Source organism: Primorskyibacter sp. S87 (genome assembly GCF_049801055.1).
In the GTDB taxonomy this organism is placed as follows: domain Bacteria; phylum Pseudomonadota; class Alphaproteobacteria; order Rhodobacterales; family Rhodobacteraceae; genus JBNAGF01.
This window is the reverse complement of record NZ_JBNAGF010000011.1, coordinates 1-57671: the sequence shown is the minus strand read 5'-3', so window position 1 is coordinate 57671 and position 57671 is coordinate 1. Positions and strand designations below refer to the sequence as shown.

Genomic DNA, 57671 nt, shown 5'->3' with positions numbered 1-57671 from the left:
ATAACCCGGCTGCGATGCGCTACACCGAAGTGCGGATGGACAAACCCGCCTCGGCGCTGCTTGCCGATATCGAAAAGGAAACCGTCGACTTTCAGGACAATTATGACGGCAAGGATCGCGAACCAACCGTTCTGCCCGCTCGGTTCCCGAACATGCTGGTCAACGGTGCCGGTGGTATTGCTGTTGGCATGGCCACCAACATTCCGCCGCACAACCTCGGCGAAGTGGTTGATGCCACGCTGGCGCTGATCGAAGAGCCTGATCTGACCTCGGAGCAGCTCATTCAATATATTCCCGGCCCGGATTTCCCCACCGGGGGCTTGATGCTGGGCCGATCCGGCGCTCGCAAGGCCTATCTCGAAGGCCGCGGCAGCGTGATCATCCGGGCCAAGACCCGGACAGAAGAAATCCGCCGCGATCGCTACGCTATCGTCGTCGATGAGATCCCCTATCAGGTGAACAAGGCGTCGATGATCGAGAAGATCGCCGAAGCCGTCCGCGAAAAGCGCATCGAAGGCGTATCGCACGTGCAGGACGAATCCGACCGCAACGGCGTCCGTGTCGTGGTGGAACTCAAGCGCGATGCCACGCCCGAGGTGGTATTGAATCAGCTTTTCCGGTTCTCGCCGATGCAGACCTCGTTCGGATGCAACATGCTGGCGTTGAATGGCGGCCGCCCAGAGCAGCTGACCCTGCGCCGGTTCCTGACATCCTTCATCGACTTCCGCGAGGACGTCGTCGCCCGTCGCACCGCCTATGACCTGCGCAAAGCGCGCGAACGCAGCCACATCCTGTGCGGTCTGGCTGTTGCCGTCTCGAATGTCGACGAGGTCGTGGCCACCATTCGCGCATCGGCAGATGCAGCTGAGGCTCGGGAAAAGTTGATGACCCGCCGTTGGCCGGCGTCGGATATCGCCGATTACATCCGGCTAATCGACGACCCGACCCACACGATGAACGATGACGGAACCTATAACCTCTCCGAGGCACAGGCCCGTGCGATCCTCGAGTTGCGCTTGCAGCGCCTGACCCAGATCGGGGTCAAGGAAGTCACCGACGAGCTTGAAGAACTTGCGGGTAAGATCAAAGAATACCTTGAAATTCTGTCGTCGCGTGATCGGATCATGGGCATCATCGCCGATGAGCTGCGCGCGGTTCGAGAGCAGTTTGCCGTGCCGCGCCGCACCGAGATCGTTGACTGGTCAGGCGATATGGACGACGAAGACCTCATCGAGCGCGAGGACATGGTGGTGACCGTCACCTCGGGCGGCTACATCAAGCGGACCCCGCTGGCCGATTTCCGCGCCCAAAAACGGGGCGGCAAGGGTCTGTCAGGGATGCAGACCAAAGAAGAGGATGTGGTGACCACGCTATTTGTGGCGAACACTCATACTCAACTGCTGTTCTTCACCACTGACGGCATGGTCTACAAGCTCAAAACATGGCGCCTGCCGCAGGGCGGTCGCACGTCTAAAGGCAAGGCCATTGTCAACATCCTGCCCATTCCAACAGGTGTTTCCATCGCCGCGATCATGCCGGTCGATGTGCCTGACGAGGAATGGGAAAACCTTCAGGTCGTTTTTGCCACCAGCGGTGGCGATGTTCGCAGAAACCGGCTGTCTGACTTCACCAATGTCCGGCGCAATGGCAAGATCGCGATGAAATTGCCGGCGGACGGTTCGGTCCAGTTGGTGAATGTCCGGATCTGCTCGGAAGATGACGATGTGATGCTGTTCACCGATTCCGGACGGGCCATCCGGTTCCGGTCAACCGATGTTCGGGTGTTCAACTCGCGGGAATCGACAGGCGTTCGGGGCATCCGGCTCAATGGCGACGACCGGGTCGTTTCGATGTCAGTGATCCGCCATTTCGAAGCCACGCCTGAAGACCGTGCAGCCTATCTGAAAATGCGCCGCGCTGTTGCCGGGCTGACGGATGACGAGGCGTCTGATGAAGAGGCGGTCCCGGAAAGCGAAACCTTCGGATCGGAAAAATATGCCGAGATGTCAGCGGCCGAGATGCTGATCCTGACAATTACGGCGGGTGGACAGGGCAAACTCAGCTCGTCCCACGATTATCCGGTGCGTGGACGCGGTGGCATGGGCGTTGCTGCCATGGACAAGGCCATGCGTGGCGGACGCATTGTTGCGTCTTTCCCGGTCGAGATTGACGACCAGATCATGCTGGCCACGTCGCGCGGCCAATCGATCCGGGTTCCGGTGGATGGGATCTCCTTCCGCTCCCGATCGGCCGGCGGTGTCCGGGTGTTCAACACCGGCAAAGGTGAAGAAGTCGTCAGCGTTGCATGGATTGCTGAACAGGACGACAAGACCGATCTGGAAACCGAGACCGATGTCGGGGATGCGGGCGAAAGTTGACCACCTCGTCACTGTTCCCAGGTTGACCCACCAAAAAAGGAGCGCGAGGTGATCCCTTGCGCTCCTTTTATTTCCTGAGCAGAAGCCCGAATGCTGAGCCACCGGCAAAGTGGTCAGTGCACGATCCGCTCCAGTTGAGCCAATCCGGCCAACGCATCTTCTGTCCGGTTCCCCAAAATCAGGTGGCGCGTCTTGCGTATCGCGCCTCCCAGCATCATCGGATCGAACCCGGGTACCGCAGAAACGCTCCGCCGCCGCAGCATGAGGTTGCTTGTTTCGGCGTTTTCCGCACCTAGACGGTATTTGTAATCTTGGTTGCCATGCCCGAAATCCAGTGCGCGGCACCCGGCAGAGATCGCTTTGCGGATGACATGGGCGTGCAGAAGCAGACCGATATCCAGACCTGCGGCCTGAGGGTTGCTTGCCTCCAGCACCGCATGGAGACGTCGTGCCCGGCGGTCAGCAACAAAGGCCGACGCGCCGAGACAGGTTCGACCGAGCCAGAAGGACACAAGGTAAAGATGTCCGGTGGCCTGCGCCCGATCGAGCAGCGCCCGGTAGCGGTCAACCATCGCCACCCGTTTGGTTTCGTTTTCGGCACCTTCAAAATGGGCGCTCCAGAGGTCGAGCAGCTGATCACGATCATTGGCATAGCTGTCCGGGCTGGCCGATCGAAAGGTTGCGCCCCGGGTCAAGGACTGAGCGCGGCGCACTCGCTTGCGCATCTTAGGGTTCAGGCTGTCCAGATAGGCCTTGTAGCTCGCCGGAAGCAACAGCACCGGGCACAGCAGCTGATCCACCTTTCCTCCGGCAACACGGTGCTCGGGCCATGTGACTTCGAATTCGTCCTTGGGAAAGGCCTGGGCAAAGATGTCGGCGCGATGGTGGTTGGCCTCGTAACGGATCGACAACCCGCCCCAGGGCATTTCGGCTATCACCTTGGCGAGCCGCGGCAGGGCATCCACTTCGCGGCCCGGCGCACAAAGAAACCCTGTGTAACTGCTCAGCCCCAACCGACCTAGCGCAGTATAGCGGGTCTGGAACATCTGCTGGCGGCGGTTCCAGTGCAGGCTGCGTTCAAGTGGCAGAAGTGCCGAAATACCGCCAGGTGCGTCCTCGTCACGAAGCGCAATGATCCGGCTGCGTCCCGGATTTTCTTCGAGGATTGATCCGATCCAGTTTGGCGACAGAAAATGTGATGCCTGCGTGTCCACGGCATACAAAGCTTCGTAGTGCGGGCGCAGAGATTCGAACCCGCGCCGGTCGTCCACCAGAAAGATCTCGGGCATCTTGATCATCCGTGCTTTCCCGGATTTGCCACCTGCAATTACCTGCGGCCTAGTATACATCAATCCCCCGTGAAATAACCCCTGTCAGATGGTCTCTGACTGCTGTTTTGATTAGGCAGCAATTGCGGCAAGACTGTGGCGACAGCATCCGGAAACACCTCTGCCTCCCGGGAATTTCACAGATCGTAAAGCGCGCTGAATTTTGACTCGAGATAGCTCAGCAATGACGCCTCGTTTGGGGCTTGCCCGCTGGCGCGTTCAATCACATCCCGTGGCGCATACAGGCTGCCGTGCCGTTGCAGATTTTCGCGCAACCAGCCTGTCGCGCCCGAGGTATCTCCCTCGGTCAATTGCGCGTCGAGATCAGGCACGGCGGCCCGCAGTGCGTCGTTCAGGCACCCGGCATAAACGTTGCCCAGACTGTAAGTCGGGAAATAGCCAAACAAACCAACGGACCAATGCACATCCTGCAGGCAACCGTTCGAAGGTTTGTCGACCGCATACCCGAAATCGGCCTTGAACCTGTCGTTCCATGCGGCCTCCAGATCGGCGACCTGCAAATCCCCTGCCATCAGCGCGCGCTCCAGATCAAAGCGCAACATGATGTGGAGGTTGTACTGAACCTCATCCGCCTCGGTGCGAATGTAGCCGTTATGAACTGTGTTCACCGCCGCATAAAACGCATCGGCATCGGCGACACCGAACTCTCCGAAGCTTTCCTTCATCCGGTCGAACAACCACCCAGTAAAGGCGCGGGAACGGCCGATCTGATTCTCATAAATCCGGCTTTGACTTTCATGCACGCCCATCGATACGCCACGTCCAAGCGGTGTGAGCAAGTAGTCCTTGTCGATGCTCTGCTCATACGCGGCGTGGCCAACCTCGTGAATGGTCGAATAGAAACAGTTGAAAGGATCCTCCGGGCTGGTGCGCGTTGTGATCCGGACATCAAGCCCCGACCCCGAGCTGAAAGGATGCACGGCCTTGTCGACCCGACCGTGGCTCATGTCATAGCCGAACGTTCTGGCCAGCTGGCGGCTCAGTTTCATCTGGCTGGTTTCGTCGAACTGCCCGCTCAGTCCGTGGGGTTTCGGTTTGTCCAAAACGGCGGCCCGCAAAGCAACCAGCCTCGGGCGCATCGCGTCAAAGATCGCGGCGATCTCTGCGCCGGTCGTATAAGGTTCGTAATCTTCAACCATGGCGTCATAGACATCACCGCCATTGGCCAGCGCCGCGCCCTCTTCCCGCTTCAGGCGAACGACTTCTTCGAGAACCGGAAGAAAGGCCGCGACATCTTCATCAGCCCGCGCCTGCGCCCATTTTCCCTGCGCCTCCGAAGTCACACGGGCTATGGTCTTGGCAAGATCGGCCGGCACTTTGCTTGCCCGCTCAAAGGCCCGGCGGATTTCGCGCAGTTGGGCTGTGCTGACGTCGCAGGGCGGCTCGGCCTTGGCCAGCCAATCGCCCACCTTCGGATCAGAGCGCCGCGCGTGAAGGACGGCTTCGATCGCAGCCATTTCCTCACCCCGTTGCGGAGCAGCCCCTCGCGGCATCATGGTTTCCTGATCCCAACCAAGCCGCCCAGCGATTTCACCAAGGGCCTGTGTTTCGCGCTGATAGGCCATCAGCTCGTCATATGCGGTCATGAACGGGTCTCCCGGAGAGAGGTTGCAATCGGATGGGCTGACAGGAACCGGGCCCGCAGAATCAAAACCCAGACGCCAACAGCGAGAAGCTGGTGCAGAATCGCAACCTGCCATGGCGCGGCGTACAGCACAGTGGCGATGCCGAGCACGATCTGCAGCGCAAGCGCGGCAAACACCGCGTTAAATGCAAACCGGGTCTGCGGATGGGCGCTGCTGCGTCCGCGCAGCCAGACAACGACGCCAAAGGCCATGAGCAGGTAACCAGCACACCGGTGGATGAACTGAACCAGTCCGGGGCTTTCAAAGAAGTTTCGCCAGACGGGTTCCAGAACCATCGCATCGGGCGGGAACACCTGCCCGCCCATCAGCGGCCAGTCGGTAAAGGACCGCCCGGCGTCGATCCCGGCCACCAAAGCACCCAGCAGGATCTGCAGGAAAGCAAAGTGCATCAGGCCGGTCGAGAGCGAGAAAAGCTTGGCCTCTTTCGCCCTGCGCGCCTGCATCAGATCACGTTCCGAACGCCCCAGCGAAAAAATGTACCACGCCAGGAACCCGAGAATGACAAAGGCAAGCCCCAGATGCACCGCCAGACGGTAGCTCGCCACCGCGATCATGCCCTCGCCCTGTGTCACGCCAGAGGCGACCATCCACCAGCCCACGGCCCCTTGCACGCCGCCAAGAAGACCGGGGATCAACAACCGCGTTGTCCAGCCAGTTGGTATCTGCCGTGCAAAGAGGAATCCGAAGAACCCGATTGCCCAGACCAGCCCAATCACCCGCCCGAGTTGCCGGTGGCCCCATTCCCACCAATAGATCTGTTTGAAATCTGCCAGCTCCATCCATTGATTCTGGATTCGCCACTGGTCGATCTGCTTGTATTTGTCGAACTCGGACTGCCAGTCGGCCTCGGACATCGGAGGCACCGCTCCGGTGATCGGACGCCATTCGGTAATCGACAGCCCGCTATCGGTCAGGCGGGTCAGGCCGCCAATGACGATCATAGCGACCACGAGTGCAAACAGCACCATCAGCCATGCCCGGATTGCGCGCCGGGCGCCACCACGCCCCCGGTCGATCAGACCCGGCTGGACCGCATCCTGTTTTCCGTCGCCGGATACTTCTTCAAAGATGCTGCGCTTACCGCTCATGCCATCCTCATTTCTTCCCGTTCTTCGCAAGCTAGGCCCAAGGTGTGTTCAGGTCCAGCGTCAGCCTTTTTCCTTCCAGCGGACCATCTGCCGCATGATCCCGTGCAGCATCTGCACATCGGCTCGTGTCATGCGGATCCGGGACCAGAGGTTGCGCAGGTTCAGCTTCATCCCTTCGGCCTTTTCCGGCGGGTAGAAGAAGCCTGCCTGCTCCAGCCGCTCCTCATAATGCTCGACCAGTTTTTCAACCTCGATCCCGGTCGCCCAGTCACCGCGGCTGCCAAGATCATTCTGCTCATGCACAACTTCGCCGGATTGGCGCATCCATTCATAGGCAGTCAGCAGGACGCATTGACCCAGATTCAACGAGGCATATTCAGAGTTCACCGGAACCGAGATGATCGCGTTGGCCTTGGCGATGTCGTCGTTTTCCAACCCGGCCCGTTCCGGGCCGAACAAGACAGCAACCTTCTCGCCGGCCGCCACTTTTTCGGCGACCATCTGCATCGCCCGCTCGGGGCTGAATACAGGCTTGGTCAGTTCCCGCTGCCGTGCGGTCGTGGCAAAAACAAATGTCCGGTCCCCAAGTGCTCCGTCGAGATCGCCAAAGATCTGAGCCTCATCGAGCAACCGACCGGCGCCGCTGGACATGGCGACGGCCTTTGGGTTTGGCCAACCGTCGCGCGGATCAACGATCCGCATCCGGTCGAGTCCAAAATTCCACATTGCCCGCGCTGCGGCACCGATGTTCTCACCCATTTGCGGGCGGACAAGCACGAAGGCTGGTTGTGGCTGGTCGCTGGGCATTCAGTCTCTCCAATTCGTTGAACGTGCCTTAATCTGACCTCCCGGTCAGGGCAAGCGGGCAGTCGGCTCTGCTTGCCTTACTCAGCGGGTTTCTGAAAGATCCCGGTGTTCGGGTTGATCGGGGTTGCGTTGCCCGGTTCTGATCGAACTGGTCCGATCAGAACGGTTTCGACTTATTCCCATTCCCACCGGGATCGGCTAAACCAGCGAAAATTTTAGCGAGGATCCTGACCATGGACGCCCCCGAGCAGCCGCAGATCTATCTTATCACTCCGCCCGAAATCGACCTGGACAGTTTTTCGGATCGTCTGGCCCGGGTTCTTGACGGAGCAGAGATCGCCTGTATCCGGCTGGCTCTGTCCAGCTCCGACGAAGATCATGTCGCGCGGGCGGCCGATGCCTGCCGCGAAGTGGCGCATAGCCGTGACATTGCGCTGGTGATCTCGGATCATCTGTTGCTGGCTCAGCGTTTGGGGCTGGACGGCGTGCACCTCACCGACGCAGCCCGTTCTGTTCGTGCCGCGCGCAAGGAGTTGGGTCCAGACGCGATCGTCGGCTGTCATTGCGGCGTGTCGCGCCATGATGGCATGACCGCAGGCGAGGCAGGCGCCGATTACATCGCCTTTGGTCCGGTTGCCGAACGGGCGCTGGGCGATGGCTCGGTCGCCGGTCAGGATCTGTTCCAGTGGTGGTCCGAGATGATCGAAGTGCCCGTGGTTGCTGAAGGCGGATTAACCGAAGAACTGGTTCGAGCCCTCGCGCCGCATACCGACTTTTTTGGCATCGGCGACGAGATTTGGACAGCGGAGGATCCGCTGACAAAACTCACCGCCTTGTGCCACGCCATGGGGTGAGCGCCGTTCGACAGCGGCTCACCTCTCTTCCAATGAAATGGCGATTGCCTTGTCGCCCTTGAACAACAGCCTGTCTCCGACCGTGAGACGGGTCATGGCGTGCCGCAACTTTATCGGTGCGAAGAAATAGAAATAGTCACCATTTGATCGCCTGACGGCCACGATCCGGGTGCGCGGGTCGAAATGTACAAATTCAGCGACGATTTCAAAGGCTTGGAGCTTGCCGACAACCGCTTCTCCGGCGACCTCGTTGCCCAGCCTAAAGATATCGACCTCAACCTGTTCGGCGATGTCGGCATCTGATGCACTGACCGTCACTACCGAATAATAATCGACCCGGATCCTGTCTCCGACCTGCAAGTCCGAAACGTCTCCAAAATCTTCCCGCACTTTCAGGGTCAGCAATTGAGCCCCAGACAAAACCTTGACCCGGTTGGTCGCGGGATCGACGCTCTGCACCCGGGCACGGGTGACAATGTGGCGTTCTTCGGTCACGGTTAACGGTTGCGTGGTGCAGCCGGACAGGATCAGCGCCAACAGCGCCAAACCCACCGCGGCCGTTGTCATCTTGCTCTTGATCCTTTGCATGCTGGTAACGTGTTCTTCCAGTATTACTGCCCAATGCACTTGTGCTGTCCTCGGTACCCCGTTTTACCCAATCGGACCGCTCACCAACCAGTAGAGCGCGATCAGGGCAAAGGCCAGTGAAAGCGGGATTGCCAGCCGCCCGCGATACCAGGGCTTGCGCCAAAGCCCGAGCCCGATAGTCAACAGCGCTATCGCGATCACAGCCAGATGCCCGAAATCAACACCAAGATTGTATCCCAACATAGACGGAACCACCTGTTCCCGAGGCAACCCGGCACCCGACAATTCGTTGGCAAAACTGAGGCCGTGCACCACGCCGAACCCGATCAAAACGGCGATCCGCCATACATGCACGCGGTTTGTAAACACGTTTTCCAGTGCCACCACGAACAAGGCTCCGGTCAACAGCATCTTTGCGAGCTCCGGCGAGAAGTCGGCCTGTCCGTTAATATATAGGGCTATCGCCGCAAAATGCCCCGTCACCACGGCGCCAATCTGCCAGACGAGCGGCCAAACCCGGCGGTTCAGGAAAAACAGTGACAGCATGAAAAGGATATGCAGGCTTCCGCGAGGCAGCACATGTTCGAACCCGATCGGAAGGTAGCGCTCAAGATTGTCCTGCAACGTCCGCGCCGCACCGCCCGCAAGCGCGATCCTCGGGGTGGCTTCGCCGCTGCGCAGATACCCGGCATAGGGTTCCTCAACACCGAGCTGTCGCAAGACCAGCCCGCCGGAATTTTCCGGCCATGTCAGGGTCAGGGACGGGCTGCCAGCCAGAGGCCCGGTGAGGGAGATTTCGGTTGTTCGCGGCAGGTCCGTGTTCCCGACCGGACCGATCCGGATCGCTTCGACCATCAGCGGAACAGGTTCGGTCGTTCGGACCACCATGAGTGGTAACCAATCTTCCAGAAAAACACGCATTTCAGGCTCGATGGCGGATGGCTCCAGATCGCGCAGCGCGTCGTAATCGGATGCAACATCGGACGCATTCGTGTCCGTGACCTGCTCAAAGTCCACTCCGGCCAAAAACGCCTCGGCATTCAGGCGCAATGTCAGCTGCAACCGATCATCGACAGCTCTGAAATCGGCGATGGTGGGGGTCACCTCATGCCCGAAAGCGCACGTCGTCGCCAACCACAATCCAGCAACAGCCAAACTCAGCCACATCCGAACGCGGCGCAGCCGATACGGCCATGCCTCGCCACGTGATCTCATGTATTGGCGTCCATGTTTCGGTCTTGCTTCATTGCCTGCTCTGCTCGTGACCGTTTTACCCGACCTTGCGCCGAGTTTTGGCCTGAACCCGAATAATATCAAGAAGAAAGCGCAACAAACCCATCAAGCGAACTCTTGCACCTGATCAGGATTGTCGGCATGACAGGGGAATGCGCGTATCCGTCTCTACTGACATTCTATGTATCGGTTCTGTTCTGTGGGACGTTATCGGCCGATCGGCAAGCCACATGCGGCAAGGCTCGGACGTTCCCGGCCGGATCACCCGCCTGCCCGGTGGTGTCGCCCTGAACATCGCTATGACACTGGCGCGTTTCGGCATGACACCCACCCTATTGACAGCAATTGGCCGTGACCCTGAGGGCGACGAGCTAATTGCAGCTTGCAGCCGCCTCGGTATGGATGTCGGTCATGTTTATCGGTCCGAAGATCTGCCCACCGACCGATACTTGGCCGTGGAAGGCGCCAACGGATTGATTGCCGCCATTGCGGATGCCCACTCGCTCGAAGCCGCTGGTGCCAAGATCCTCACGCCTCTGACACAGGGGCCGCTCGGCAGCACCAACGCCCCGTTCGACGGCCTAGTGGCGCTTGACGGCAATCTGACCCTGGAATTGCTGGAACAGATTGCCCGGGAGCCCGCCTTTGCTCAGGCAGACCTGCGCGTTGCCCCGGCGTCGCCGGGAAAGGTCGATCGTCTGATGCCGTTTCTGAGGCATTCAACGGCAACCCTGTACGTCAATCTCGAAGAGGCCAACCTTCTGTGCCAGCAACAGTTTGCCGACAGCGGCAGCGCGGCCGAAGGCCTTCTGGAACGCGGAGCCGCGAGGGCTCTGGTAACAGATGGCGGCCGTTCGGCAACCGAGGCCAGTGCCGAGGGCCTGTTCACCCAGACGCCGCCCGAAGTTCTGGTGACCCGGGTCACCGGCGCAGGCGACACGTTCATGGCAGCTCATATCGCTGCGGAAACCCAGGGCGCCAGCCCGCCCGACGCACTCAACCGGGCGCTGCAAGCCGCCGCTACCTATGTTTCAGGAGAAACACCTCTGTGACGAAAGCAAATATCGATCTCCAGCTGTCATCCGAAGTGCGCGCTGCCCGTGATGCAGGCCAAGCGGTCGTGGCGTTGGAAAGTACCATCATTACCCACGGCATGCCCCATCCGCAGAATGTCGAAGTGGCCCGGCAGGTTGAACAGGACATCCGCGACGCCGGTGCGATCCCGGCGACAATTGCGATCCTCGAGGGACGGTTGCATATCGGCCTCGAGGATCACGAGCTGGAACAGCTGGGACAGGCGCAGGGCGTGGCCAAGCTTTCGCGCGCGGATCTGGCCGCCTGCCTTGCAGCTGGCGGAACCGGATCCACGACCGTCGCCGCCACCATGATAGCGGCCAACCTGGCCGGGATCGAAGTTTTTGCCACCGGCGGCATCGGAGGAGTGCATCAGGGGGCGGAAACCAGCTTTGACATCTCTGCCGACCTGCAGGAACTTGCGCAGACGCCGGTGACAGTCGTCGCCGCTGGTGCCAAGGCGATCCTCGATGTGCCCAAAACACTAGAGGTTCTTGAAACCCTCGGGGTTCCTGTGATTGCGCATGGCCAAGATGCATTTCCAGCCTTTTGGTCTGCAGAGTCCGAGCTGATGGCCCCCCTCAGGATGGACAGTGCCGACGCGATCGCGCGCGCCCATGCGATGCGCCGGGCTCTGGGTCTGCCAGGTGGCCAGCTGGTCGCCAACCCTATTCCCGTAGCGGATCAGATTCCGTCCGACGAACTGGCCCCGATCATCGCTCAGGCACAGGCCGACGCCGTCACGCATCGCATCGCGGGCAAGGCGGTCACACCCTACCTGCTGCAACGGATCTATGAACGCACTGAAGGCCGGTCTCTGACCGCAAATATCGCGCTGGTCCGAAACAATGCACGGCTGGCGGCCGAAATTGCATTGGCACTGAGCCGCTGACCCCGACGCCGATGTCACATCATCGGATCACAGGCACAGGTTGCCATTGTGTCCCAAGGTCAAAGCACATACCTACGGAGGCGCACCGGACGGACATCGCATGAACACGCCTTTCGACGAAGAACCTCATCGCCACCGCGGCCTGCTGGCCGGATTGCGCGCGTCCTTCCTGACGGGACTTGTCGTAATCGCGCCGGTGGGGCTGACCATCTGGTTGATCTGGACAGTTGTGGGCTGGATCGACGGTTTTGTGCTGCCGTTGATCCCCAACAATTTCCAGCCCGAAGAATATATCGGCATCAACCTGCGCGGCGTCGGTGTGATCATCTTCCTGGTGTTCACGGTGCTGGTCGGCTGGATCGCCAAAGGGATCATTGGGCGTTCGTTGATCTCTTTTGCAGAAAGTCTTGTGGACCGGATGCCGGTGGTGCGGTCAGTCTATTCCGGGATCAAGCAGATCTCGGAAACGGTGTTTGCCCAATCCGAACGGTCATTTGAAAAAGCCTGTCTCATCCAGTACCCGCGTCGCGGCATCTGGGCTATCGGCTTTATCTCAACAACGGCCAGGGGCGAAGTTTCGGTCCGGGCCGAAACCGGGGGCCAGTTGCTGAGCATTTTTGTCCCGACAACGCCGAACCCGACCTCGGGGTTTTTGCTGTTTTTCCCAGCAGAGGATGTCATCGAGCTCGATATGTCGGTCGAAGACGCCGCTAAACTCGTGATTTCCGCCGGGCTGGTTTACCCAAACGAGAAAGACCCGACGCAACCGCCGGAACCACTGCCGGAATAGCCGCGTTTCGGCGCATCCGACTGGCACGGAAACAGGGCCGCAGGAACGTTGCTCAACATCCGTGCGGCCACCCCCAATTTCGGTTCAGAGCGCGGTCCAGCCGCCGTCGACAGATATCGTCGTTCCGGTGATCTGTGCTGCGGCATCCGAGCATAGAAAGACCGTGGTTCCGCCAAGCTGCTCGACCGTCGCGAACTCTTTGGAGGGCTGGCGTTCCAGCATGACCTTCTTGATCACCTCTTCGCGGCCCATTCCGTATTTCTCCATCGTATCTGGAATCTGCGCCTCAACCAGTGGTGTCAGCACATACCCCGGACAGATCGCGTTGCAGGTGATCGGCTCTTCGGCGGTTTCCAGCGCCACGGTCTTGGTCATGCCCACGACGCCATGTTTGGCCGCCACATAGGCCGCCTTGAAGGGCGAGGCCGTGAGCCCATGTGCCGAAGCAATATTGACCACCCTGCCCCAACCGGCCTTGCGCATCATCGGTAACGCCGCGGCCGTTGTGTGAAAGGCCGAGTTCAGGTTGATGGCAATGATCGCGTCCCACTTGTCGAGAGGAAATTCATCGATCGGAGCGACGTGCTGAATACCGGCATTGTTCACCAGGATATCGCAGGCACTGGCCTGTTCGATCAGAGCCCTGCATTCATCCCCCTTGGACATGTCGGCCTTGATGTAACGGGCGGATACTCCGGCCTCCAAGGCGATCTCGGCGGCCAGCGCGTGATCTTCGTCGCGGTCGGTAAAGGAATTCAGGACAACGTCTGCGCCGGCATTTGCCAGCTCGCGTGCGACACCAAGGCCGATTCCCGAATTCGATCCGGTGATGATTGCAGTCTTTCCCGCCAGTGACATGGTGATCCTCGCTTCCATTTGTCTCGTGTATCTGAACTTGCGCGCACCCTGCCATGCTGCAAGTGCAAAGGAAACTGCCAAGCACGGGAAAACTGACCCACCCGAGAAATCAGACGAACCGGCCAAAAAAAACGCCCGCACGAAGCGGGCGTTAAGTTATTGAGGCAGGTTTCATACAGGCAAGAAACCTATCGAGCAGTGATCCCTTTATAAGCAATTCCCCCGCGGCATCCAAGCTAAAAGTTTGAAAAGACGTAAAACCACCGTTACGTTGAAGCTTAACAAAATAAGGCCTGAGCAGGATTGTTGCCAAAGTGCGACCAGATTTTTTCTCTCTTCGTCGGTCACTGATCGCCGGATTCACCCTCATTTGCCTCGCCGGAAATGGGGAGGCAGAATCGGTTCATGGCATAGCTATGTATGGAGAGCCCGCCCTCCCACCGGATTTTGTGTCTCTGCCGTATGCCAACCCGGATGCTCCCAAAGGCGGGCGTGTGGTATTCGGCAACACCGGCGGGTTCGACAGCCTCAATCCGTTTGTGCTCAAAGGCACCGCTCCGTGGCAATTTCGGTTTTGGGGATACGAGAGCCTGATGGGCCGATCCTGGGACGAACCGTTCACTCTTTATGGGCTGTTGGCCGAATCGGTTGAGGCTGCGCCGGACCGTTCTTGGGTCGAATTCACGCTTCGTGAGGAAGCCCGATTCTCTGACGGAAGCCCGGTCACAGTCGAGGATGTCCTCTGGTCCTACCAGATTCTCGGAGAGGAAGGGCATCCCCGGTATCGTGGGCTCTGGTCGCAGATTGCGAGCATCGAACAGACCGGCCCCCGCTCCATCCGGCTTACATTCAGTGGCGACAACCGGGAACTTGCCCTGATTGCCGGATTGCGCCCCATCCTTAAAAAGGCCCAATGGGAGGGCAAGGACTTCGCAGCGTCCGGTCTTGATGACATCCCGATCGGCACCGGCCCTTACGTCGTCAAGGATTTCGAAGCCGGGCGGTTCCTGACCCTGCACCGAAATCCCGAATATTGGGGCCGTGATCTGCCATTTCGGCGCGGCACGCACAATCTCGATGAAATGAGGATCGAGTTCTATGGCGATGGCACGGTTCTGTTCGAAGCGTTCAAGGCCGGCGAGCTGACCGCCATTCGCGAGTTCAACGCTGAGAAGTGGGACAGACAATATGATTTCCCGGCCGTCGAGCGCGGCGACGTGATCAAATCCGAGATTCCGCACCAGCGCCCATCGGGCATGACCGGGTTCGTCATGAACACACGACGGGCGCCGTTTAATGACTGGCGCGTGCGCGAGGCGATGCTCCTTGCCTTCAATTTCGAATATATAAACGACACGATGACCGGGGGCGCACAGCCCCGGATCGCCTCCTATTTTTCGAACTCGGTGCTCGGGATGCAGCCCGGACCGGCGGCAGGCGCTGTTCGCGAACTCCTTGAATCACACGTCGATGATCTGTTGCCAGGTGCGCTTGAGGGATACGCCCTGCCGGTCGGCGATGGCTCGGCCCGAAACCGCGGCAATCTGCGTGCAGCCATGAAGTTCCTGAATGAAGCCGGCTGGACCGTGCAGGATGGCGAGCTGCGCGATGCCCAAAGCCGCCCATTCCGGTTTCAGGTCCTGCTGCGTCAGGGCGACGGCGATATGCAAACAGTGATCGAGCTTTATGCGCGAGCGCTGGAGCGTCTGGGCATCTCGGTCGAAACAACCACGGTCGATAACGCCCAGTTCACGGCACGCCAAACCGCATACGATTTCGACATGACTACCTTTCGTCGCGATCTGTCACTGTCACCGGGCAACGAACAGCGCCTGTACTGGGGCAGCGATGGTGTCGAGGACCCCGGGTCGCGCAACCTGATGGGAATGGACTCGCCGGCTGCCGAGGCGATGATCGACCGCATGCTGTCGACCGAAACCCAGGAAGAGTTCACGGCAGCCGTCCGGGCGCTCGACCGGATCCTGACAACAGGGCGCTATGTCATCCCGATCTGGCAGTATGATGTCGGGCGCATTGCCCATTCGCGGCATCTGAAATACCCCGAGCATCTGCCAATCTACGGTGACCGTCCTGGCTTTATGCCCGACGTCTGGTGGTACGAGGACTAGCGTGGCCAAGTTCGAATCGCTGTGCGTTGGCAACTGGTTTCGAACACTCCGCAGCACTAGAGCAATGCAACTTAAAATTGTTCTCGACTTGGAATTTACGCAACCTGAAGAAAAAAGATGCCGAGAAAACATGCAATTTAAGTATGCGGCATTTTGCCCGGTGCTATGGAAATAGTTACATTTCTAACGTGCCTTTGGGAGGAGCGTTCTTGGTCACTGGGAAAGGACCGCTCAAAATGATGAAATGGACAGATCTCACGCAGGACTGGGCGTCGTCGTTTCCGCGTGTAAAATCACGTTTTCCGCATCTGGATGATTCCTCGATGCCGTTCCTGAAACTGGACCGTAACCGGTTCGAGGCGCATCTTGCCGAAACCCACCAACTTACCGTGACAGAAGCCCGCGAAGAGTTTGAGGATTTCCTGTTTGTGGAATCCCTCAGCCGCGAAATGGACGACTGACGTTCTGGTCAGCCTGCTGCGTCAGGCTTGCAGAGTCGTAGTGCACGGCTTTCAGGTCAGGGACGTCACCCAGAGGATCATGGCATCCTCGTCGCTGATCGAAATCACGTTATGCCCCATGCTTGCGTCGTAGTAGGCGCTGTCGCCCCGGCGCATCTCGATCGGTTCATAAAACTCTGTGAACAACTGGATGACGCCGGTGAGGACATATAGAAACTCTTCGCCATCGTGGCGGACCCAGCCGTCAAACTCGTCCATTGATCTTGCGCGCACGCGGGCGCGGTATGGCAGCATCTGCTTTTTCGTCAACGCTTCGGCCAGCAGTTCGTGCTCATACGTCGCGGTAGCCTGCGCGGTCCCCTCGCCGGATCTGGTATGAGCCATGCGGCCGTTGACCTGATCGCGCTGCGGCGGCGTGAACAGCTGCGGCACCGATATCTCGAGCCCCACCGCCAATTTCTTGAGCGCGTCATAGGTCGGCGACATCTGTCCGTTTTCGATTTTTGACAGCGTCGACCGAGCAAGCCCGGCCTGTCCGGCCGCCTGCTCCAAGGTCCAGTCCCGAGCTTTTCGAAGTTCTCGAACCCGAAGGCCAAGATCCAGAGGCTCGGCCTCGGTTCCGGCTCCGTTGTCACGGGCGATGCGGATCAGCGATTTAGGGTCATGGCCTGCCATGAGTTCTGTCTATAAGCCGCGCCGGAACACCTTGCAACGCAGGCTTTGCCGGGCTAGCCACGGCCCCATGCTCTCTGTATTTGATCAAGGCCCGCCAGCGCCCTGTCCGGCTCCGTTCAATCTGGCTGCACATGTGCTGCGTCACGCCACTGACATGGCCGAGAAAACCGCGCTTTCCGTGCTCGGTTCCGAGACCACGGACAACTGGAGTTTCGGTGCTCTTGCGGCATCTGTACGGGCGACCGGGAACGGATTGCTGCAATCGGGAATAAAACCCGGCGAAATCGTTCTAATGCGGCTAGGCAACACGGTGGATTTCCCAGTCGCATATCTCGGCGCCATAGCCGCCGGAATCGTGCCGGTTCCGACTTCGTCACAGCTGACCGAGCCAGAAACTGCCAAGGTGATCGCAGAGCTGAATCCTGCTGCGGTTCTGCGCGATCCCAAGGTGGCCTGCGCCGATCACCCGCGCCAGATCGACATTGAAACGCTGCAACAGATGCGCGACCTGCCCGCCTGCGACTGGGCAATGGGCGATCCCGACAGGATGGCCTATGTCGTCTACACCTCGGGAACGTCCGGGAAGCCGAGGGCCGTGGCCCATGCCCACCGGGCGATCTGGGCCCGGCAGATGATGGTTGACGGATGGTATGGACTCAGGTCCGACGACAGGCTGTGCCATGCCGGTGCATTCAACTGGACCTACACGCTTGGCACAGGTCTGATGGATCCATGGACCATTGGCGCGACCGCGCTGATACCGGAACCCGGCACAAACATCGCTTCTCTGCCCGGACTTCTGGCCGCTCATGAGGCCACGATTTTTGCTGCAGCTCCGGGCGTTTACAGGAAGATTCTTCATCAATCCGAAGGGCTGAAATTGCCTCATCTCCGGCACGGGCTGTGTGCCGGTGAAAAGCTATCGCGACACCTGCACGAAACCTGGGGCGCGGTCACCGGGACGGAGCTCTTCGAAGCCTATGGCATGTCCGAGTGTTCGACCTTTATCTCTTCCAGCCCCGATCATCCCGCCAGAGGCGAAGCGTTGGGCCAACCTCAACCGGGGCGAAAGGTGGCCATCCTCGGGCCGGACGGTCCGGTCCCGCAGGGTGAAGAAGGAACCATCGCCATTCACCGATCGGATCCCGGCCTGATGCTGGGCTATCTCAACGCCCCGGACGAGGCCGAAGCGCGCATGCAGGGCGAGTGGTTCCTGACCGGCGATCAGGGCGCGATGGCGGTAGACGGGCAGATCCTCTATCTCGGGCGCGACGACGACATGATGAATGCGGGCGGCTACCGGGTGTCGCCGGTCGAGGTCGAAGACGTGCTGTCGAAACACCCGGGGATCACACAGGCTGGTGCTGCGGCCGTCGAGGTGAAAGAGGACACGTTCATCATCGCCGCTTTTTACACCGGACCTGCCGAACTGGACGCCGACGACCTGAACGCCTATGTGGAAACCCGTCTGGCCCGCTACAAGCAGCCGCGCGCCTACATTCACCTTTCCGAGCTGCCCATGGGTGGCAACGGCAAACTTCTGCGCCGGGCCCTGCCCGCTTATTTCAAGGCCAATACATGACCCAGACCGTTAAGCTCGACATTCTTTCCGACCCGATTTGCCCGTGGTGCTACATTGGCAAAACCAATCTGGACAAGGCGCTGGCCGAGATCCCGAACCATCCCTTCGTGATCGAGTGGCATCCCTTTCAGCTCAACCCGGACATGCCCGATGGCGGCATGGACCGGCGCGCCTATCTCGAAGGCAAGTTCGGCGGCAAGGAGGGAGCGGTCAAGGCCTATGCCCCGGTCGTGGAACACGCCAAACAAGCCGGGCTGTCGATCAATTTCGAGGCCATGCAGGTCACGCCGAACACGCTAGACGCGCACCGGCTGATCCACTGGGCCGGCATCGAGCACAAGCAGACCGAAGCCGTTGACGCGCTGTTTCACGCCTATTTCGTGGAAGGCCGGGACATCGGCAGCCATGAGGTTCTGGCCGATGTCGCAGACGGGTGCGGTATGGATGCTGCCGTGATCCTAAAATTGCTGGCCACGGATGAGGACCGGCAGATGATCCGCGACCGCGACGCCCATTCCCGCGAAATGGGCATCACCTCAGTGCCGACTTTCATTGTCGCAAACCAGCACGCCGTGCCTGGCGCGCAGCCTCCCGAGTTGTGGGCAAAGGTCATCAAGGAAATTTCCGAACAAGTCGCCTCGTGACAGACAGCAGATGAAACAGTTCAAGGCCTTCACAATCATCTACAGCCTTGTGGGCATCGTTCTGCTGGGAACCGTGTTCTTTCGGATTGTCGAGGGCTGGAGCTGGCTGGACTCATACTTTTTCACCGTGGTGAGCATTTCAACGGTCGGATATGGCGAACTGGTTCCCGCAACGGCCTTGGGAAAGATCGGTGCCACCGGTTTCATCTTTGTCGGTCTTGGCATCTTTGCCGTGGCGATCCAGCAATTCGCCCTCTATCACATGAGAAAACGCGAGGAACATGCCGAATGGCTGTTCGCAAGGCTAGGAAATGGGTCTGGCGCGTCGGGCGAGCCGGCCAACGAGGACGACCCGCCAAACCCGCCCTCGCCCCCCGAAGCCCCAGACTACCCGAAACCTTAACAGGTTCACGACCTTTGCAAATTCACACATAGGTCTGTGCGATCAGGCAACTGGCCCGAATAACGGAGGGCGTGATACCGCCCCTTAGGTAAGGAGTTCGTCATGGTTTCCGATACCCGTCCAGCACAGCCGGTCATGGGCAAAGGCGAATTTATCGCCCTGACGGCAATGATGTTTGCAACCATTGCCTTTTCAATCGACGCAATGCTGCCTGCCCTACCGGAAATCGGTCAGGAGCTGAGCCCGGATGACCCGAACCGCGCACAACTGATCCTGACCTCTTTCGTTCTGGGAATGGGGCTTGGCACCTTCTTTACCGGCCCCTTGTCGGACACGCTTGGCCGCAAACCGGTGATCTATGCAGGTGCTGCACTCTATATCGTTGCTGCCGGCGTGGCTTGGGCCAGCTCTTCGCTCGAGCTTGTTCTGGCCGCTAGGGTTCTTCAGGGGCTCGGGGCTGCCGGGCCCCGCGTTGTCGCTATGGCGGTCGTCCGCGACCTCTACGCGGGCCGGGAAATGGCGCGGATTGTCTCATTTGCCATGATGATTTTCACCCTTGTTCCGGCCATCGCACCACTGCTGGGTGCGGGTGTCATCGCGGTTGCCGGGTGGCGCGCTATCTTCTTATGCTTCGTTCTATTTTCACTGGTCACCCTGTTTTGGATGGGGCTTCGCCTGCCCGAGTCGCTCCCCCCCGAGAATCGTCGCCCGTTCCGAGCGGCGTTACTGTTGGGCGCGGTGCGAGAAATGCTGACCCACCCAACGGTGCGCCTGTCGATCATTGTTCAGACCCTTTGCATGGGCACGCTGTTCACCATGCTGACAATGGTGCAGCAGATCTATGACGAAATCTTTGGCCGCGCCGAAAGCTTTCCGGTCTGGTTCGGTCTGGTTGCGCTGATTTCCGGATCTGCCAGTTTGCTCAACGCAGCACTGGTCATGCGACTGGGAATGCGCTGGCTGGTGACATGGACATTGGGTGCCCAGATCATCCTCAGCGGCGGCATGGCCCTTGCGACCGGTGCCTCGCTGTCGCTCAACGCAGAGTTCGGGCTGTTCGTGGCATGGCAGGCAACCGTCTTTTTCATGGCCGGGATGACTCTTGGCAACCTGAATGCCATCGCGATGGAACCCATGGGACATATCGCAGGGATGGCCGCTTCGGTGATCGGCGCCATAGCGACAGTTCTTGCGGCTGCAATCGCGGCACCGATCGGATTGTTGTTCGACGGGTCGCTCTGGCCGCTGATTGCCGGGATATTCACTATGGTAACGGCCGGGTTCGTTATCATGGTGCACATGGGGCGGGTCGAGGCGCGCCAGGTGGTATGACTGGCGCCTGAGCCGCGGCGTTGGGGCAACCGGCGGAGTTCATCTATAGTCGTCAAAATCCTGGGAGCACCGCAATGACAGACTATTATGATCTCGGAGTACATACCTGTCCAATCACCACAAACACGCCCGAGGCGCAGCTCTGGTTTGATCGCGGTCTGATCTGGACCTACGGCTACAACCATGAAGAGGCGGTGCGTTGCTTCGAGAAGGCAATTGAACACGATCCGGTTTGCGCCATGGCCCATTGGGGCATCGGTTACTCAGCAGGGCCCAACTACAACATGCCGTGGCAGTTGTTCGACGACGCCGGGCGCGCCAAGGCGCTGGCCCGAGCCCATGATGCGGCACAGGCCGCGCTGGCCCGGATCGACGGCTGCACCCCGGTTGAAACCGCACTGATCCGCGCCCTGCCAGCCAGGTATCCTCAGCGCGACCTTGCCGAAAACATGCATGACTGGAATCACGCTTTTGCCGACGCAATGCGGGCGGCCTTTCAGGACGTACCGGACCAGCTGGACCTGCGCACCATCTATGTCGAGTCGCTCCTCAATCTGACGCCGTGGAAGATGTGGGACCTGAAAACCGGGCAACCCGCTGAAGGCGCCGCAACTCTCGAGGCACAGCAGGCTCTCGAAACCGCCATGCAGTCAAACCCCGCGGCTATGTCGCACCCCGGCCTGCTTCACCTCTATGTCCATCTGATGGAAATGTCGCCAACCCCGGAACAGGCGTTGAAGGCAGCCGACGTTCTGCGAACACTGGTGCCGGTTGCCGGGCATCTGGTGCATATGGCCACCCATATCGATGTACTGTGCGGCCACTATCAGAACGTGGTGCATTGGAACGAACGCGCTGTCGTGGCGGATCTGAGGTATTACGACCGTGAGGGCGCGTTCAACATCTACACGGGCTACCGACAGCACAACTACCATTTTGCTATCTATGGTGCGCTGTTTCTTGGACAGATCGAACCTGCCCTGCGCGCCAATGACGGGATCTGGGCCACGACACCTGTCGAGATGCTACAGATCGAAAGCCCGCCCATGGCCGACTATTTTGAAAGTTATATGGCGATGGGACCGCATATCCTGATCCGGTTTGGCCGGTGGGACGAGGCAGTAGCGCTGGAACTGCCCGAAGACGTCGACCTGTTCCGCACGCTCGCCGCAACCACCCACTATGCCCGCGCACTTGGCTATGCCGCCACGGACCGTGTGACCGAAGCCGAAGCGGAAGAGCTCTGTTTCCTCACAGCCAAAGACCGGGTGCCGGACAGCCGCCTCCTGCACAACAATCGCGTTGTAGATCTGCTTGAGATTGCAGCAGAAATGCTGCGTGGAGAAATCGAGTATCGCAAGGGAAATCACGAAATCGCCTTTGCCCATCTGCGCCGTTCGGTCGAACTGGATGACGATCTGCCCTATGATGAACCGTGGGGCTGGATGCAACCCGCCCGGCATGCGCTTGGCGCGCTGCTTTTTGAACAAGGGCGGACAGAAGAGGCCGAAGCGGTCTATCGCGCGGATCTTGGGCTGGGCGGGACGCTTGGACGCGCCTCGATTCATCCGGATAATGTCTGGTCTCTCAAGGGCTTGCACGACTGTCTGAAAGCGAGGGACGAAACCGTCGAGATTGTTCAGATCCGACAACGGCTTGACCTTGCGCTGGCGCGGGCTGATCGGGCCGTTGCGGCGTCCTGCTTTTGCGCTCAGGCGGCCATGCGGGCCGCGCGGTAACCCTCGGGTACCGACGCAGACCGGTGGTTGGTAGCCGGTTTAGCCGGTCGCCGCCTTCTTTCGCTTCTTCTCGGCTACAACCTTTTCGGCCAGATCGCGTGCAATCGCAAAGGCGCCCTTGATCTTGTCGCTGTCGCGCTTCCAGTCCCGACGCACCACAATCTTATTGTCCTTAACCTTGGCCAGTCCGTTCTGCGCCTGAATGAATTCAACCAATCCTTGCGGCGAGGCAAACTTGTCGTTGTGGAACTGGATCGTCGCGCCCTTTGGGCCACCATCGAGCTTGGCAATGCCGGCGCGTTTGCACATCGCCTTGATACGAACCACCAACAAGAGCGTGTTGACCTCTTTCGGCAGCTTGCCGAACCGGTCGATCAATTCGGCGGCAAATCCTTCGAGTTCCACTTTGGTGCTTAGTGATGACAGGCGCCGATAAAGGCCAAGGCGCACATCGAGATCCGGCACGTAGTCTTCGGGTATCAGGACAGGAACCCCAAGGTTGATCTGTGGCGCCCATTGGTCGTCGGCATCCGACAGACCTTCCATTTCACCAGCCTTGATCTTGGCAATCGCCTCTTCGAGCATTGACTGGTAAAGCTCATAGCCCACGTCGCGCATCTGGCCCGATTGTTCCTCGCCCAGAAGGTTTCCGGCACCGCGAATGTCGAGATCCTGACTCGCCAGCGTGAACCCGGCACCCAACGTGTCGAGAGATCCGAGAACCCTCAGTCGTTTCTCGGCTGCCGGGGTCAACTTTACCCGCGGCTTGGTGGTGAGATAGGCATAGGCGCGGGTCTTGGACCGGCCAACGCGCCCGCGGATCTGATAGAGCTGCGCCAGACCGAACATGTCGGCGCGATGCACCACCATCGTGTTGGCGGTCGGAATATCCAGTCCGCTTTCGACGATTGTGGTCGCCAGCAGCACGTCATATTTGCCGTCATAAAAGGCGTTCATCCGGTCATCGAGTTCTCCAGCAGCCATCTGGCCATGCGCCACCACATAGCTCAGCTCGGGAAGCTGCTCCTTTAGGAACGCTTCGATATCCGGCAGATCCGAGATGCGCGGAACGACGTAGAAGCTCTGCCCGCCCCGGTAGTGCTCGCGCAGCAGCGCCTCGCGGATGGTTACCGCATCGAATTCGCTGACATAGGTTCGGATCGCAAGCCGGTCGACCGGAGGAGTGCCGATGATCGACAGATCGCGGACGCCGGTCAAACTCAGCTGCAACGTGCGCGGGATCGGCGTGGCCGTCAGGGTCAGAACATGAACGTCCGAGCGCATCTGTTTCAGCCGTTCCTTGTGGGCAACACCGAAATGCTGTTCTTCATCGATGATCAGCAGGCCGAGGTTCTGAAACCGTATCCCTTTGGCCAGAAGCGCATGGGTTCCGACCACGATATCGACAGTTCCGCGGGCTAGACCGTCGCGGGTTTTTTGCGCCTCCCCGGATGAGATAAAGCGGCTAAGCTGCCGCACTTCCATAGGAAATCCACGGAATCGCTCGCTGAAACTGGCCGCGTGCTGACGCGCCAGAAGTGTGGTGGGCGCAACCACCGCCACCTGAACGCCCGACATCGCTGCAACAAAGGCGGCACGCATCGCTACCTCTGTCTTGCCGAATCCGACATCACCACAGATCAGTCGGTCCATCGGAGCGCCCGAGTGCATGTCTTTCATCACATCCGAGATCGCACGAAGCTGGTCCTCGGTCTCCTGATAGGGAAAACGCGCGCTGAATTCTTCCCAAGCATGCGGCGGCGGATCCATTATCGGTGCCTTGCGCAGCGCCCTTTCAGCGGCAATGCGGATCAGCCTGTCGGCCATCTCGCGAATGCGTTCCTTGAGCTTGGCCTTTTTGGCCTGCCACGCGCCTCCGCCCAGCCGGTCAAGCAGGCCTTCGTCGTGGCCATACTTTGACAAAAGCTCGATATTCTCGACCGGCAGATACAGCTTGGACTGCTCGGCATATTCGAGGGCCAGACACTCATGGGCAGCCCCTGCGGCAGTAATCACTTCGAGCCCCAAATACCGCCCGATGCCGTGATCGACATGCACCACCAGGTTTCCAGGCGTAAGTGACTGCGTTTCGGTCAGGAAATTCTCAGCCTTGCGCCGCTTTTTCGGAGCTCGGATCAAGCGATCGCCCAGCACATCCTGTTCCGAGATCACGGTCATGTCCGGCGCTTCGAACCCGTGTTCCAGTGCCCAGACCGCCAGATGTAGACCCCGTTTGCCGATGCCGTTGCCGTCCGTGATCAAAATGGTCTCGGCCAGACCTTCATCTTCGATAAGGCCCGCCAAACGTTCCCGCGCGCCGTCCGAGTAGGAGGCTACGACAACCGGTCCGGTCTGCATTCGAACCTTCAGATGTTCGGTCAACGCACCGAAAAGACTGATACTTTCCTGCTGTCTTTCCGGTGAAAAGTTTCGTCCGATCCGACCGCCGGCATCAATAACGCCGGGGCCGGATGACTGAGGCAGGGGATGGAAATGAAGCATTCGCCTGTCCCCTATCGCCGCCTGCCACGCATCGTCATCAAGATACAGAAGACCCGGAGGCGTTGGCTTGTAGACGGTGTCCATCCGAGACTTGTTCTTCAGCGCATGGGTGCGGGTCTCGTATTGATCCGTGATACTGTCCCACCGCGCCAACCGCGCTGCGCCGGACTGGTCATCAAGCGTGATCGTCGCATCGGGCAGGTAATCGAACAGCGTCTCAAGTTTGTCGTGGAAAAAGGGCAGCCAGTGTTCAATGCCCTGATGTTTGCGGCCGGCGCTTACCGCCTCGTACAACGGATCATCCGTCCCTGCGGCGCCAAACTCGATCCGGTAGTTCTGGCGAAACCGAGTGATCGCGGCCTCGTCGAGAATGACCTCTGAGACCGGCGACAATTCCACCCGGTCCAGCTTCTCGGTTGTCCGCTGGCTGACGGGATCAAACCGCCGTGCGCCGTCCAGAACATCCCCAAACAGGTCCAGCCGCACAGGGCCGCCCTCACCCGGAGGGAAGATATCGATGATCCCGCCCCGGATCGCATAGTCGCCGGGTTCCATGACGGTTGGGCTTTGCGAAAACCCCATGCGCACCAGAAAACTCCGCAGGGCTTCCTCGTCAATGCGGCCATCGACTTGCGCGGTATAGGTTGCCTTGCGCAGAACGGATCGGGCCGGAACACGTTGGGTGGCCGCGTTCAGCGTTGTAAGAAGCACAAAATCCTTGGGCATCTGGTGCACGAACGCCGCCAGTGTAGCCATCCTTGCCGCCGATACATCGGCATTGGGCGAGACCCGGTCATAGGGCAGACAATCCCATCCGGGAAAGGTGAACACCGGCATGTCCGGAGCAAAGAAGGCAAGCGCAGCGCGCATCGCTTCCATCCGCTTGTCATCGCGGGAGACATGACAGACCGGGACGCCGCTGTTCGCGATCTCTTTCAGGATCAGCCGCGCATCATACCCTTCCGGTGCACCGCCAACATTGATGTGTTGCGTAGCCATGGCACGTTATCCCAGGACACCCAGCGACAAGTTCTTGTACATTCCCCACAGAGAGGTGACGAAAATCGACATCATTCCAATCATCTGTGTGTACAACCTCAACCGTGACAGCCGTTTGCGCAGCACTTCTCCGGTCGCATGTTCCGCCTCGACACGGCGGGCCGTGCTGATGTTCAGCAGCGTCACAATGGACATTGGGAACCCAAGCAGAAACAGCGCCTGCGCGAATTCGATGCCGTAAAAGAACCCCAGCATTGCCAGTCCTGACAGCACGAAACATCCAAGCCCCAGCAGCCAGATCCCGGACACACGGGTAATATAGAGGATCCGGTTCACGTTAACCCGGGTAATATCCGTCAAGTCTATCTCGGCCTGACCTCCCACACGGCGGGCCCTTTGCACCATGTCGAACGGAACGCCCAGAACCCAATGGCTGGCAGAGGACCACGCCACCGCCAATGCAATCCAGAACCATAGGTTCGAGAACGATCGCATGTCGATCGTCTCAAATAGCGCGGTGTACCAATCCAATCGCTTTGTCCCCTGCTCCGGTCCGGTGATCCGGCCCCGTTAATCTTCCGGTGGCGGGTAAAATCCAACCCCGGTTTTCTACCGTTCTTTAATCCCGGAGCGTGTGTTTCCCCGATTGCGGTCATTCATACCCTTGTGGGCGAAGGTTTTCCATGCCACCCAATGGTCGAATGTGCAAGGAGAACCGCGTCATGAAGCCCACCGTCGCCCCTTTCCCCGCTGCCCGCCTGCGCCGCGCACGTCAATCCCCTGCGATCCGGTCTCTGGTACGGGAAACGACACTTGGCACAGGTGACCTGATCTGGCCGGTATTCGTGCGGGAAGGTGAAGGGGTCGAAGAACCGGTTCCCTCTATGCCCGGCGTGATGCGCCGCTCGGTGGACCAGATTGCCAAGGCGGCGGTTGAGGCGCAGGCGCTGGGAATTCCGGCAATCTGCATCTTTCCCTATACCGATCCGTCGCTGAAAACCGAGGATTGCGCCGAAGCCTGGAACCCCGACAACCTGTCCAACCGGGCAATTCGCGCCATCAAGGCAGCCGCACCGGATATCGCGGTGATGACCGATGTGGCGCTCGATCCATACAACATCAACGGACATGACGGCTATGTGGTCGATGGCGAGATCATCAACGACGAAACCGTCGAGGCTCTGGTCAAGATGACGCTGGCCCAGGCCGAGGCCGGCGCGGACATTATCGGGCCTTCTGACATGATGGACGGACGGATCGGCGCGATGCGGCAGGCGCTGGAAGGTGCCGGCCATCGCAACGTGATGATCCTGAGCTACGCGGCCAAATATGCCAGTGCCTTCTACGGCCCGTTTCGCGATGCGGTCGGTGCCTCGGGTGCGCTCAAAGGCGACAAGAACACCTATCAGATGGATCCGGCCAATACCAATGAGGCATTGCGCCTGATCGAGCGTGACCTGACCGAAGGCGCTGACATGGTGATGATCAAGCCCGGCATGCCCTATCTCGACATCTGCCGGCGGGTAAAGGACACGTTTGGAGCGCCGACCTACGCCTATCAGGTTTCGGGTGAATTCGCGATGATCAAAGCCGCCGCTCAGAATGGGTGGATCGACGGTGAAAAGGTCATGCTGGAAAGCCTGCTGGCTTTCAAACGCGCGGGATGCGACGGAATTCTCACCTACTTCGCACCTGACGTCGCCCGATTCCTGCAAGGCTGACCCGGGTCTTTTCCTGTAATTACGGCGAGTTCCCGCCGAAACTTACATCATTTTCGCATGTGATTGCGAGACAGGCCGTGACAGCGCCAGCCAATCGGCGTATTGTTGCGAACAAGACCGGCAAAAGCCGGCTTTTTCAGGCACGAATACAGAGACAGATATATGAGCAGTTCCCAGAACCTCCGCCGGCCCAACGGGCTATCGCGTCGTGGCGTTGTCCTCGGCATGGCCGGGCTGACCCTGACCGCCGCGTGCGGCAACGGTGTCGGCAATACCAACGCGGCCACCATCGACGCCCGCGTCGACGCAACCCTGAACGAAATGTTCGCGTCCTTTCCAAATACGGTCGAGATCGCCGAGAAATCCGTCGGTATGCTGGTCATGCCCCTGATCACCGAGGCCGGTTTCGGCTTTGGCGGCGGTTATGGCCGCGGCGCTTTGCGCATCAATGGTGTCACCGTCGATTACTACTCGGCCGTGAAAGGAAGCGCCGGGCTTCAGATCGGTGCGCAGCAATACGCCCACGTCCTGTTCTTCATGACGCAGGCCGCGCTGAGCGAATTCCGGACCTCCAGCGGATGGGCCGCAGGGGCCGGGTTGGAATATGTCGTCAGCGACCAGGGCGATTCCATCGCCGCGGACACCAACACTCTGCGCTCGCCGATTCTTGCCGCTGTGTTCGGGCAGGCCGGTCTGCTGGTCGGCGCGACGCTCGAAGGCACGAAATATACGCGTATCATCCCCTGATCGCCGACACATGATTGTTCCCGGCGCCTTTTGACATAGCGCCGGGCGTATACCCTAAGCGTCCGGGATTCCCCTGCGGCAGATCGGAACGCTTTCCCCTTCTCCCCGCCTGACCTTTCCCTTAGGCTGCGCAACGTTTACCGGTCGAAGGACCGGAACGGATTCAAAAAAGATCCAACTGGGGCCAAGGGGGCATCATGGGGACCGTATTTCGCTGGCTGCTGAGGCTGGCCGCCGCGCTTATCGCACTTGTGGTTTTGGCTGTCGTTGTCGTTTACTTTCTGGCAAGCCGGTCCCTCCCGACCTACGACAAGACGCTCAAGAATGTTGCGGTCTCTGCCCCGGTGGAAATCGTGCGCGACAACGCCAACGTTCCGCATATCTTCGGGGCGACCGACGAGGATGTGTTTTTCGGCCTTGGCTATGCCCATGCACAGGATCGCCTGTGGCAGATGACGATGTTCCGTCGTACGGCTCAGGGTCGGCTGTCGGAGATCTTCGGAGCGCGCACCGTGGAGATCGACAAACTGCTGCGCAGGCTCGATCTGTATCGGCTGGCGCATCTGTCTGTCGATGCGCAGGATGACCGGACACGCTCGGCGCTGCAGGCCTATGCGGACGGGGTAAACACCCGCCTGCAGGAGATCAACGACGGCGCGTTGGGTCGCGGCGCACCCGAGATGTTCCTGTTCAACGCACCGATGGCGCCGTGGCAGCCCGGAGATTCTCTGGCCGTCGTGAAACTGATGGCCCTGCAATTGTCAGGCCATCTGGAACACGAGGTTTTGCGGGCCCGAACGTCACTGGCGCTGGAGGATCAGGATCGCCTGTCGGACATCCTTCCGAATGCACCCGGCACCGGCATTGCTGCTCTCCCGGAATATGCGGCCCTTTTCCCCGATCTGCCCCGCTATGCCCGTGCGGCTTTGATGCCCGACGCTGCGTTCTCACCGTTTCCAAAGATGGGACTTGCCGGCGCATCAAACGCATGGAGCGCTGCGCCCAACCGGTCCGCATCTCACGGCACGCTGTTAGCGAACGACCCACATCTCGGGTTCACCGCACCGGCCACATGGTATCTGGCGCGCATGGAACTGGCCGCAGGCGGCGTGATCGGCGGATCGATCCCCGGCATTCCAGCGATCATGACTGGTCGCAGCGCCCGTTTGGGCTGGGGAGTGACCTCGTCCTATCTGGATGATCAGGATCTGTTCATCGAAAAGCTGAACCCCGACAACCCCGAAGAGTATTTGACGCCTGATGGGTACAAGCCGTTCGAAAGCCGTCCTTCGATCATCGAAATCAAGGATCGCCAGCCGATCACCCTGACCTTGCGATGGACCGAGAACGGCCCTGTTCTGCCCGGCACTCATTACGGGCTTTCAACGATCACGCCTCCAGGTCATGTCGCGGCCCTGGCCTGGACTGCGCTTAGCCCGAAAGACACGACAATGAGCGCCGCAATGGGAGTTATGCAGGCCCAGTCGGTACGCGACGCGATTGCGGCATCCGAAAGGTACATCGCCCCCTCTCAGAACCTGTCGCTCGTGGATCGGGAAATCATCGCCATGAAAACCGTCGGCGCAATGCCGCGCCGTGACGTGAAGCACCAGAGCAAGGGTCGAATGCCTTCACAGGGATGGCGGTCAGAGAACCGCTGGCAGGGCCGGCTCGCCTATGCAGCCAACCCTGAATTCGTAGCGCCGCGCGGCGGTATCCTTGGCAACACCAACAACAAGACGCTCGAACGCCCGTTTCCGAACCACGTTTCCTATGTCTGGGGCGATACCCAGCGGATCAACCGCTGGCAGCGGCTGATGCAATCGCGCGAGGTCCATACCCGTGACAGTTTCATCGAAGCACAGCTGGATCCAGTAAGTTTCACTGCCCGCGCCCTGCTTCCGCTGGTTGGTGCCGATCTGTGGTTTACCGGCGAGGCCGCCCCGGAAGGCACTCAGGAACGCCAGCGTCAGGTAGCCCTTTCTCTGCTGGCTGACTGGAATGGCGAGATGAACGAACACCTTCCTGAACCGCTGATCTATGCGGCCTGGATGCGGGCTTTGCAGAAACGGCTGAGCGAGGATGATCTCGGGCCATTGGCCGAAGAATTCACACATGTTCAGCCGTTGTTTATCGAGCGGGTCTATCGCGACATCGACGGCGCCTCGGCTTGGTGTGATGTCCGTCAGAGTGCCCCTGTCGAGACTTGCACAGACATGGCCCGGATGGCACTGGATGACGCGCTGGTCTGGATCTCGCAACGCTATGGAACCGCCCTTGAAAGCCTGCGTTGGGGCGATGCGCATCAGGCTACCCACGACCATCCCGTGCTCGGCTCTGTTCCGGTTCTGCGCTACTTCGTGAATATCCGTCAGTCCACCAGCGGCGGCGACAACACTTTGCAACGCGGCCGCACGTCGGGCGAAGGGCCGGATCCGTTTCAGAATGTGCATGGGGCCGGATATCGTGGTGTCTACGACTTTGCCGATCCCGACAGTTCCGTTTTTATCATTTCAACCGGCCAATCAGGGCATTTCCTGTCGCGTTTCTATGATGATCTGGCACAGCTCTGGCGTCGGGGGGAATACATCCCGATGTCGCTTGATACTGAACTCGCCCGCGCCGCATCCGTCGGCACCACCTGGCTTCTGCCAAGACAGTAAACCCTGCACCAGACGACACAGCAACCCGTGATCGGGTTGCCGGCACTCCTGCCTGCTTTCAAAGCGCGTTGAACTTTGCCTCTTGCCGGGCCGTCCACAAAACGGTGATTTCAAACCCGTCTTCGGTCTGCCGCTCGTTCTGCACGACCTCCTGCTCAAACAGCCAGGCGCGCCGGCGCCCGTCAGAAAAGGCAAGAACCAGTTCGGCCTCATGTCGAGCGCCCTGCAACTGCTCGGCGACCGCCACAAGCAGATCATCAAGCCCCTCACCGGTCAGCGCGGATATGGCAAAGATGCTGTCTTCACGCCCGGCCCTGGCCAGAACGGCATCGCGGGTTTCTCCGTCAAGCCGGTCAAGCTTGTTCCAAACCTCAAGCTGCGGACGGGCGGCATCGACACCCAAAGTGTTGAGAATATTGTGCACATCCTCGGCCTGCGCCTCGGTGTCATCGTGGCTGATGTCACGGACATGCAGAATCAGATCCGCACCCAGAACTTCTTCGAGCGTGGCCCGGAACGCGGCGACCAGTTCGGTCGGCAGGTTGGAAATGAACCCCACCGTATCCGAAAGGATGACCTCGGGCCCGTCAGGAAGCTGAACGCGGCGCATCGTCGGATCGAGCGTGGCAAAAAGCATATCCTTGGCCATGACTTCGGCCCCGGTGAGGTGATTGAACAAGGTTGACTTGCCCGCGTTCGTATACCCGACCAAGGCCACGATCGGATAAGGCACCTTGGCGCGGGCCTTGCGGTGCAGTTCGCGTGTCTTGACCACCTTGTCGAGCTGCCGACGCAAGCGGACAAGTTGTTCGTCGATCGCCCTGCGGTCGGCCTCGATCTGGGTTTCGCCGGGGCCGCCCACGAAGCCCAGTCCGCCACGCTGACGCTCAAGATGCGTCCATGCCCGAACCAGCCTAGTTCTCTGATAGCTGAGCGCCGCCATCTCAACCTGCAGAACACCTTCGCGGGTGCGGGCCCGGTCCGAGAAAATCTCGAGGATCAGCCCGGTTCGGTCGAGGATCTTGACCTTCCATTCCCGCTCGAGGTTGCGTTGCTGAACCGGAGACACAGGCCCGTCGATCAGCACGAGCTCAACGTCGTTTTCCTTGATGCGGGCCTTTAGCTCGTCAATCTTTCCGGACCCGAACAGCAACCCCGGCTGCGCGCGTGGCAGGCGGACAATCTCGGATCCGATCACCTCAAGATCAGGCAAGGCGGCTGCCAGCGCAACCGCCTCCTCCAGCGCCGGAGCGGGTGCCCGGCGCTCTTCGTCGCTCTTTATTTCGGGATGCAGCACCCAAGCGCGGGTGCGAACCCTGTCATGTTCCATCAAGAGGCGTCTTCGCCCTCATAAAGGCTGATCGGCTGGGCCGGCATGATGGTAGAAATCGCATGTTTGTAAACCAACTGGGACTGACCGTCCCGGCGCAGCAATACGCAGAAATTGTCAAACCAGGTAATGACACCTTGCAGTTTGACACCGTTGATCAGGAAAATGGTGACCGGAACCTTGGTCTTTCTTACGTGATTCAGGAATGCGTCCTGAAGATTCTGTCTGTCCGAAGCCATGTTCTTTTTATCTCGCCCCTGTTCTTGTCTGGTGCTCTTATCGCTGAGTCTCGTCGAGCCTTACTTGTCGCGCTGCGGACCAACGCGTCCCTCCGACGGGAGTATGGAGGAAAATCACGGAGTTTCCAGACGAAAAACGAGTCTTTAGAATGCGTTGTTTCCCGGGGGTCTCAATTTCGCCAGAGGTCCGGTGTTATCAGGGCGATGATTGCCAGGGTTTCCAGCCTCCCGACAACCATCGCGGCGCAGAGAACTGCCTTGGCCCCGGCCCCCAGCGAGATCAGTTGAATCGGTTCCTCGCCCACAACGTCGATCAGTGGCCCGGTTGTGGACAGGGCGGCAATCGCCAGAACCATGGATTGTTCGAAACCGGACCCAAGATAGGCCAGCGCCAGCGTGATAACCGCCAGCGACAGGGCGAACAGCATGAAGAAAACCCATGCGATAAAAGCGCCGTCCTTTTGAATCCGGCGGTGTCCTGCCCCAACGCCACTGACAGAGGATGGATGAACCAACCGCTCCATCTCGCGCAGACCATTGAGATAAAGTGCAAAGACCCTGAGCAGCTTGACGCCGCCCGCAGTTGTGGCCACGCCGCCACCGATCACCGCAAGCCCCATAAGGATTATGCCCGGTGTTCCAAGACCCGACCATTGCCGCGCCTCCTCCCAGTCGGCGCTTTCAAACCCCGTAGTGGTCAGGAACGACATCACGGTGAAAAGAGACCCCCACAAGGCCCGAAGCGCAAGCACCGGATCTTCGGGCGCATCAACCTCGAACGAGGCGACCCAGTGGCGCAGAAACAGCAGCGCCGGAATGCTCACCACGATCAGCAACCCGATCCGGAACTCTGGATCCTTGTCCAGCCGCGAATATCCACGCGCCACGGTATCAGAGGAGAAGGTCAGGCGGGACAGCGCGAAGAACATGAACAGAAACAGCACCACCTCTCCGGCCACCCCGGCCTGAGCGCCGGTCATGCCACCGACAGGGGAAATACCGCTTGTCGCCATCACAGACATCGCGTGGCAGAGCGCGGTCAGCGCCCGCTCGTCCGACATCATCAGCAGGATCCAGACCACCCCCGTCAGACCGACATAGATCGGCGTCAGTGTTGCTGTGACCTGCAGCAGCCGCCGCCGCGGGTCGACCACATCGCTTTGGACCGAGGATTTCACCGCCCTGCCCGGCTCTCCGCGGGCGGTGACTTCGAACCCTCCAAGCGACAATGGCGCAAGGATAGCCGAGGCAGCAATCCACATGACCAGCCCGCCCATCCATCCGACCTGCGCCCGCCAAAGGTGAAGCGAGGGGTCCAGCCGGGTGAAATCCGGGAACAGGTCAGCGCCGGTTGTGGTAATTGCGCTGACCATATCAAAATACGCGTTCAGAAAGGATGTCGTTTGCAGCGCGTCGTGGAACGGAACCGCAAGAAATACCGGTAGAACGGAAAATGTTCCAAGCAAGGACAACAGCTGGCCAAGTGATCCGTATCTTGGTCGACGCGCCCCGAGGGACAGGCCGATCATCGCGACCACGAACACCCCGAGAATGCTGGAATAGAAGAATGCGCGCGAAACATCGTGATTGTCGCGAACAAGGGCGTGTATCGAAGGCAGAAGCATAGACAGGGCCGCCACTCCCCAGATCAGGAGGAACAGCGGCAGCCGCATGATCGGACCAGGCTGAACCTGCATACGCATGATCAGAAGAAGTCGATCGAGACCTGCATCAGCCGCTCGACCTCCTGTACGTCGTCGGCCATGGCGAACAAGGCCACGACATCGCCGTCATCAATTCTGAGCCCCCCGGAGGGCCGAAGAACCTCATCTCTCTTGCGCACAGCACCAACCAGAACACCTTCGGGAAAGTCGATGTCGCGCAGCTTTTGACCGGCCATGGGTGAGGTCGACAGAACCTCGGCCTCGATAACCTCGGCCTCTGCATCCCCGATCGAATAGACCTGTCGAACACGGCCATGCCGGATGTGGCGCAAGATCGAACTGACGGTCGTGGCCCGCGGGTTGATATGGGCGTCTATGCCGAGCGGCCCCATCATCGGCACCAGAGTCGGATCGTTGATCAGGGCAACGACATACGGGCAGCCCTCAGCCTTGGCCCGAACGGCCGAAAGCATGTTTGTCTTGTCGTCATCCGTCACCGCAAGCATGGCGTCGGCACGGGTGATTCCGGCTTCTTTCAGCAGAGCCGCATCCAGCCCGTCCCCGTTCAGGACAATGGTTCGTTCAAGCGCTTCGGCGGCAATCTCAGCCGATTTGCGATCAAGCTCAATCACCTTGGACCGGACACGGGTGCGGTTCTTTTCCAGTGTCTTGGCAACTTCGAGACCGACGTTTCCGCCGCCCACAATCACGATGCGATCCTGCTTTTTCTGCGTTTTGCCAAACACTTCCAACGTCCGGCTCACATCTTCGATATGGGTGAAGATATAGCAGTCGTCGCCAACAAAAAGCTGATCTTCCGGCTCGGGGGCGAACAGGGTTCCATCGCGCCGGACACCGACCACAATTGCCCGCAGGGTCGAAAAGAGATCAGTAAGCTGGCGCAGTGGCGTGTTCACCACCGGACAATCCTCGTCCAGCGTCACCCCCAACAGCTGGGCCTGACCGTCCATGAATGTCTCGGTGTCAAACGCCGCAGGCGCAGACAGCCTTCGCATGGCCGCCGCGGCAACCTCGCGCTCGGGGCTGATCACCACGTCAATCGGCAGGTGATCGCGCCGGTAAAGGTCGGAATAGATCGCCTGCAAGTAGGACTGCGACCGCAACCGGGCAATCTTGCGCTGCACCGAAAAAACCGAATGGGCCACCTGGCAGGTGACCATGTTCACCTCGTCGGAATAGGTGGCGGCGATCACCATGTCAGCGTCCCGTGCACCGGCACGGTCAAGAACATCCGGATAGCTGGCAAAGCCGGCAATACCTTGCACATCAAGTGTTTCGGTGGCGCGCCGGACCAGATCGGGATTGCTGTCCACCACCGTCACATCGTTCTGCTCTCCCGACAGATGGCGGGCGATCTGCCATCCCACCTGCCCGGCTCCGCAAATGATGACCTTCATGAGCTTGATCCCTTCCTGACGGATCGTTGCCCGGATCTTTGCCCGGATCTTTGCAAGAACCCTGCATGACAGAAGGGTCCGAAACGGTCAATTCGTTTGTCAAAGCGTTTCAAAGCCGTGTAAGACTCACCGGATGAGAGTTTCTGTTCGTTTTCTGCCACTTGTCCTGCTTCTGGGTGCCTGCGCCGGGCCGTTGGATCTGTTCTACAGGCCGGGGGTTTCTGTCACCAGAATGCAGACCGACCACACCAATTGTGAGGTCAAGGCACTGAAGGACGCTCCAGTGGCCAATCAGGTGCGGCAGCGCGCACCAATCTACTATCCCGGTTACCCGGTTTGCGACGGCTACGGCAATTGCTGGTATCGGCCCGGATATTGGGTTGACGGCGGCATTTATACCGTGGATGTCAACAAGGATCTGCGTAACCGGGTGCTGGGTCAGTGCATGGCGCAAAAGGGATATCAACCGGTCTCTCTTCCACAGTGCAGCCAAGGCGTGCGCGCGCAGGTTGCCCCGCAGCGCACTACTAAGCTTCCGAACCTGTCCGAAAGTTCCTGTTACGTGAAGAACAGCGATGGCAGCTATCAAATCGTAACACCGCAAATTGCCAGCAAAAGCTGACCTCACGGGATGACTGGCGGCGCCCTTCGTGCGCCGCCTCCTGATCGATGTGTGCTACTGTGCGGCCTCGGTGGCTTCTTCGTCGACATGGGCAACGCGTGCGCCTGCCTTGTTCGACGTCACCACGCCCAACGACTTGAGCTTGCGATGCAGCGCACTTCGCTCCATCCCCACAAATGAGGCCGTGCGGCTGATATTGCCGCCGAACCGGTTGATCTGAGTCAGCAGATACTCACGCTCAAACGCCTCGCGGGCTTCGCGCAACGGCAGCGTTGCCAGCGCACCGGACAGAACCACACGACCATCATCGTTTCCGCCTTCGGAGTCGTTCGGCAACTCGCGCGCTTCGATCGGTCCGGTGCCGTCCCCGAGGATCAGCACCCGTTCGACGAGGTTTTTGAGCTGCCTGACATTGCCCGGCCAGATCATCGTCTGCATCAACGCAACCGCCTCTTCGCTCAACTCGCGCAATGGAAGGCCCTGGGCATCGTGGAACTCCGCGATGAAATGGGCCGCCAGTTCCGGGATGTCTTCGCGGCGCTCTTCCAGTGAGGGAACGGGAATCGGCACCACGTTGAGCCGGTGGTAAAGCTCCTGCCGAAACCGGTCAGCCCGGATTTCCGCATCCAAATCCCTGTTGGTTGACGAAATGACCCGAAGATCGACCCGAACCTTGTCGGTGCCGCCAACGCGCTGAAACTGCTGATCCACCAGCACCCGAAGGATCTTGGACTGGGTGCCGAGCGGCATGTCCGCCACCTCGTCAAAATAGACAACGCCGCCATGAGCCTGCTCCAGCAGGCCCGGTTCCACGCCCCGTTCGGTACTTTCACGACCAAACAGGACCTCTTCCATCCGGTCGGGTTCGACACCGGCGCAATTGACGGTGACAAACGGTGCCTTGGCCCTGCTGGAGTTCGCGTGAATGTAGCGTGCGGCGACCTCCTTGCCCGAACCGGCCGGCCCAGACAACATCACGCGGCCATTGGATTTGGTGACCTTTTCCAGTTGCCCCAGCAAGGTTCGGAACGCCGCCGAGGAGCCAATCATTTCGGCACTGGTCAGTTCCCGACGCTTGAGCGCGCTGTTCTCGCGCCGCAGGCGGGACGTTTCCATAGCACGCCGGATCACGACCATGAGCTGATCGATATTGAACGGCTTTTCGATAAAGTCGTAAGCGCCCTGCTTGATGGCTGCGACTGCAATCTCGATATTGCCGTGGCCAGAGATGATCACCACCGGCACATCCGGGTTGTCGCGCTTCACCGCCTTGAGGATGTCGATCCCGTCCATTCGACTGTCTTTCAGCCAGATATCGAGAATCAACAGCCCCGGAGGTTCGTTATTAATCTCTTTCATGCAGTCGTCCGAGTTTCCCGCCAACCGCGTGCTGAAACCTTCGTCTTCCAGAATGTCCGAGACCAGTTCCCGGATATCGCGTTCGTCATCAACTATTAGAATGTCACTCATTTCTATCCTGTCTCCGCTATCTTCTGGACCCCGTCACTCCGGGAGGCGCTCTGCTCTTGTTCTCCGGCCGCATTGTCGGGCAGCACGGGCAGACGGATGACGGCCATTGCGCCAAAATGGTCCTGTCCGTCAAAGGCGGGAGCGTCCTCAAGGGCCAGCGTACCGCCGTGTTCTTCTATGATTTTCTTGACAATCGGCAACCCGAGGCCGGTGCCTTCGTCGCGTGTGGTCACATAAGGTTCAAACAACCGTGCCCGGTCTTCGGGCAACCCGATGCCGTTGTCGGCAATGGTCAGGATGCACCCTGCCCCATCCTTTTGGTCATCACCGCGAAGCGCCACCCGGATTTCCGGCGCATGTCCCTCTGGCGCGCCTTTTTGCTGCAACGTGCCGATGGCTTCGCCGGCATTCTTGATCAGGTTGGTCAGAGCCTGGCTGAGCATGGTCGCGTCGAGATCGGCGCGCAGTGGAGTTTCGGGCAAGTCAGCCGTGATCTTCACGTCAGGTTGGCCGGTCTGCTGCAACAGCACCGCGTCCGCCACCAGTGCCTTGAGATCTTCGGGCTGCCGATCCGGTTCCGGCATCCGTGCAAACTTGGAAAATTCGTCCACGATCCGTCGCAAATCATTGGTCTGCCGCACGATCACGTCCGTCATCGCGTCAAGCTTTTCCGCATCCTCTTCAGGGAGTTGCCGCGAGAACTTACGTTTGATCCGCTCGGCACTCAACTGAATCGGCGTCAATGGGTTCTTGATCTCATGTGCAATTCGTCGTGCCACATCGCCCCATGCCGCCATTCGCTGTGCGCTGACAAGGTCGGTCACGTCGTCAAAGGCCACCACGTAACCCTCAAGCCCTCCGTCCTCGCCCCGACGGGTGGCCATCCGCACCAGCAGGTTCTCCTGCCGGCCCTGCCTGGAGACCTTGATTTCGTCCTGAGCAACTTCCTTTGGCCCTGTCGAGATCTGATCGAACAATGGTCCGAATTCGGGCACTGCAACCGAAAGCGCCAGAGATTGCTCGTCGCCGGACCAACCGAGTAGCCGCTCGGCGGATCGGTTCACAAAGGTCACCCGACCCTGTGAATCCAGACCAACCACACCCGAGGTGACCGAGCTGAGCACGGAATCGAACATGCGGCGGCGCCGTTCGATCTGGCGGGTGTTATCAAGAAGCGTTTCGCGCTGCCCTTTCAGCTGACGGGTCATCTGGTTGAAATAGCGGCCAAGCATGGCGATCTCATCATCGCCCTCTTCCTCGACCACCTGCACGTCTAGATCTCCGGCGCCGACCCTCTGTGCAGCAGTCGTAAGCCGGCCCACCGGGCGAGACAGCCGTTCTGCAAACCACAATCCCAGCCAGATGGCCGCAAGAATCAGGATCAGCGCAAAGCCGATATACAAAAGACCAAACTCGAACAGCACCCTGCCCCGTTCGCTCTCAAGCTGCTGATAGAGATGCACGGTTTCCTTGGTGTCATCGAGAAGGTTGAGGATCTCGCCATCCACGTCGCGGCTGACATAAAGAAAGCGGTCCACGAATGACCCCAGCGGAACCAGCGCACGAAACTCGTTATTGTCCCAATCCTGGATGATGGCCAATCCATCCTCGGAGGCCGTGACCAGTTGTTCTTCGTCGGGGCGCTCAAAGTCAAAGAGATAGGACCGCTCACCACGTGTGCGGATCTCACCCGCGCCATTGATGATATAGGCCTCTCGCAATCCCCGCTGAACCTGGGTTTGCCCCTGCGCCAGCAGAACCCGCAATTCCGCGTCGTTGATAAAGAAATTTACCTGCCGGCTTTGATCCAGGAAACGCGCCAGCGCGACGGCATCCTCGGACAGATCCTCACGCTGTTCTTCCTCATAGGCTTGCGCGGCGGCCAGAGAAGATCCGACCACTTCACGCACGCGTTCCGAGAACCAGCCTTCGAGACCGATGTTGATCGTCAAACCGGCAAAGATCGCCACCGAAACGGCAGGTGCCAGCGCCAAAAGCGCAAAGGTCGCAATGAGACGCAAGTGCAGGCGAGAACCCGCCGATTTGGCCCGGCGCGCCGCGATCAGGCTGACCAGTTGCCCCAGAACCAGCGTTGCGACAGCCAGAATGTAGACCAGATCCGCAAGCAGGATGAATCGCAGCGCCGGAGCCGAAGCCCCGCGATTGAACGGCCCAAGCACAAGAAACGTGGCCAAAGCCAGCGCAGGACCCAGCAAAACAAGGCCAAGAGTTCCGATATTTCGGGCCCGACGCGTCTTGCGCCATCTGCCTAATGCTACAAAAGGCCCTTTTCGCGACCGTGTGGCCACCTGCTGCCCTCATCCTGATGTGTTGCTTGCGCAACGAACCGCCATATCTCGTGGTCGTTCCAAGGACTGCGCCCGGTGTGCCACGGTTTGTGTGGCCATATTACATCAGCTTACGGCGGCGTGTCACCTGAATATCGAGATCAGTGATTTTCTTGCGCAAAGTATTGCGATTGATACCTAAAAGGTCCGCGCATTTTGCCTGATTTCCACCGGTTGCCTCTAGAGCAATTTCGATAAGCGGTGTTTCCATCTCGCGGAGGATTCGCCCGTAGAGCCCCGGCGGCGGCAGCATGTTTCCGTGCAAATCAAAGTAGCGCCTCAGATGCCGTGCGATCGAGGCTGACAGCTTTTCGGAGTCCCCGCCGCCCAGAACGGGCTCCACTTCTGGCTGGCTGCCCAGCACGGTCTCTACCTCGATCCGGGTGATCTCGTCGGCGCGGCTGGTCAGCCCGAGCCGACGCACTGCGTTTTCCAGCTGCCGGACATTGCCCGGCCAGCTATAGGCCCGGATCAACGCTTCGGCCTCTTCCGAAAGGTAGCGTTTCGATGCGCCGTCCTGCTCGGCACGCGCAAGGAAGTGTTCGGTCAGCAACGGAATGTCGTCGACTCTCTCACGCAGGGACGGCACCTGAATGGTTGCGCCGCACAGCCGGTAGTAAAGATCCTGCCGCAACTTGCCCTGCTCCATCGCCTGCGCAAGATCGCCCTGGCTGGTAGCCAGAAATCGCGGAACATGGTCGCCTGGAGCATCTATCATGCGCACGATGCGCGCCTGCACCTCGTCTTCGATACCTGCGACCTCATCAAACAACAGCGTGCCGCCCTTGACCCGTGCCAACACCCGAGCTGGCCCTTCGAGATCGTGTAGATCGGCCCCAGTGACCGTGACGAACGGCAATGTTCGCCGATCCGAGAAATCATGTATCGCCTTTGCTATCAGGGACTTTCCGGTGCCGCTCTCACCAGAGACGATCACTGGCAGATCCGTATTCATAACCCGCGCCACCAAACGATAAAGGGACTGCATGACCGGCGTTCGGCCGACCAATGGCAACTCGTCCGGGCGTTCATCCTCGTCACTTCGCGGGTCCGAGACCACCCGGCGCTTCTGCTCAAGTGCCCGCCCCGTTCGCTTCATCAGATCCGGCAGGTCAAAAGGCTTGGGCAGATAATCATAAGCCTCTGCCTCTGCCGCCTGTATCGCAGTCATAATGGTGTTCTGCGCCGAAATAACGATCACCGGCAGGCCTGGGCGTTCCTCGGCAATCTTGGGCAGCATCTCAAGCCCGTTTCCGTCGGGCATGACCACATCCGAAATGACGACGTCCCCCTTGCCTTCGCCAACCCATCGCATCAGCGTGGTCAAGGAAGACGTGGCATGGACCTTGCATCCGGCTCGCGTCAGCGCCTGGGTCAGAACCGTGCGGATCGTGCGGTCGTCGTCGGCGACAAGGACTGTGCCATCCATCAGGAGTTCTCCTCTTGGTCAAAGCCCGGCGGCACCCGCCGCAGGGACAGCCGGAATACGGTTCGGCCGGGAACCGACGTCACCGAGATCCAGCCTCCGTGGTCGGAAATGATCTTGCTAACCAGCGCCAGGCCCAAGCCGGTGCCGTTCTCGCGCCCTGAAACAAACGGATCGAACAGATCGGCGCGCAGGGCGTCGGGAATGCCCGGTCCGTCGTCGATGATCTCGATCTGCAATGGCAGCGAGTGGCCCGAGCCGTCGCTGCGCCGCAGGCGAAAACTGTGTTCAAAATAGCTGCGCAGACGAATGGTCCCGCCCCCGTTTCGGCCGGATCCGGCGGCTTCGGACGCGTTCTTAAGCAGGTTCAGCACCACCTGAAGCAACTGATCGGGGTCGCCGAACGCCAACGGCAATGACGGGTCGTATTCCTCGGTGATGGTCATATGTGCGCCAAACCCCAGCAGCGCCGAGCGCCGGGCACGATCCAGCACATCGTGGATGTTGACCGCCTTCATGTCGGGTGGCGACAGGTTTCCGAACTGCTCAACCTGTTCCAGCAGCTTCACGATGCGCCGGCTTTCCTCGACTATTAGGTCAGTGAGTTCAAGATCTTCCGGGGCCAGATTCATGCTAAGCAGCTGGGCAGCGCCGGTAATCCCCGCCAGCGGGTTCTTGATTTCATGGGCCAGCATCTCGGCCATACCGATCGCGGATTGCGCCGAGGATTTGACCGAATGGCTTTGGGTGACTCGTTCTGCCAGTTCCCGCGGCGAAAGCAGCACAAGCATTTGCCCGGGAACCCCTTGCAACGGCGCGATCTGTAATCCGCATTGCAGCGGCGCCCGGTTGCCCGAGCCGACATCGATATCATTGACAAACAGGGGTGTGCCGTCACGACGGGCGCGCGCAAACGCCTCTTCGATCGGTGCATCGATGGCCAACTGGTCCCAGACCGGGGTGCCGATTACAGCTTTGGCGGAGGCGTTCAGAAACCCCTCACCGGCGCTGTTGACCTCGGCAATCCGGTTGTCTTCATCGACCACAAAAGCCGGGATAGGCAGCGACGACCAGAGCGCGGCTTCGAACTCCGGAGCGTCCCTCATGCTGCGGTCTCCTCGTGCGGCATGAGGGCATCCGCCAGAAAACGCGCCACCTCACTCGGATCCCGAGATGTCAGAACCGCCCTGCGCAATCCAGTGGGTGTTCGGGCGTCATCCATGTACCAACCCAGATGCTTGCGCGCGACGCGAACCCCCAAATCCTGTCCGTAAAAGGACAGCATTGCTGCGTAGTGCCCCTGCACCATGTCAATGAGATCGCCCCCCTGCGGGATGTGCGGCGCCGGCGCACCCCACAAATCACTGGAGATCTGCGCCAGCATCCACGGGCGCCCTTGCGCCCCGCGTCCGACCATGACTCCATCAGCGCCGGAAAGCTGCAAAGCCTGCCGTGCCGAGTCTGTTCCGATGATATCGCCATTTGCAAGAACGGGGACAGTGACCGCCTCTTTCACTGAACGAATGGCCGCCCAATCGGCCCGCCCCTTGTAGAACTGGCATCGGGTGCGGCCGTGAATTGTAACCATCTGCACACCAGCAGATTCTGCCCGACGGGCAACCTCGGCGGCGTTGAGCAAGGTATCGTCCCAGCCGAGGCGAGTCTTGAGTGTCACGGGCACCGAGACTGCGGCAACGACGGCCTCGATCAGCGACAGGGCGTGATCGGGTGTTTTCAAAAGAGCCGAGCCTGAATAGCCGTTGGTGACCTTCTTGGCCGGGCATCCCATATTGATGTCAATGATCCGGGCGCCGCGATCTGCGACCTGCCGTGCCGCTTCGGCCATCCAGTAGGTATCGCGTCCAGCCAGTTGAACGGCAGTGTTTTCAACATCCGCGCTCAACTCAGCGCGTTCCCGAACGCCCGGCTTGGCCTGCACCATCTCCTGACTGGCAACCATTTCGGACACCACCAGCCCCGCTCCGAAACTGCGTACCAGGTCACGGAACGGCCGATCGGTAATGCCAGCCATCGGCGCCAGCGCGATCGGCGGTGTCAGTTCTGAGCCGTCAAGTTTGATCGGTTCCGTTGCAGCGGGCAATGTGCCTATTCCTTGTGCATTTTCCCCTGTGCTATGCATTTCTCGGCTTACGGGCAACATATTCAGGGCTATATTTTCACCATTACCCGCGCGCTGCACATTTTTTAAGCAAGTAATGTCGGGTGATTGCCTCCTCGACCGGCAGGCCCTAAACAATGTCCCGCGACGCCAGACGAAGGAACCACCCATGACCACAGCCGCCCTGATCGTCGCCGCAGGCCGCGGACAGCGCGCTGGCGGCGGGGTTCCCAAGCAATGGCGTGAGCTGGCCGGCCGCCGGGTAGCGGACTGGACGCTCGATGCCTTTCGCCGCGCCCCCAATGTCGACCTGATCGCATTGGTACTGTCGCCCGAAGACAGCGCAGCATGGACCGGGTTTGCAGGACAACCCGACCTGATTCTGGCCAAAGGCGGGGCAGATCGCGCTACTTCCGTACGAAACGGACTTGATGCGTTGGCAGCGCATGGCGTGGACAAAGTGCTGATCCATGACGTGGCCCGGCCTTGCGTCGATGCGGGAACGATTAACAGCGTGATCCGGGCATTGGATCACCATGAAGCGGCCGCGCCGGGGCTTGGTATCACTGACGCTCTCTGGACGGGCGTCGGCGACATGGTCACGGGAACACAGGACCGGAACGGGTTGTTCGCGGCGCAAACGCCGCAAGGATTTGCATTCGCCGCAATCCGGGCCGCTCACACTGCCCATTCTGGCGGTGCCGCCGACGACGTCGAGGTGGCCCGCGCGGCCGGGATCAACGTCAGAATCACACAGGGCAGTCCAGACAATATTAAGATCACCCGGCCCGAGGATTTTGCCCGAGCCGAACGGATCCTGACCCAGAACCGGCCGACCGAGAGCGGCCCGAACCAAAAGAAATCTATGCAGGACGGGGACACGATGGATATCAGGCTTGGCAACGGATATGACGTGCATCGCTTTGGCGAAGGCGACCACGTAATCCTCTGCGGTATACAGGTTCCCCATGACCGGGGGCTGCAAGGCCACTCTGACGCCGATGTCGGCATGCACGCCGTGACCGACGCGATCTACGGGGCGCTGGCGGACGGTGATATCGGCCAGCATTTCCCGCCTTCGGATCCTCAATGGAAGGGCGCGGCCTCGGAAATCTTTCTTCGCCACGCCGTCGATCTTGCTCGCGAGCGCGGATATAGCATATCAAATGTCGACTGCACCCTGGTCTGCGAACACCCCAAGATCGGCCCCCATGCCGCTGCAATGAAACAGGAAATGTCGCGGATCATGGGGCTGGAGGGAGATCAGATTTCGGTCAAGGCCACCACATCCGAGAGGCTGGGCTTTACTGGCCGCGGCGAAGGGATTGCCGCCATAGCAACGGCTGCACTGGTCAAGCCATGAAGGTCTTTGCAATGCTCATCGGCACGGTCTGCGGCGCGGGCTATCTGAAGCCGGCCCCCGGAACCTGGGGATCGCTGGCCGCCCTGCCCCTTGCGTGGCTGCTGCACCGCTCGGGCGGCTTTCCAATGCTGCTGATGATGACCGGAGCCCTGTTCATACTCGGTGTGTGGGCCACAACCGAGTTGACCAAAGGAAAAGAAGACCACGACCCTTCGGAAGTCGTGATCGACGAAGTTGTCGGCCAGTTCATCGCTCTGATGCCGCTTTCCTGGTCGGCTTGGACAAAGGGGCTCGATATCCTTGTTCTCTGGCCCGGCTGGATCAGTGCCTTTGTCCTGTTTCGCTTGTTCGACATCTGGAAACCCGGCCTCGTTGGCTGGGCCGATCGCCGCAACGATCCTGTCGGCGTCATGCTTGATGATGTCTGGGCCGGGATCTTTGCCGCCGGTGGCGTGATCGTGCTGGCCGGGCTTGCACATGGAGTGTTCGGGCTGTGAGTGTGACGGATGTTCTCGGACTGGCCAAATCGGCAGGCGTGATGATTGCAACGGCCGAAAGCTGCACAGGCGGAATGGTGGTAGCGGCCCTGACGGATATCCCCGGCAGCTCCGCCGTGGTCGAACGGGGCTTCGTGACTTACACCAACCGCGCCAAGCAGGACATGCTCGGGGTGAACTCGGTCACGCTCAGCACATTCGGCGCTGTCTCGGAAGAAGTTGCGCAGGAAATGGCAGATGGCGCTCTCGCCCATGCGCCGGTTCAACTGGCGGTTTCGATCACAGGCATCGCCGGCCCCGGAGGATCGGAGTTTAAGCCCGAAGGCCGGGTCTGTTTCGGGCTGGCCGCCGATTGGGCAGACACAACAACGGAAACCGTGGAATTTGGCGCTCTTGGCCGCGATGCAGTGCGCCTTGCGGCACGGGATCATGCGCTGGGCATGTTGCATCAGGCCTTGTTACGCCGAGATTCCGGGGCTGATCACAAATAGGGCTTTGCGCCTGAATTGCGCCCAAAAACCAAGCACTCAACAAAAAGCGCCCAAATTGGGCGCTAACACGTCCCCTTGCCTCTTTTTTCCGCGTCGCTCCTCGGTTTCAACCGGCGGCACCACTCATCGGAACGAAAAAGGAGCCCACCCAATGAACGGAGCCGATACAGCCTGGATCATCGTCGCCACAGCACTGGTCCTGTTCATGACCCTGCCCGGACTGGCCTTGTTTTATGGCGGGCTTGTCCGCGCCCGAAACGTGCTCAGTGTCTTCATGCATTGTTTTGCCATCGCCTGCCTGATGAGCATCCTCTGGCTTGTTGCCGGGTATTCCATTGCCTTTGGGGGCGGATCCAGCGGGTTTTGGGGAGGTTTGGACAAAGTCCTGCTGATCGGGATCACACCCGAAAGCCTGTCGGGCACCCTGCCCGAGGTTCTGTTCTTTGCCTTCCAGATGACTTTTGCCATCATCACCCCGGCGCTGATCGTCGGCGCCTATGTCGAGCGGGTCGGATTTGCCTTTGTGCTCACCTTTTCGGGGTTGTGGATGCTGCTGTGTTACGCCCCTGTGGTCCACTGGATCTGGGGCGGCGGTTTTCTGGCCGATGGCGGGATCTTTGGCGAAACCGGAGTGAAAGATTTCGCAGGCGGCATCGTCGTGCATGAAACTGCGGGCCTCGCAGCACTGATCATTGCCGTGTTCCTTGGCCCGAGAAAGAACCGGACAACGCCGCCGCACAATCCTGGCTTTGTCATGATCGGCGCGGCGATGCTGTGGGTCGGCTGGTTCGGCTTCAACGGTGGGTCGCAGCTGGCCGCAGACGGCGGCGCGGCAATGGCCCTGACCGTCACCCATATTTCAGCGGCCACTGCATCGCTCAGCTGGGCGCTGTGGGAAAAGATCAAATATGGCAAAGCCTCACTGGTCGGTCTGGTGACTGGCACCATTGCCGGCCTTGCCTCGATCACACCCGCCAGCGGGTTTGTCGATCCCGTTCAGGCGTTCGCCATCGGTGCGGTCGCCGGGGTGTTGTGTCAGGAAGCGGTTACGCTTGTCCGCAACGTGCTGAAGATCGACGACACGCTGGATGTATTCGCCGTGCACGGCGTCGGCGGTATTTTCGGCACGATTATGATCGCCGTATTCGGACTTGGCAGCTGGGCGGCTCAGCTGGGCGGATTGGTGATCGTGGGGGTCTTTACCACCGTCGTGACTGTCATCCTCGTCAAGGTCGTAGCCGCCATAACCGAATTGCGAGTGGATCTGGAAACCGAGACCAACGGGCTTGATCTGTCGGTTCATGGCGAACGGGCCTATGACATGACCAGCTGACCCGAAACGAAACCGGATGTAGCGGGCCCCATTGGGGCCCGTTTTTCTTTGTGACCCGAATTGGCAACGCAAAGACCGGAAATCGAAATACCTCTGTCCGCTGTCTCGCTACCTTTCGCGCAGAAGAAAATGCGTTGAATGAATTGATGGAACTGATTGCGGTAATCATTTTTCCCGTCGGCCTGATCCTATTTGTCCAACTGTTCGGTAGGGCCTATCGCAACAGGCCCGATGACCGGATCGGCGTACGGCGCAACGTAACTCAGCCCAAGCCAATTCGCAGCTTGGGACTCCTCAGCCCATACCAAACAGCAGCCAATCTGCCGCTTGTTCCGGACTCCTTGGAGATCCGTGGCAGAGCGTGGGTCATAGATGGCGGCACAATCGCAATTCAAAGAACCAAGATCCGGCTGGCGGGCATCGATGCGCCGGAAATCGACATGCCTTGGGGTCGCAACTCGAAATGGGCGATGGTGAACATTTGCCGAGGCCAGATCATCACCGCGAAACTGACCGGAGAGAGGTCTGGCGACAGGCTGATCGCAACCTGCTATCTGGCGGATGGTCGCGACATTGGCGCCGAACTCGTGAAGAGAGGTCTGGCGTTGGATCTGCCCCGGTTTTCGAACGGATTATATCGCCCCTTCGAACCTGCGGGGGCCCGCCAGAAACTGCACAGCGCCACCTTTGCTCGTCCGACGTCGGACGCCCACGAACCCACCCGATCTGTTCGCAAAACCGGCTAGAGGGGTCTGCAAGGCACGCAGGGTCAGCGCCCCTTGAACAGGCTTCCGAGAATGCCTCGTACAATACGGCGGCCAGTGGTCCCCTTAAGTTCCTTGATGACCGCCTCGCTCATGGCCGAGGTGAACGTGTCCTTTGGCTTCATTGACCGGGCCGAAGACCGGCCGACTTTGCGCCCGGAATACCGCCGCGCCGCGTTGAACTCCCTCTCCATCGCCGTAGCCTCTTCGGCGCGGGCCTCTGCTGCTTCGGCTTCTTGCGATGCCGCTGCTGCGCGTTGCGCCAGAATTTCATAGGCCGACTTGCGATCCAACGTCTTGTCATAACGGCCCGCCAGATCAGACGCAGCCATGATGGTCGCGCGCTCCGCCTTGGTTATTGGCCCCAACTGCGATGACGGCGGACGGATCAGGGTCCGCTCGACAATGCCGGGCACACCCTTTTTCTGCAGCATTGATGTAACTGCCTCACCAACCCCGACCTCCCGGATCGCCTGTTCCGTCGAAAAGCGCGGGTTCTCCCGATAGGTTTCAGCCGCCATCTTCAACGACTTGCGGTCCTTGGCTGTAAAGGCGCGCAATGCGTGCTGGATCCGGTTCCCCAACTGTCCGAGAATGTCCTCGGGCACATCTGCGGGATTCTGCGTGATAAAGTAGACCCCGACGCCTTTGGAGCGGATCAGGCGGGCAACCTGTTCGACCTTGTCGACAAGCACGTCAGGCGCGTCATCAAAAAGCAGATGCGCCTCGTCAAAAAAGAAAACCAGCTTGGGTTTATCCGGGTCACCGACCTCGGGCAATTCTTCGAACAGCTCGCTGAGCAGCCACAGCAGGAAGGTCGCATAGAGCCCGGGCGCCGACATCAGCTTGTCGGAGGCCAATACGTTGATCTGCCCGCGGCCTTCGGCGTCTGTGCGCATAAGGTCGGACAGATCCAGCGCCGGTTCACCGAACAACTGTGCCGCTCCCTGATTTTCGATCACCAGCAACCGGCGCTGAATCGCGCCAATCGAAGCCGTCGAAACATTGCCGTATCGCAGGGTGAGATGCGCGCGGTTGTCCCCGATCCACACCAATAGCGCCTGCAGATCCTTGAGATCGAGAAGCGGCAATCCTTCTTCGTCGGCAAGGCGGAAGGCGATGTTAAGAACACCTTCCTGTGCTTCGCTGAGTTCCAGCAGACGTGACAGCAACAGCGGCCCCATCTCGGCGACGGTGGTGCGAACCGGATGGCCCTGTTTGCCGAACATGTCCCAAAAGGTGACCGGATACGCCCGATATGCATAATCATCGAAGCCGATGGTTGCGGCCCGCGACTGAAACGCATCGTTGAGCTTGTGATCCGCTGACCCCGACGCCGCAAGGCCAGACAGATCGCCTTTTACGTCAGAGAGAAACACGGGAACACCGGCATCAGAGAAGCCTTCGGCCAGAATTTGCAGCGTCACGGTCTTGCCGGTGCCAGTGGCTCCGGCGATCAGGCCGTGACGGTTGGCATATTTTAGTGCCAACCCCTGCTGCTGTTCATAATTCTCTCCGCCGCCCCCGATAAAGACCTTGTCTTTCATTTGCTTATGCCCCGACTTTTCATTCCGCTCCGGGCCACCATACTAAGTTAACCTTTGACTGCGATAGTGATTTCTGTCCCTGGACGGTTCAACCAACCGGGGCGAACTTCCTCCCTGTCAGACTGGCCGTGCCTCCGGGCACGGCATTTTTCGATTTGCGCCGCTATTTGACCCGCAATCGGACCAGAGTGACGCCAATTAGAGCCAGCAGGCCGAGATCACGCAAGACCGGAACCTGACCTGCCAAAATCTGTTCACGACCGAAAATGTTACAAGAATCTTGCAGTTAGCTGTTGACCAAGAGCGGACCCTTTCGTAACGTTCGGTCAATAACTAAGTCGGCCAGTCCGACGGGGAGATAAGAAATTAAAAAGGGAACCGCATGGTTCCCTTTTTTTATTGAGGTTTCAGGATGTTGCAACGTCTACCGTATGCAGTCGCCACCTGATAGATTGATTTCGTTATAACCATGAACCCTCCCGGATCGGCAGCCTGACGCCGATCCGCCCGGAGAACGCAATCAAATCTTTTTTACGGCTTCGTTTGCGCCTGACTCTGGGTTCAGAGCGTGTTAGAGCACCAAAAAAGCAGTCCTGATAAACCGATGAGGCATTCATGATCAGACATTTGACCTCCTTTGCAATCGCCACCGCTTTGGCAATGACGCCGGCCATTGCGCAGGAAACCACCTCGGAAGAGCCTCAGCAGGCTGATCAGGTGCTGGATATGGGACAAGCGGTTCCCGAAGGCCCCAAATTGGGTGAACGCTATGCGACCCAGAAATTTGGCGACTGGAACCTGGCTTGCATCAAGACCGAAGGGCCGGAGGATCCGTGTTCGCTTCTGCAAATCCTGAATGATCAGGCCGGCAACCAGATTGCCGAGATTTCCCTGTTCCGGTTGGAGAACGGTGGCCAAGCCGTTGCAGGCGCAACCGTGATTGTGCCGCTGGAAACCCTGCTGCCGGCACAATTGACCATCTCGGTCGACGGTGCTCCGGGTAAGCGTTATGCCTATTCCTTCTGCAATCCGATCGGCTGCATCGCCCAGCTTGGTCTGACCGAACAGGACATCGAAGCCTTCAAGAAGGGCAGCGAAGCCACGGTGTCACTGGTTCCCGCGCCTGCACCCGATCAGACGGTGGAACTGAAGTTGTCTCTTCAAGGCTTCACCGCCGGCTATGATATTGTGGATGTGGTCAAGAACTGACCCGAACGCCTACCTGAGAAAATGCCGCCAACCGCATGGTTTGGCGGCATTTTTATTTGACCGCTTTAAGCGCAAGAACCGCATTTAACCCGCCGAAGGCAAATGCATTGCTGAGCGCAACATCAACCTTTGCCTCACGTGCCTCGTTGGGCACCACGTCAAGCGCACATTCAGGATCCGGCTCTTCGTAGCCAATTGTCGGGGCAACGACTCCGTCCCGCAACGCCATGATACAGGCCAGCAATTCGACCGCTCCTGTGCCACCGATCAGGTGCCCGTGCATCGACTTGGTGGACGAGATCATCAGATTGTCTGCATGGGGTCCGAACACTCCAGCCACGGCGGCGCACTCCGTCTTGTCATTGGCGGCAGTGCCGGTTCCGTGCGCGTTGATATAACCGACCTCTTCGGCATTCAGTTTGGCGTCGTTCAACGCACCGGCCATCGCGCGGGCCGCGCCCTGTTTCGATGGCATCACGATATCGGATGCGTCCGAGGACATGGCGAACCCGGCAACCTCGCAGAGGATCTCGGCGCCGCGAGCGCGGGCATGGTCGAAATCCTCGAACACGAAAACCCCGGCGCCCTCGCCCTGAACCATTCCATTGCGGTTGGCGCTGAACGGGCGGCAGGCGTCCTTGGACATGACCCGCAAGCCTTCCCAGGCTTTCACCCCGCCAAAGCAGAGCATGGATTCGGAACCGCCAGTAACCATCGCCGGCGCCATACCCGAGCGCACCATTTGAAACGCCTGCGCCATCGCATGATTGGATGAGGCACAGGCGGTCGACACGGTAAAGCTCGGCCCTTTCAGGTTGTGCTCCATCGAAACGTGACTAGCGGCCGCATTGTTCATCAGCTTCGGGACAACAAAGGGATGCACCCGGTTCTTGCCATCTTCATAGACGGACCGATAGTTATCATCCCAAGTTGAAACGCCGCCACCAGCGGTGCCAAGCACTACGCCGGACTTGGCGGCCAGCTCGCCGCTAAACTCCAGACCGGCCTGCGCAATCGCTTCCTGAGCAGCGGTCAGGGTGAACTGGGTGAACCGGTCATACAGGCTCATCTGCTGACGGTTGAACCGTCCTTCGGCCTCGAAATCACGCACCTGTCCGCCAATCTTGATTGCCAGTCGGTCCACATCCCTAAAATCGAGCTCGCCAATACCGCAGCGCCCTTCGCGCATGGCTTCCAATGTATCGGGCACGGAATGGCCCAGAGAATTGATTGTTCCGGCTCCGGTGATGACAACGCGTTTCATCGGTTCGCGTCAGACCTTTTCCGCCACGAGCTTTTCGATGCCCTTGATGATGGCTTCCACACTGGAGATGTCGAAATCGCTCTGCTCGGGCTCATTGGCATTGAACGGGATCGAAATGTCGAACTCTTCTTCGATGGCAAAGATGCTTTCAACCAGCCCGAGACTGTCGATCCCGAGATCTTCAAGCGTGCTGTCTGGTGCCACGTCGGACGGTTCCAGAACCGCCTGTTCGGCGACAATGGCGATAACCTTTTCGCGGATGCTCATTCTCAGACCCCTCTGTGCGCGTCTGGAGGTGATTTAATCGCTCAGTCCCAGTTTGGAAACCGCCTTTTTCAACGCATCCACGTCACGCAGGATCCGGGGCAAGCGCCGCTGTGCCTTGTAGATCTCGGTGTGCTGATCCATCCGCACCGCCGGATAGCCCATCATAACCCGACCAGCGGGAACATTAGACAAAACCTTGGTCGCGCCGCTGATGATCGCCCGATCACCCACGAATACGTTGTCGACGACGCCGGCTTGACCGCCGAGCACCACATAGTTGCCGATATCGACCGAACCGGACAGCCCGGATTGCCCGCACAGCAGGCAGTCGTGTCCGATCCGACAATTGTGACCGATATGGACCTGATTATCCAATTTGGTTCCGTTACCAATTTCAGTGTCACGTACGGTGCCGTTGTCTATTGTAACATTGGCCCCGACCTCGACATCGTTGCCGATCCTGACCGCACCCAGCGAGTTGATACGCAGCCAGCTTTGCGCGTTACTGTCACCCTGATCCTTCATGCTCTGGCGAGCTGCTTCAGGACCGGACAATTCGGGGGTCACAAACGAAAATCCATCCGAACCGATCCGCGCTCCGGGCTGGGCGATGAAACGGTCTCCGACCTGCGCACGCGCACCGATCGACACCATTTCGCGAAGAAAGGCCCCCGTCCCGAGCGTTACATCCGCGCCGATCACGCAATGCGGGCCGATGATGCTACCGGCTCCGATTTTCGCGCGTGGGCCGATCACCGACAGGGGGCCGACCGCCACGTCGTCGGCCAGCTCAGCGGTTGGGTCGATAACAGCCGAGGGGTGAATGCCCGAAGCATATCCCTGCCCCTTATCCATGATCCGGGAAACTCCGGCCATAGCCATACGGGGACGCGGAGAAAAGATCGCGGCCTTCAATCCCAGCGCCCGCCAGTCCGCACCGACCCAGAGCATTGCTGCGCGTGCGCTGCCGTCCGCCAGCCCCTCGGCATATTTCGGTGACATCGCCATCGCTAGATCATCGGGCCCGGCCATGCCCGGTTCGGCGGCGGCGCTGACCGTCAGATCCAGATCCCCGGCGGCCTCTGCGCCGAGGGCTTCGGCGATCTCTCTAATTGTATGCATGTACCGGCCCCTGAATTGATCTCTGTTGGGCCAGTGATTACCCCTGAACGCCCGGCAGGGCCAGCCCTGCTCTGTTCAGGGCCTCCCAGATCTTTGCATCGCGGCCATAGATGTCCCGCCGATACTCCACCACGCCTTTTGGCGTGGCATAAGCGGTGCGGTAGATGATGTGCACCGGGATTTTCTGCTCCAGCACAACTTTGGTCTCTTTGCCCGTGTCGAGAATCCGGTGGAAATACCCTTTCGGATCAACCTCTTGAAGCGCCAGAATGGTATAGGCAAAGTCGAACGGCTCTGCGAGGCGAATGCAGCCATGCGAATAGGCCCGCACTTCGCGCGCAAACAGGTGCTTTTGCGGGGTGTCGTGAAGATAGATGTTGTGCTTGTTCGGGAACATGAACTTCACCAGCCCCAGCGCATTCTTCTTGCCCGGGGGCTGACGCATCGCGAAGGGGAAGCTGCGGGCCGAGTATTGCGAGAAGTCCGTATCCCGCCCGACCCGACGACCGCGGCTGTCTGTGATCTCAAGGTGCCCAACCGCGTTGGGGTTGGCGCGCAGCTTGGGCAGGTATTCCTTGGTGATGATCGAACGTGGCACATACCAGCTCGGATTGATCACCATATGCTCCATCTCGTCCGAAAACTCGGGGCTGCGGCGGTCGGACGTGTTCTTGCCGATCACCGAGCGGGTTTCAAAGGTCACCGCACCCTCGTCGATGATCTTTGCGGTAAAATCCGTCTGGTTGACCAGAATGTGCCGGTCACCCAGTTGATCGGGCAGCCAGCGTTCCCGTTCCATCGCCACCAGAACCGAACGCAGCCGATCCGACGGAGACCGATTGATCTCTTCCAAAGTTCCCGGTCCGGCGACGCCGTCCGGTTCCAGTCCATGCGCTCGCTGAAAGGCTTGCAAGGCCCGCTCAATGCCCGGATCAAAGGTGTCGGTCACGCTACGCCGCAAAAAGCCCATCGCAATCAGCCGGTCACGCAGGGCAACCACGGCGGACCCGGACATCCCCGGTTCAAGCTTCTTGGCCCTGACGGTTGGGCCCCAGCCTCCTGCGGCAATCTGCTGTTCCAGATTTAGCCGGGTCTTGGCAAGCGCGAGGTATTGCGGCGTGTTGGGTGCCAGATCCCGCAAGTAGACGGTTGGGTCGGCGGCGGCGAACTCTTCGAGATAAATGCTGCGCTCTTTCAATGGCACTTCGCGCAGCATGCCGCCATCAATCGTCGACGGCTTCAGCATTCCAGTGTCGAGATCCTTTGCATAGCGAAGGAACAGCTTGCTGATCTCCACCTCCACAAATCCAAGATCGCGGGTCGTTCGGGCCTCGGCCATCAGAGCGCGCATGGCGTCCACATCATAGCGTGCGTCCGGAATTCCGTGAGTTCCCACATTTTCAATAGCGTCCAGCAGGGCCGCACGTCGGGCCAGATCCTGGTGCCCCTCACCCGTCCAGATCGGCCGGAACCCCCGACCGCGATAAAAGGCAGCGATATCGGAATCAGCTGATGCGGCCTCGGCAACCGCCTGTTTGAAGGCCGTGACCTGCGCCCGTGCCGAAGCAGGCGCCGCAAGAGCCAGACCGACGGCAAGCGTAACACCCGTCAAAAAGCGGGAAACTGGGGAACGGAAAACTGGGGTCATCTGGGTTGTCCTAGGTGGGCAGCAATGATGCAAATCAACGTCTTTCTTCCAAAATGTTAAGAAAGCGATGGGGAAGTCCATTCACAAAACCTTTAGTCGGGCAAAGGCACAACAAGCTGATGCGCGATTGCATCGCCTGCGGCGAATCGACTCGAAATTTGACCATTTGCGCAAAAATTCGCCGAAATCAGGCCATGGTGGGATCAGGCAACAATCCATCCTTGGATCATAAATCTGTCTGTGGCATAGAAACGGGCATCTGGGGATGACTATAAAAAAAGCTTCCGAAAAATCGGGGGCAGGCAGGACATAGCGTACGGGACAACGCAGTAGACATGACAGAAATCACACGTTCGGGCTTGACTCGACGCGCATTGTTAGGCGCGTTCGCAGCAACCGCTGTAGCAGCAGCACCCACCTATTCTAAAGCAGCAGGTTTTCTCCGCGGTGGCGGTGATATCCGACGGATCCGCATGTATTCGGGGCGCACCGGTGAGCGGATCGACATGGTCTATTGGATTGACGGCAAATACCTCAAGGATGCCGTCTCCGAGGTTAACCACTTCATGCGCGATTGGCGGACCGATCAGGTCAAGGGCATGGATCTGCGCACCATCGACATCATGGCAGCAGCACATAATCTGATGGACGTGAATGAACCCTATATGTTGCTGTCGGGCTATCGCAGCCCACAGACAAATGCCATGCTGCGCCGCCGGTCCCGTGGCGTTGCAAAGAATTCCCTGCACATGAAAGGTCAGGCTGCCGATCTCCGCCTATCCTCCCGATCCGTCGGGCAAATGGCCAAGGCCGCCATTTCCTGCCGCGCCGGTGGCGTGGGTCGCTATTCCCGGTCCAATTTCGTGCATATGGATTGCGGCGAGGTTCGCAACTGGGGCCGCTGAACCCAGATCCCGGAAATTCGAGCAGGAAGGCCCCCGGAGCGCAATCGCACGGGGGCCTTTTTACGGCTCACCCCCTGTTTCGAAATGGTAGCCACGCGGGCCGCGTTTTGCAGCAGGCTTTCATCTCCCACATGGCTCATTGACGACCGGGTGGACTGAGCTGGCCTGCTCGCCGGGCTTCGAGTTTCAGCAAAGCCCCGAAGCACCGCCAGTTAACAAAGACATCTGCCAGATTCACCCGGATAATCGCGTCGAACCCTAACCTGCCTTCAACACCCAACGCGGGATTTGTTGATGCAGCTTGTTTGAGTATGATTGGTGTCAGTGCCTGGTGAGCCAAGTTACGTCCTTGATCCGCCTCAATGCCGCGCTGAGAGTTGGAGGCAATTAATTAGTGATCAGTTTGATTTGAGTTGGTTGCTGCTTTGTTGCACAAATCCTGTGAGGATGGGACTTCCCCTTTCCCCGGACGGATTTAGCCTACGGCTTCTGTGACGGGAATGCCAAGAGCGGTATAGCGGTTGAGGACTGCGACACGGATTTGGATCTCTGCGACCTGCCGATCAAAGTCTCTCGCCATGAGACTTTGCCCCATCAGCTTCACACAGTGCATCTTGGTCTCGACACGGCTTCTTCGGTGGTATCCGCTCCATTGTCGCCAAATGGCGCGGCCCAAGTATCGTGAGGCGTTAACCGCTTCGTTCCGGGCGATGGCTCCGGCGCTGCTGGGTTTCCACGGCTTGGCGTTCTTACGCGGCGGAATGACAGCGTGGGCATTCCGGGCGGCAATCGCGTCATGGCATTTGCGCGTATCATAGGCCCCGTCGCCGGTTACTGATCCGATGTCCTGGTCGTTGGGGATCTGGTTCAGCAACTCAGGCAACATGGGCGCGTCACCGATGTTGCTGCTGGTAACCTCGACCGCTCGAACCTCCAACGTTTCCTCGTCGATCCCTATGTGTATCTTGCGCCAAATGCGTCGTTTGGGACCGCCATGCTTGCGTGCGTTCCATTCGCCTTCACCTTCAGCTTTGATGCCTGTGCTATCAACCAGAAGGTTCAGCGGGCCGGTACTGCCACGATACGACAGGTCCACGTTCAGCGTCCTCTGGCGGCGGCACAGCGTGCTGAAATCGGGAACTGCCCAGTCCAGCCCGACCAACTGCAACAAGCTTTCCACAAAGCCTGTCGTCTGTCGGAGCGGAAGGCCAAACAGCACCTTGATCGTCAGGCAGGTTTGGATCGCAGCATCACTAAAGCTGTGTCGCCGACCGCGCTTGCCGCTCGGTGGCGGAACCCAGACCATATCAGGGTCAAACCAAATCGACAGCGACCCGCGCCGTCTCAACGCCTCATTGTAAGATGACCAATTCCTGGTCTTGTATTTCGTGGGGGCCCAACTGCTCATGACGCACAGCTATCACGCTGGATTCACACAGTGAATCCCTCAACCGATTTGTGCAACAAAGCC

General features: G+C 59.5%; 48 protein-coding genes (1 of these 48 running past the window's edge). 23 read left to right on the top strand and 25 right to left on the bottom strand.

What is annotated here, in order from left to right; genetic code table 11:
• Window positions 1–2378: the 3' portion of a DNA gyrase subunit A gene (gene gyrA, locus ACP15U_RS16950; RefSeq protein ID WP_425046459.1), read on the top strand. 358 nt of this gene lie to the left of the window's left edge; the window shows 2378 of its 2736 coding nt (coding positions 359–2736); the start codon falls outside the window, past its left edge; it ends in the stop codon at window positions 2376–2378.
• 113 nt (window positions 2379–2491) lie between these two features.
• Here gyrA and ACP15U_RS16945 read toward each other — a convergent pair whose 3' ends face one another.
• The 4 genes from ACP15U_RS16945 to ACP15U_RS16930 all read right to left on the bottom strand — a co-directional run bounded on the left by ACP15U_RS16945 (window position 2492) and on the right by ACP15U_RS16930 (window position 7268).
• Entirely contained in the window at window positions 2492–3676 is a 1185-nt protein-coding gene (locus ACP15U_RS16945) for a GNAT family N-acetyltransferase (RefSeq protein WP_425046341.1), read from the bottom strand.
• A gap of 167 nt (window positions 3677–3843) precedes the next feature.
• Window positions 3844–5313 (bottom strand): carboxypeptidase M32, encoded by a 1470-nt coding sequence (locus tag ACP15U_RS16940; protein ID WP_425046340.1) that lies wholly within the window; start codon window positions 5311–5313, stop codon window positions 3844–3846.
• Window positions 5310–6461 (bottom strand): heme A synthase, encoded by a 1152-nt coding sequence (gene ctaA, locus ACP15U_RS16935; RefSeq protein WP_425046339.1) that lies wholly within the window; start codon window positions 6459–6461, stop codon window positions 5310–5312. Before ctaA ends, ACP15U_RS16940 begins: the two co-directional genes overlap by 4 nt.
• Before the next feature lie 60 nt (window positions 6462–6521).
• Entirely contained in the window at window positions 6522–7268 is a 747-nt protein-coding gene (locus ACP15U_RS16930) for an RNA methyltransferase (RefSeq protein WP_425046338.1), read from the bottom strand.
• Between the two features lie 233 nt (window positions 7269–7501).
• Between ACP15U_RS16930 and ACP15U_RS16925 the strand changes: the two genes are divergently transcribed.
• Window positions 7502–8122, top strand: a complete 621-nt coding sequence (locus tag ACP15U_RS16925; protein WP_425046337.1) for a thiamine phosphate synthase — start codon at window positions 7502–7504, stop codon at window positions 8120–8122.
• 18 nt (window positions 8123–8140) lie between these two features.
• Here ACP15U_RS16925 and ACP15U_RS16920 read toward each other — a convergent pair whose 3' ends face one another.
• Window positions 8141–8689, bottom strand: coding sequence for a hypothetical protein (locus ACP15U_RS16920; protein ID WP_425046336.1), 549 nt, complete (start codon window positions 8687–8689; stop codon window positions 8141–8143).
• An 84-nt stretch (window positions 8690–8773) separates the two neighbouring features.
• Window positions 8774–9925, bottom strand: a complete 1152-nt coding sequence (locus tag ACP15U_RS16915; RefSeq protein ID WP_425046335.1) for a HupE/UreJ family protein — start codon at window positions 9923–9925, stop codon at window positions 8774–8776.
• A 170-nt stretch (window positions 9926–10095) separates the two neighbouring features.
• On the opposite strand from ACP15U_RS16915, the gene ACP15U_RS16910 reads away from it, so the two are divergent.
• From ACP15U_RS16910 to ACP15U_RS16900, 3 genes are all read left to right on the top strand, one after another.
• Window positions 10096–10995: a PfkB family carbohydrate kinase gene (locus tag ACP15U_RS16910; protein WP_425046334.1), complete on the top strand. Its 900-nt coding sequence runs from the start codon at window positions 10096–10098 to the stop codon at window positions 10993–10995.
• Entirely contained in the window at window positions 10992–11909 is a 918-nt protein-coding gene (locus ACP15U_RS16905; protein WP_425046333.1) for a pseudouridine-5'-phosphate glycosidase, read from the top strand. The genes ACP15U_RS16910 and ACP15U_RS16905 overlap by 4 nt, the downstream gene beginning before the upstream one ends.
• Before the next feature lie 100 nt (window positions 11910–12009).
• Window positions 12010–12699, top strand: a complete 690-nt coding sequence (locus ACP15U_RS16900; RefSeq protein ID WP_425046332.1) for a DUF502 domain-containing protein — start codon at window positions 12010–12012, stop codon at window positions 12697–12699.
• Window positions 12700–12783: 84 nt separating this feature from the next.
• On the opposite strand, the gene ACP15U_RS16895 is transcribed toward ACP15U_RS16900, so the two are convergent.
• Window positions 12784–13557: a 3-hydroxybutyrate dehydrogenase gene (locus ACP15U_RS16895; protein ID WP_425046458.1), complete on the bottom strand. Its 774-nt coding sequence runs from the start codon at window positions 13555–13557 to the stop codon at window positions 12784–12786.
• 314 nt (window positions 13558–13871) lie between these two features.
• On the opposite strand from ACP15U_RS16895, the gene ACP15U_RS16890 reads away from it, so the two are divergent.
• Window positions 13872–15686, top strand: a complete 1815-nt coding sequence (locus ACP15U_RS16890; protein WP_425046331.1) for an extracellular solute-binding protein — start codon at window positions 13872–13874, stop codon at window positions 15684–15686.
• Between the two features lie 236 nt (window positions 15687–15922).
• Entirely contained in the window at window positions 15923–16147 is a 225-nt protein-coding gene (locus ACP15U_RS16885) for a hypothetical protein (protein ID WP_425046330.1), read from the top strand.
• A 51-nt stretch (window positions 16148–16198) separates the two neighbouring features.
• Here ACP15U_RS16885 and ACP15U_RS16880 read toward each other — a convergent pair whose 3' ends face one another.
• Window positions 16199–16822, bottom strand: a complete 624-nt coding sequence (locus ACP15U_RS16880; RefSeq protein ID WP_425046329.1) for a helix-turn-helix domain-containing protein — start codon at window positions 16820–16822, stop codon at window positions 16199–16201.
• Between the two features lie 67 nt (window positions 16823–16889).
• Here ACP15U_RS16880 and ACP15U_RS16875 point away from each other — a divergent pair, with 67 nt between their 5' ends.
• From ACP15U_RS16875 to ACP15U_RS16855, 5 genes are all read left to right on the top strand, one after another.
• Window positions 16890–18404 carry a class I adenylate-forming enzyme family protein gene (locus ACP15U_RS16875; RefSeq protein ID WP_425046328.1) on the top strand — a complete coding sequence of 505 codons (1515 nt, stop codon included), beginning with the start codon at window positions 16890–16892 and terminating at the stop codon, window positions 18402–18404.
• Window positions 18401–19048: a DsbA family oxidoreductase gene (locus ACP15U_RS16870; protein ID WP_425046327.1), complete on the top strand. Its 648-nt coding sequence runs from the start codon at window positions 18401–18403 to the stop codon at window positions 19046–19048. Before ACP15U_RS16875 ends, ACP15U_RS16870 begins: the two co-directional genes overlap by 4 nt.
• Window positions 19049–19058: 10 nt before the next feature.
• Window positions 19059–19451: a potassium channel family protein gene (locus ACP15U_RS16865; protein ID WP_425046326.1), complete on the top strand. Its 393-nt coding sequence runs from the start codon at window positions 19059–19061 to the stop codon at window positions 19449–19451.
• A 102-nt stretch (window positions 19452–19553) separates the two neighbouring features.
• Window positions 19554–20783: a multidrug effflux MFS transporter gene (locus ACP15U_RS16860; RefSeq protein WP_425046325.1), complete on the top strand. Its 1230-nt coding sequence runs from the start codon at window positions 19554–19556 to the stop codon at window positions 20781–20783.
• A gap of 74 nt (window positions 20784–20857) precedes the next feature.
• A complete protein-coding gene (locus ACP15U_RS16855) occupies window positions 20858–22522 on the top strand; it encodes a hypothetical protein (protein ID WP_425046324.1) in 1665 nt (554 codons plus the stop codon).
• Between the two features lie 39 nt (window positions 22523–22561).
• Here the strand turns inward: ACP15U_RS16855 and mfd are convergent, their stop codons facing one another.
• Window positions 22562–26023 (bottom strand): transcription-repair coupling factor, encoded by a 3462-nt coding sequence (gene mfd / locus ACP15U_RS16850; RefSeq protein ID WP_425046323.1) that lies wholly within the window; start codon window positions 26021–26023, stop codon window positions 22562–22564.
• A 6-nt stretch (window positions 26024–26029) separates the two neighbouring features.
• Complete coding sequence (locus tag ACP15U_RS16845; RefSeq protein WP_425046322.1) at window positions 26030–26554, bottom strand: component of SufBCD complex; 525 nt, start codon at window positions 26552–26554, stop codon at window positions 26030–26032.
• 191 nt (window positions 26555–26745) lie between these two features.
• On the opposite strand from ACP15U_RS16845, the gene hemB reads away from it, so the two are divergent.
• The 3 genes from hemB to ACP15U_RS16830 all read left to right on the top strand — a co-directional run bounded on the left by hemB (window position 26746) and on the right by ACP15U_RS16830 (window position 31154).
• Window positions 26746–27744 (top strand): porphobilinogen synthase, encoded by a 999-nt coding sequence (gene hemB / locus ACP15U_RS16840; RefSeq protein ID WP_425046321.1) that lies wholly within the window; start codon window positions 26746–26748, stop codon window positions 27742–27744.
• A 162-nt stretch (window positions 27745–27906) separates the two neighbouring features.
• On the top strand, window positions 27907–28491 hold the full coding sequence (locus tag ACP15U_RS16835) for a YSC84-related protein (RefSeq protein ID WP_425046320.1): 585 nt from the start codon (window positions 27907–27909) through the stop codon (window positions 28489–28491).
• 197 nt (window positions 28492–28688) lie between these two features.
• Window positions 28689–31154, top strand: coding sequence for a penicillin acylase family protein (locus tag ACP15U_RS16830; protein WP_425046319.1), 2466 nt, complete (start codon window positions 28689–28691; stop codon window positions 31152–31154).
• A 58-nt stretch (window positions 31155–31212) separates the two neighbouring features.
• Here the strand turns inward: ACP15U_RS16830 and hflX are convergent, their stop codons facing one another.
• The 4 genes from hflX to trkA form a co-directional block, all read right to left on the bottom strand.
• Window positions 31213–32484, bottom strand: coding sequence for a GTPase HflX (gene hflX, locus ACP15U_RS16825; protein ID WP_425046318.1), 1272 nt, complete (start codon window positions 32482–32484; stop codon window positions 31213–31215).
• Entirely contained in the window at window positions 32484–32723 is a 240-nt protein-coding gene (gene hfq, locus ACP15U_RS16820) for an RNA chaperone Hfq (RefSeq protein ID WP_008204623.1), read from the bottom strand. Before hfq ends, hflX begins: the two co-directional genes overlap by 1 nt.
• Before the next feature lie 170 nt (window positions 32724–32893).
• Window positions 32894–34426: a TrkH family potassium uptake protein gene (locus ACP15U_RS16815; RefSeq protein ID WP_425046317.1), complete on the bottom strand. Its 1533-nt coding sequence runs from the start codon at window positions 34424–34426 to the stop codon at window positions 32894–32896.
• Between the two features lie 2 nt (window positions 34427–34428).
• Complete coding sequence (gene trkA / locus ACP15U_RS16810; RefSeq protein ID WP_425046316.1) at window positions 34429–35805, bottom strand: Trk system potassium transporter TrkA; 1377 nt, start codon at window positions 35803–35805, stop codon at window positions 34429–34431.
• 133 nt (window positions 35806–35938) lie between these two features.
• On the opposite strand from trkA, the gene ACP15U_RS16805 reads away from it, so the two are divergent.
• Window positions 35939–36427 (top strand): hypothetical protein, encoded by a 489-nt coding sequence (locus ACP15U_RS16805; protein ID WP_425046315.1) that lies wholly within the window; start codon window positions 35939–35941, stop codon window positions 36425–36427.
• A 54-nt stretch (window positions 36428–36481) separates the two neighbouring features.
• Here the strand turns inward: ACP15U_RS16805 and ACP15U_RS16800 are convergent, their stop codons facing one another.
• The 5 genes from ACP15U_RS16800 to dusB all read right to left on the bottom strand — a co-directional run bounded on the left by ACP15U_RS16800 (window position 36482) and on the right by dusB (window position 43811).
• Window positions 36482–37897: a sigma-54-dependent transcriptional regulator gene (locus ACP15U_RS16800; RefSeq protein ID WP_425046314.1), complete on the bottom strand. Its 1416-nt coding sequence runs from the start codon at window positions 37895–37897 to the stop codon at window positions 36482–36484.
• Between the two features lie 2 nt (window positions 37898–37899).
• Window positions 37900–40206 carry an ATP-binding protein gene (locus tag ACP15U_RS16795; protein WP_425046313.1) on the bottom strand — a complete coding sequence of 769 codons (2307 nt, stop codon included), beginning with the start codon at window positions 40204–40206 and terminating at the stop codon, window positions 37900–37902.
• Between the two features lie 100 nt (window positions 40207–40306).
• The gene (locus ACP15U_RS16790; protein ID WP_425046312.1) at window positions 40307–41674 is read right to left on the bottom strand and encodes a response regulator; all 1368 of its coding nucleotides are present in this window, start codon (window positions 41672–41674) and stop codon (window positions 40307–40309) included.
• A complete protein-coding gene (locus ACP15U_RS16785) occupies window positions 41674–42777 on the bottom strand; it encodes a two-component system sensor histidine kinase NtrB (RefSeq protein WP_425046311.1) in 1104 nt (367 codons plus the stop codon). Before ACP15U_RS16785 ends, ACP15U_RS16790 begins: the two co-directional genes overlap by 1 nt.
• On the bottom strand, window positions 42774–43811 hold the full coding sequence (gene dusB / locus ACP15U_RS16780; RefSeq protein ID WP_425046310.1) for a tRNA dihydrouridine synthase DusB: 1038 nt from the start codon (window positions 43809–43811) through the stop codon (window positions 42774–42776). The genes ACP15U_RS16785 and dusB overlap by 4 nt, the downstream gene beginning before the upstream one ends.
• Before the next feature lie 148 nt (window positions 43812–43959).
• On the opposite strand from dusB, the gene ACP15U_RS16775 reads away from it, so the two are divergent.
• The 5 genes from ACP15U_RS16775 to ACP15U_RS16755 all read left to right on the top strand — a co-directional run bounded on the left by ACP15U_RS16775 (window position 43960) and on the right by ACP15U_RS16755 (window position 48220).
• Window positions 43960–45153, top strand: a complete 1194-nt coding sequence (locus tag ACP15U_RS16775; RefSeq protein WP_425046309.1) for a bifunctional 2-C-methyl-D-erythritol 4-phosphate cytidylyltransferase/2-C-methyl-D-erythritol 2,4-cyclodiphosphate synthase — start codon at window positions 43960–43962, stop codon at window positions 45151–45153.
• Window positions 45150–45650 carry a phosphatidylglycerophosphatase A family protein gene (locus ACP15U_RS16770; protein ID WP_425046308.1) on the top strand — a complete coding sequence of 167 codons (501 nt, stop codon included), beginning with the start codon at window positions 45150–45152 and terminating at the stop codon, window positions 45648–45650. The genes ACP15U_RS16775 and ACP15U_RS16770 overlap by 4 nt, the downstream gene beginning before the upstream one ends.
• Window positions 45647–46141: a CinA family protein gene (locus ACP15U_RS16765; RefSeq protein WP_425046307.1), complete on the top strand. Its 495-nt coding sequence runs from the start codon at window positions 45647–45649 to the stop codon at window positions 46139–46141. The genes ACP15U_RS16770 and ACP15U_RS16765 overlap by 4 nt, the downstream gene beginning before the upstream one ends.
• Before the next feature lie 151 nt (window positions 46142–46292).
• Window positions 46293–47474: an ammonium transporter gene (locus ACP15U_RS16760; protein ID WP_425046306.1), complete on the top strand. Its 1182-nt coding sequence runs from the start codon at window positions 46293–46295 to the stop codon at window positions 47472–47474.
• Between the two features lie 134 nt (window positions 47475–47608).
• Window positions 47609–48220, top strand: coding sequence for a thermonuclease family protein (locus ACP15U_RS16755; RefSeq protein ID WP_425046305.1), 612 nt, complete (start codon window positions 47609–47611; stop codon window positions 48218–48220).
• A gap of 23 nt (window positions 48221–48243) precedes the next feature.
• On the opposite strand, the gene ACP15U_RS16750 is transcribed toward ACP15U_RS16755, so the two are convergent.
• Window positions 48244–49785: a helicase HerA-like domain-containing protein gene (locus ACP15U_RS16750; protein ID WP_425046304.1), complete on the bottom strand. Its 1542-nt coding sequence runs from the start codon at window positions 49783–49785 to the stop codon at window positions 48244–48246.
• A gap of 615 nt (window positions 49786–50400) precedes the next feature.
• On the opposite strand from ACP15U_RS16750, the gene ACP15U_RS16745 reads away from it, so the two are divergent.
• Window positions 50401–50994 (top strand): invasion associated locus B family protein, encoded by a 594-nt coding sequence (locus ACP15U_RS16745; RefSeq protein WP_425046303.1) that lies wholly within the window; start codon window positions 50401–50403, stop codon window positions 50992–50994.
• Between the two features lie 52 nt (window positions 50995–51046).
• Here ACP15U_RS16745 and ACP15U_RS16740 read toward each other — a convergent pair whose 3' ends face one another.
• The 4 genes from ACP15U_RS16740 to ACP15U_RS16725 are packed head-to-tail and all read right to left on the bottom strand — an operon-like array spanning window position 51047 to window position 55295.
• Window positions 51047–52258: a beta-ketoacyl-[acyl-carrier-protein] synthase family protein gene (locus tag ACP15U_RS16740; RefSeq protein ID WP_425046302.1), complete on the bottom strand. Its 1212-nt coding sequence runs from the start codon at window positions 52256–52258 to the stop codon at window positions 51047–51049.
• 9 nt (window positions 52259–52267) lie between these two features.
• Window positions 52268–52525 carry an acyl carrier protein gene (locus tag ACP15U_RS16735; protein ID WP_425046301.1) on the bottom strand — a complete coding sequence of 86 codons (258 nt, stop codon included), beginning with the start codon at window positions 52523–52525 and terminating at the stop codon, window positions 52268–52270.
• Window positions 52526–52558: 33 nt separating this feature from the next.
• The gene (locus ACP15U_RS16730) at window positions 52559–53647 is read right to left on the bottom strand and encodes a UDP-3-O-(3-hydroxymyristoyl)glucosamine N-acyltransferase (RefSeq protein ID WP_425046300.1); all 1089 of its coding nucleotides are present in this window, start codon (window positions 53645–53647) and stop codon (window positions 52559–52561) included.
• 37 nt (window positions 53648–53684) lie between these two features.
• Complete coding sequence (locus ACP15U_RS16725) at window positions 53685–55295, bottom strand: L,D-transpeptidase family protein (RefSeq protein ID WP_425046299.1); 1611 nt, start codon at window positions 55293–55295, stop codon at window positions 53685–53687.
• A 335-nt stretch (window positions 55296–55630) separates the two neighbouring features.
• On the opposite strand from ACP15U_RS16725, the gene ACP15U_RS16720 reads away from it, so the two are divergent.
• Window positions 55631–56200, top strand: coding sequence for a YcbK family protein (locus ACP15U_RS16720; RefSeq protein WP_425046298.1), 570 nt, complete (start codon window positions 55631–55633; stop codon window positions 56198–56200).
• Window positions 56201–56675: 475 nt separating this feature from the next.
• Here ACP15U_RS16720 and ACP15U_RS16715 read toward each other — a convergent pair whose 3' ends face one another.
• Complete coding sequence (locus ACP15U_RS16715) at window positions 56676–57608, bottom strand: IS5 family transposase (RefSeq protein WP_425043710.1); 933 nt, start codon at window positions 57606–57608, stop codon at window positions 56676–56678.
• Window positions 57609–57671 lie beyond the last annotated feature (63 nt).

Bases quoted from the DNA above. Each gene is read 5' to 3' on its own strand.
- ACP15U_RS16945 (WP_425046341.1), bottom strand. From the start codon at position 3,676: ATGATCAAGATGCCCGAGATCTTTCTGGTGGACGACCGGCGCGGGTTC.
- ACP15U_RS16940 (WP_425046340.1), bottom strand. From the start codon at position 5,313: ATGACCGCATATGACGAGCTGATGGCCTATCAGCGCGAAACACAGGCC.
- ctaA (WP_425046339.1), bottom strand. From the start codon at position 6,461: ATGAGCGGTAAGCGCAGCATCTTTGAAGAAGTATCCGGCGACGGAAAA.
- ACP15U_RS16930 (WP_425046338.1), bottom strand. From the start codon at position 7,268: ATGCCCAGCGACCAGCCACAACCAGCCTTCGTGCTTGTCCGCCCGCAA.
- ACP15U_RS16925 (WP_425046337.1), top strand. From the start codon at position 7,502: ATGGACGCCCCCGAGCAGCCGCAGATCTATCTTATCACTCCGCCCGAA.
- ACP15U_RS16920 (WP_425046336.1), bottom strand. From the start codon at position 8,689: ATGACAACGGCCGCGGTGGGTTTGGCGCTGTTGGCGCTGATCCTGTCC.
- ACP15U_RS16915 (WP_425046335.1), bottom strand. From the start codon at position 9,925: ATGAGATCACGTGGCGAGGCATGGCCGTATCGGCTGCGCCGCGTTCGG.
- ACP15U_RS16910 (WP_425046334.1), top strand. From the start codon at position 10,096: ATGCGCGTATCCGTCTCTACTGACATTCTATGTATCGGTTCTGTTCTG.
- ACP15U_RS16900 (WP_425046332.1), top strand. From the start codon at position 12,010: ATGAACACGCCTTTCGACGAAGAACCTCATCGCCACCGCGGCCTGCTG.
- ACP15U_RS16895 (WP_425046458.1), bottom strand. From the start codon at position 13,557: ATGTCACTGGCGGGAAAGACTGCAATCATCACCGGATCGAATTCGGGA.
- ACP15U_RS16885 (WP_425046330.1), top strand. From the start codon at position 15,923: ATGATGAAATGGACAGATCTCACGCAGGACTGGGCGTCGTCGTTTCCG.
- ACP15U_RS16880 (WP_425046329.1), bottom strand. From the start codon at position 16,822: ATGGCAGGCCATGACCCTAAATCGCTGATCCGCATCGCCCGTGACAAC.
- ACP15U_RS16875 (WP_425046328.1), top strand. From the start codon at position 16,890: ATGCTCTCTGTATTTGATCAAGGCCCGCCAGCGCCCTGTCCGGCTCCG.
- ACP15U_RS16870 (WP_425046327.1), top strand. From the start codon at position 18,401: ATGACCCAGACCGTTAAGCTCGACATTCTTTCCGACCCGATTTGCCCG.
- ACP15U_RS16865 (WP_425046326.1), top strand. From the start codon at position 19,059: ATGAAACAGTTCAAGGCCTTCACAATCATCTACAGCCTTGTGGGCATC.
- ACP15U_RS16860 (WP_425046325.1), top strand. From the start codon at position 19,554: ATGGTTTCCGATACCCGTCCAGCACAGCCGGTCATGGGCAAAGGCGAA.
- ACP15U_RS16855 (WP_425046324.1), top strand. From the start codon at position 20,858: ATGACAGACTATTATGATCTCGGAGTACATACCTGTCCAATCACCACA.
- mfd (WP_425046323.1), bottom strand. From the start codon at position 26,023: ATGGCTACGCAACACATCAATGTTGGCGGTGCACCGGAAGGGTATGAT.
- hemB (WP_425046321.1), top strand. From the start codon at position 26,746: ATGAAGCCCACCGTCGCCCCTTTCCCCGCTGCCCGCCTGCGCCGCGCA.
- ACP15U_RS16835 (WP_425046320.1), top strand. From the start codon at position 27,907: ATGAGCAGTTCCCAGAACCTCCGCCGGCCCAACGGGCTATCGCGTCGT.
- ACP15U_RS16830 (WP_425046319.1), top strand. From the start codon at position 28,689: ATGGGGACCGTATTTCGCTGGCTGCTGAGGCTGGCCGCCGCGCTTATC.
- hflX (WP_425046318.1), bottom strand. From the start codon at position 32,484: ATGGAACATGACAGGGTTCGCACCCGCGCTTGGGTGCTGCATCCCGAA.
- hfq (WP_008204623.1), bottom strand. From the start codon at position 32,723: ATGGCTTCGGACAGACAGAATCTTCAGGACGCATTCCTGAATCACGTA.
- ACP15U_RS16815 (WP_425046317.1), bottom strand. From the start codon at position 34,426: ATGCGTATGCAGGTTCAGCCTGGTCCGATCATGCGGCTGCCGCTGTTC.
- trkA (WP_425046316.1), bottom strand. From the start codon at position 35,805: ATGAAGGTCATCATTTGCGGAGCCGGGCAGGTGGGATGGCAGATCGCC.
- ACP15U_RS16805 (WP_425046315.1), top strand. From the start codon at position 35,939: ATGAGAGTTTCTGTTCGTTTTCTGCCACTTGTCCTGCTTCTGGGTGCC.
- ACP15U_RS16800 (WP_425046314.1), bottom strand. From the start codon at position 37,897: ATGAGTGACATTCTAATAGTTGATGACGAACGCGATATCCGGGAACTG.
- ACP15U_RS16790 (WP_425046312.1), bottom strand. From the start codon at position 41,674: ATGGATGGCACAGTCCTTGTCGCCGACGACGACCGCACGATCCGCACG.
- ACP15U_RS16785 (WP_425046311.1), bottom strand. From the start codon at position 42,777: ATGAGGGACGCTCCGGAGTTCGAAGCCGCGCTCTGGTCGTCGCTGCCT.
- dusB (WP_425046310.1), bottom strand. From the start codon at position 43,811: ATGCATAGCACAGGGGAAAATGCACAAGGAATAGGCACATTGCCCGCT.
- ACP15U_RS16775 (WP_425046309.1), top strand. From the start codon at position 43,960: ATGACCACAGCCGCCCTGATCGTCGCCGCAGGCCGCGGACAGCGCGCT.
- ACP15U_RS16770 (WP_425046308.1), top strand. From the start codon at position 45,150: ATGAAGGTCTTTGCAATGCTCATCGGCACGGTCTGCGGCGCGGGCTAT.
- ACP15U_RS16760 (WP_425046306.1), top strand. From the start codon at position 46,293: ATGAACGGAGCCGATACAGCCTGGATCATCGTCGCCACAGCACTGGTC.
- ACP15U_RS16750 (WP_425046304.1), bottom strand. From the start codon at position 49,785: ATGAAAGACAAGGTCTTTATCGGGGGCGGCGGAGAGAATTATGAACAG.
- ACP15U_RS16745 (WP_425046303.1), top strand. From the start codon at position 50,401: ATGATCAGACATTTGACCTCCTTTGCAATCGCCACCGCTTTGGCAATG.
- ACP15U_RS16740 (WP_425046302.1), bottom strand. From the start codon at position 52,258: ATGAAACGCGTTGTCATCACCGGAGCCGGAACAATCAATTCTCTGGGC.
- ACP15U_RS16735 (WP_425046301.1), bottom strand. From the start codon at position 52,525: ATGAGCATCCGCGAAAAGGTTATCGCCATTGTCGCCGAACAGGCGGTT.
- ACP15U_RS16730 (WP_425046300.1), bottom strand. From the start codon at position 53,647: ATGCATACAATTAGAGAGATCGCCGAAGCCCTCGGCGCAGAGGCCGCC.
- ACP15U_RS16725 (WP_425046299.1), bottom strand. From the start codon at position 55,295: ATGACCCCAGTTTTCCGTTCCCCAGTTTCCCGCTTTTTGACGGGTGTT.
- ACP15U_RS16720 (WP_425046298.1), top strand. From the start codon at position 55,631: ATGACAGAAATCACACGTTCGGGCTTGACTCGACGCGCATTGTTAGGC.
- ACP15U_RS16715 (WP_425043710.1), bottom strand. From the start codon at position 57,608: ATGAGCAGTTGGGCCCCCACGAAATACAAGACCAGGAATTGGTCATCT.